This window comes from Collinsella sp. TM04-29 (assembly GCF_003466565.1).
Lineage (GTDB): Bacteria > Actinomycetota > Coriobacteriia > Coriobacteriales > Coriobacteriaceae > Collinsella.
Window position 1 is genome coordinate 87397 of sequence record NZ_QSPW01000001.1, and the last position, 57671, is coordinate 145067.

Here is a 57671-nt window from a genome sequence, read left to right on the forward strand (position 1 = left end):
TCCAATTTGGCGCTAGCTGACGGTGATTAGGAAGTTTCAAGTCGAGTTTTACCGATTTCGACCAAGAATCGCTGCTACTAAAAAGGTAACAGTACTCATATTTGCCCTTTTTTGGCCACAAGCCCTAAAACAAGCCTCGCCAAGGTCGGGAAGCGGGCCAAATCGCCGGCCTCGAGGCTTATTCCACCGTTCCGTAGACGGCGCCCCAGCCGTGGGCAGCCAAGGCGGAGTTGAGCTGGTCGCACAGCGACCGGCGATCGTAGCAGCCGGGCGGCAAAAGGTTCACGATTTCCATGAGGTCGGGTGCCAAGTCGACGATTTCGGCCTGCACGATTAGGTCAAGCCGGTCGATGGCGTGGCGGTCGTAAAACAGTCCGTCGACCAGGCGCTGCAGGTCACCGAATTCCTCGGCCTGGAACAATCCGTACTCCATAGTGCCTCCTTGGGCGCCCCACGCCGGCATGCGCGGCGATTCGTAATTTATTGCGATGGACTTAATCTATCACGGCTTCATAACGTTGCGGCGGTGGCGGTCTATACTTAGACGAACTGCAACGTCCCGCTTCGCGAAAGGTCGCACCCATGCAGACGATCTACCAGAAGATGGAAACCACCGAACTCGATGCCGCCATCGAGGCGCTCAAGGCCGAGGTCGCCGAGGTCAAGGCCAAGGGTCTGGCGCTCGATATGGCCCGCGGCAAGCCGTCGCCCTCCCAGGTGGACATCTCGCGCCCCATGCTCGATATCCTCAACGCCGATGCCGATCTGCACGACGGCAGCGTCGACTGCTCCAACTACGGCTGCTTCGAGGGTATTCCTTCGGCACGCAAGTTGGCAGGGGAGTTCCTGGGCTGCCCCGCCGAGCAGACGCTCGTGCTGGGTTCGTCGAGCCTTTTGATCGAGCATGACATCGCCGGCATGTTCTGGCGCTGTGGCTCGTGCGGCAGCGAGCCCTGGGACGCCTACGAGGCCGCGCACGACGGCAAGAAGGTCAAGTTCCTGTGCCCCGTTCCCGGCTACGATCGCCACTTTGGCATCACCGCCGACTTGGGCATCGAGAACGTCCCCGTCGCGATGACCGACAACGGCCCCGACATGGCCGAGGTTGAGCGCCTGGTTGCCACCGACGACTCCATCAAGGGCATCTGGTGCGTGCCCAAGTATTCCAACCCCACGGGCATCACCTTTAGCGAGGACACCGTGCGTCGCCTGGTCGAGATGCCCACGGCCGCGCCCGATTTCCGCATCTTCTGGGACAACGCCTACTGCGTGCACGACCTGTACGACGAGACCGACGAGCTCGCCAACATCTTCGATCTTGCCCGCGCGGCGGGCACCGAGGACCGCGTGGTGGCCTTTGCCTCGACGTCCAAGATCACCTTCCCGGGTGCCGGCATCGGCTTTATCGGTGCGAGCCCCGCGGTCATCGCCGAGTTCTCCAAGCGCCTGAAGGCTGGTCTTATTAGCGCCGACAAGCTCAACCAGCTGCGTCACGTGCGCTTCCTTCCCACCATCGAGGCGGTCAAGAAGCACATGAAAAAGCATGCCGAGTTCCTGCGCCCGCGCTTTGAGGCCGTTGAGCGCAAGCTCACCGAGGGCCTGGGCGACACGGGTTGCGCCACCTGGACGCATCCACGCGGCGGCTACTTTGTGAGCTTCGATGGTCCCGAGGGCTCGGCCCAAAAGGTCGCCGCGCTCTGCGCCGACTTGGGCGTCAAGCTCACGCCGGCTGGTGCCACCTGGCCTTATGGCAAGGATCCGCGCGACACCAACATCCGCATCGCGCCGAGCTATCCCACGGTCGAGGACCTGGAGGCTGCGCTCGATGTGCTGGTGCTGGCTGTCAAGCTCGTCGCTGCCGAGCTTGCGCGTGCCGAGCGCGCCTAACGCGTAGGGCCCCGCAAGTCCGCGCCTAGTACTATCCGCACTTTCGATACGTAAAGGAGCGTATACATGGATTTGGGTATTTCAACCAACCCCACGCCAGAGCTCTACACCATTAAGGTAACCGGCGAGATCGATATCTCTAACGCCGATAGCCTGCGCAATGCCATCGACCTGGCGCTCGAGCAGCCCACCGAGGCCGTTGAGCTCGATTTTGCCCAGGTGAGCTACATCGATTCGACGGGCATTGGCGTGCTCGTGGGCGCCGCGCACCACGCGGTTGACCACGGCAAGCGCTTTAGCTGCACGAATGTGCAGCCCCCGGTGATGCGCGTGGTTCAGCTGTTGGGTGTCGACCAGGAGATTTCGATCACCGCTGCATAATCTTTGCCCCCAAAAGGGCGTGCCGTTTGGCATATTTTTGTGATGCGCTCGGACGTTTTGGCGTCCGGGCGCTATACTTGACCGAATGAATAGACGAGTTCCGGCCGAATGGCGCGGTGCGGGCTCGACTCACATCGAGCCTTGGAGGTATGTGTGTTTGGTATTGGAGAGGGTGAGCTCGCGATCATCGTGGTCTTCGGCTTTTTGCTGTTTGGCCCGGATAAGCTCCCGCAGATGGGCCGCACGATCGGCCGTGCCATCCGTCAGTTCCGCGAGACGCAGGAAAAGATGACGGCCGTTGTTCAGTCCGAGATTATCGATCCGGTGAGCGAGGCCGCGTCGGCCCCGGTCAAGCCCAAGAAGACTGCTGCGACCGACGACGATTCCGATGCGGACGAGGATGCCGCCGAGACGGCAGCGCCCGCCAAGAAGGAGACCTTTGCCGAGCGTCGCGCCCGTCTTGCTGCCGAGAAGGCCGCAAGCGAGGGCGCTGCTGAGGGCGAAGGCGCTGTTGATGAGGCCGAGGGTACAGAGCCTGCTACTGCCGTCGAGCCCGAGCCTGCTGCAGAGCCCGAGCCCGAGCCGGCAGAGCCCACGACGGCTGACCTCTACGCCCGCCGTCCCCGCAAGCGCAAGGCTGTCGTCGACCAGCTCGCTCGCGAGCTCGAGGCCGAGGACGCTGCCGAGACTGCTGCCGCCGATGCCCCGAAGGGAGGCGATGAGTAATGCCTATCGGACCTGCGCGTATGCCGCTCTTCGATCACCTGGGAGAGCTCCGTCGCCGCCTGACCATCGTGGTCGTGTCGGTGTTTGCCGCCGCCATCGTGCTGTACTTTGCCACGCCCGTGGTGCTCGATATCCTCGAGGATCCCATCCGCTCGTTTGTGCCGGACGGTAAGTTCTACATCACCACCACGCTCGGCGGTTTTGGCCTGCGCTTCTCGCTGGCCATCAAGATGGCCGTGGTCATGTGCACGCCCATGATCATCTGGCAGATTCTGGCATTTTTCCTGCCGGCACTGCGCCCCAACGAGCGCAAATGGGTCGTACCCACGGTGCTCGCCTCGACGGTGCTGTTCTTCCTGGGCGCCATCTTCTGCTACTTCATCATTATCCCGGCGGGCTTTGAGTGGCTCATCGGCGAGACTTCGGCCGTCGCCACGGCGCTGCCCGACCTGGAGAACTACGTCAACATGGAGCTGCTCTTTATGATCGGCTTTGGTGTGGCGTTTGAGCTGCCGCTCATCATCTTCTACCTGTCTGTTTTCCACATCGTGTCTTACGCGGCCTTCCGCAGCGCCTGGCGCTACGTGTACGTAGGCCTGCTCGTGGGTTCGGCTGTGATCACGCCCGACGGCTCGCCCGTCACCCTGGGCCTTATGTACGGCGCCCTGCTCTCGCTCTACGAGATCTCGCTCGCTATCGCCCGCGTGGTCATTACCGCGCGCGAGGGCAAGGAGGGCCTGTTCGTGAGCCGTCTGGACCTGTTCTCGGACGACGAGGACGACGAGGAGTAAATCGGTATGCACGAGGTTGGCATTGTCAACGGCATACTCGATACAGTGATTCGCGCGGCGCGTGGGGCGGGGGCCTCGCGCGCCGTTTTGGTAACGCTGCGTATCGGGGATATGACCGAAGTTGTGCGCGAGGCGCTTGACTTTGCGTGGGAGACGTTTCGCGACGAGGACCCGCTCACGCGCGGCTGCGAGCTTGCCGTGGAGGAGGTCCATCCGCAAAGCGAGTGCCTGGACTGCGGCGAGGTCTTCGACCACGACCGCTTTCATTGCCGCTGCCCCCAATGTGGCGGCGCCAACGTGCGCCTACTGCACGGCCGCGAGCTCGACATCGCAAGTATCGAAATCGAAACCCCCGACGATTAGCTCGCCAGCCACCTGGGTACGGGGTATAAATGGTAGAAGTTAAGGAGTGCCGAGTATGGCCGAGAAAACGATTGATATCGCATCGCCGATTCTGTCGCGCAATGAGCGCCTGGCAGATCAGCTGCGTCAGCGATTTAAAGAGACAAACACCTATGTGATCAACGTCTTGTCGAGCCCCGGTTCGGGCAAGACCACCACGATTTTGGGCACCAACGAACGCCTGCGCGACAAGGCCGGCCTGCGCTGTGCCGTCATCGAGGGCGATATCGCCTCGGATGTCGACGCCATCACCATGAAGGAAGCCGGCATGCCCGCCATCCAGATCAACACGGGCGGCCTGTGCCACCTCGAGGGCAACATGATCATGGAGGCCGTCGACGCCTTCGATCAGGCTGTGGGTCTGGAAAGCATTGACGTCATCTTTATCGAAAACGTGGGTAACCTGGTCTGCCCAGTCGACTTTGACCTGGGCGAGAACCTGTCCATCATGATCCTCTCGGTGCCCGAGGGCGACGACAAGCCCATCAAGTACCCGGGCATCTTCCAACACGCCGGCGCGCAGTTGCTCAACAAGGTCGACGTGGCCCCGGCTTTCGATTTTGACATGGATAGGTATACTAAGACCCTCGATGACCTCAATCCGCAGGCGCCGCGGTTTGCCGTGAGCGCGCGCAAGGGCGAGGGCATGGATGCCTGGTGCGATTGGCTCATCGGGCAGATTGAGCAAGCAAGGGCGTAAATCGGCCGCCATACAGGTGGGCGTAGCCGCAGAGACATGAGATAGGAGCCTCTTTTGAAGCTCATCATCGCCGAGAAAAACGACGCCGCGCGTCAGATCGCCGAGCGGCTGTCCACGGGTAAGCCCAAAAAGGACAAGGTGTACAACACCGCCATCTACCGTTTTGAGTGGAAGGGCGAGGAGTGCGTGACCATCGGCCTTGCCGGTCACATCCTGGCGCCCGATTTTTGCGACAGCGTGCTGTTCGATAAAAAGCTGGGTTGGTATTCGGTGACCGAGGACGGTGAGATGTTGCCGGCCGATATGCCCGATGGCCTGGCCCGTCCGCCGTACGACACCAAGCGCAAGCCGTTCCTTGCCGATGGCATTTCCATCAAGGGCTGGAAGCTCGAGAGCCTGCCTTACCTCACCTGGGCGCCCGTCATTAAGCTACCGGCCGAAAGGGAACTCATTCGTTCGCTCAAGAACCTTGCTAAAAAGTCCGACAGCGTCATCATCGCCACGGACTTCGACCGCGAGGGCGAACTGATCGGTTCGGACGCTCTCAACAAGGTGCGTGAGGTTGCGCCCGACTTGCCGGTCGCCCGTGCCCAGTATTCTTCGTTTACCAAGGCCGAGATCACGCACGCCTTCGATAATCTCGTCTCGCTCGACCAGAACCTGGCCGACGCCGGCGAGAGCCGTCAGCACATCGACCTTATCTGGGGCGCGGTGCTCACGCGCTATCTGACGCTCGCCAAGTTCGGCGGCTTCGGCAACGTGCGCTCCGCCGGCCGCGTGCAGACGCCGACGCTTGCCCTGGTGGTCGAGCGCGAGCGCGAGCGCATGGCGTTTGTGCCCGAGGACTATTGGCAGATTCGCGGCATGGGTGCTGCGCAGGGCGCTGCCGAGGATGATCGCTTTAAGATCGCGCACAAGACAGCGCGTTTTACCGACAAGGATGCTGCCGAGACGGCGTATGGTCACGTCGACGGCGCCAGGACGGCGACCGTCGCCGCGGTGACCAAGCGCTCCCGCAAGCAGCAGCCGCCCACGCCGTTTGCGACGACCTCGCTGCAGGCCGCCGCCGCGGCCGAGGGCATCTCGCCTGCGCGTACCATGCGCATCGCCGAGTCCCTCTACATGGCGGGTCTCATCAGCTACCCGCGTGTCGACAACACCGTGTACCCCGCGACGCTCGATCTGGGCGCCGTGGTGAGCGACCTGGCAAAGATCAACCCGGCGCTGGCGCCCGTGTGCAAAAAGGTGCTCGCCGGTCCCATGAAGCCCACGCGCGGCAAGGTCGAGACTACCGACCATCCGCCGATCTATCCCACGGGCGAGGGCGATCCGTCCACGCTCGACGGCGGCCAGCGCAAGCTCTACGACCTCATTGCCCGCCGCTTCCTGGCAACGCTCATGGGGCCCGCGACCATCGAGAACACCAAGCTCGAGCTCGACGTCAACGGCGAGCCGTTCGTGGCCTCGGGCGACGTGCTCGTGACTCCGGGCTTCCGCGAGGCGTATCCGTACGGACTCAAGCGCGATGAGCAGATGCCGCCGCTGGAGCAGGGTGATACGGTCGACGTGTTCGACATTAAGCTCGAGGCCAAGCAGACCGAGCCGCCCGCGCGCTACAGCCAGGGCAAGCTCGTGCAGGAGATGGAAAAGCGCGGCCTGGGCACCAAGTCCACGCGCGCGAGCATCATCGAGCGCCTGTATGCCGTGCGCTATCTCAAAAATGATCCCGTTGAGCCGAGCCGGCTGGGCATCGCCATCATCGACGCGCTGTCGCAGTTTGCCCCGCGCATCACGAGCCCCGATATGACCAGCGAGCTCGACGGCGACATGACCCGCGTGGAGCGCGGCGAGGACACCGAAGAGCATGTCGTGACGCACTCGCGCGCGCTGCTGGCCGGCGTGCTCGACGAGCTGCTCAAGCATACGCAGGAGCTGGGCGACGCCATCAGCGACGCCGTCACGGCCGATGCGCGCGTGGGCGCCTGCCCCAAGTGCGGCAAGGACCTGGTTATGAAGACGAGCGCCAAGACCCGCGGCAGCTTTATCGGCTGCATGGGTTGGCCCGACTGCGACGTGACCTATCCGGTGCCGAGTGGCGTCAAGGTGAGCCCGCTCGAGGGCGAGGCCGCCGTGTGCCCCGAGTGCGGCGCGCCGCGCATCAAGTGCCAGCCATTCCGCCAGAAGGCCTTCGAGATCTGCGTGAACCCCACGTGCCCCACCAACTACGAGCCCGATCTTAAGGTGGGCGAGTGCAAGGTGTGTGCCGAGGCCGGACGTCACGGCGACCTGATCGCGCACAAGAGCGAGAAGAGCGGCAAGCGCTTTATCCGCTGCACCAACTACGATGACTGCGGCGTGAGCTATCCGCTGCCGGCGCGCGGCAAGCTCGAGGCGACGGGCGAGACCTGTCCCGAGTGCGGCGCCCCCATCGTAGTGGTCAACACGGCGCGCGGTCCGTGGCGTATCTGCGTCAACATGGACTGCCCGACCAAGGAGAAGAGGCCCGCCCGCGGTCGCAAGACCACAACCAAGGCGAGCACGGCAAAGAAGACGACGGCTAAGAAAGCCACTGCCGCCAAGAAGACGACCGCGAAGAAGTCGACTGCCAAGAAAGCAGCCGCCGACAAGTAACGGCGCAGTCGAAACATTGCCCAAAAAAACGAGCGAGGACCCCGCGATCCTCGCTCGTTTTTTTGACCGGCAGTTAGGGACGTTCCTTTTCTGCCGGCAGTTTAGGAACGTCCCTAACTGCCGGCTCGGGAACGACAAAGCGCTAGTTCACCTCGACAGGCTTGGCGCCGGGATAGCGCTCCTCAAAGTCTAGGCGGTACTTATTGTCATTGGTGCCCGCCACGTTGTCGCGCGACAGCGGCGCCACGATCTCATTCTTGTGGTCCGCAGGCTTGGCGTATTTCAGGCTGATCTCCCAGGCATCACAGATTGCGTCAATGCGGTGATCCAGGTCGTCGTACAGGGCGATGATGTCCTTCCAGGAGCTGTAGTTCTTGGAGCTCGTCGGGACGTCCAGGTCCTCGACGATGTCGTAATACTGCTCGATGGTGTCCTCCGTGCGCTCGGCGACGTCGGCGAGATTTTGACGGGTGGTTCGATCCTCTTCCAGATAGTTGCCGTTGAAGTTCTGCGCGCAGCCACGGACCTGGCTGTCGAGATCTTCGAGCAGGTCGTAGTATTCGTTCAGTCGGCGGTAGAGGTTCTGCTCAGAGAGCGTTGCTTCGCCGCCATCCTCGTCGTCATCATCGTCATCGTCGTAAAGGCTATTGGGATCGCCGAGAGGCTCAAGGTCATCATCGTCAACATCGTGGTGCAGCTTGGTAACCTCGGCGGTCGTCTGCGTACCGGCGTTGTCGAAAGGCTTGATCACAAAGAAAATGACCAGGGCGATGATGATCGCCACCAGCACAACGATAACGGCGATAAGCGGCCCGGTGCCGCTCTTTTTGGAAGCGGGGGTCTGTGGCGAAGCGGGCGCGTATGCGGGAGCCGGCTGCTGTTGGGGCGAGCCGCTCGCGACGGGTATGCGCTGCGTGGTCTCGACGGCCTCGGTCCTTGCGGCGGGGTCGGGGCTATAGGCGAGGGGGTCGTCCGCCTTGGCTTGCGGCGCATCAAGGGAGCCGGTCTGCTCAAAAGCGGGCTGGCTATCGCTCGCGGCTGTTTGCTCAACGGGTGCACCGCACGAGGTGCAGAACTTGGCATCATCTGCAAGACGCTTGCCGCACGAGGCGCAATACCGAGACATTGCCACTCCTTTCGCCACATTTCAATGCAATACGACGATTATACCCAGCGTACAAAAAAGCCGGCAGTTGGGGACGTTCCTTTTCTGCCGGCAGTTTAGGAACGTCCCTAACTGTCACCTAGTCATTTAAGAACGTCCCCAATGGCTAGGTGGGATTTGGGACGCACCGAGCACTGGGGTATCATGGCTTGGTTGCTATAACTTGCATTTTCGCGCCTTGTAGGAAGGGGCTGCGCCCATGGCTTTTGAGCCCGCTCAACATAGCTTCATTACGCTCGAGGGCGTCGACGGCGCCGGCAAGTCCACGCAGGCGCGCCTGCTGGCCCGCGCGCTCGACCTTGCCGGCTATCAGGTTGTGAGCCTGCGCGAACCGGGCGGCACCGCCATCAGCGAAAAGATCCGCGCCCTGCTGCTCGACCCCGCCAATATGGCGATGGGCGACACCTGCGAGTTGCTGCTCTACGAGGCTGCGCGTGCCCAGCTGGTGCACGAGGTCATAGCCCCCGCCCTTGCGGCCGGCAAGGTGGTCCTGTGCGATCGCTTCTACGATTCCACGACCTGCTACCAGGCGTTTGCCGATGGCCTCGACCGCCAGATGGTGCGCGACGCCAACAACCTGGCCGTCGCGGGAACGCACCCGGCGCTCACACTCGTCTACCACATCACGCCCGAGCAGGCGGCGCTACGCATGGCAGCCCGTGGCGCGGCAGATCGCATGGAGGCTAAGGGCATGGCATTCCAGGAGCGTGTGTACCAGGGATTTTGTGCCATTGCTGCCGAGGAGCCAAACCGCGTAAAGCTCATCGACGCCACTACGACCGTCGAGGAAGTTTTCGAGAAGACGGTCGAGCAGGTTCGCGCGTACGGTCTCGATATCCCCCAGGATGCTGTCGCCGCCGCGCTTGCCAAGGAGGCCGAGTAACATGGCCCCCGCTCAGGCAAGCCTGCTGGCCAAGCTCGACACCCAAGAGCGCGTGCGCGACTTTTTGACCAATGCCGTCGCCAGCGGCCGTGCATCGCACGCCTACCTGTTTTTGGGCGCCCCCGGCGCGGGCAAGCTCGATGCCGCGTGGGCGCTCGCCCAAGCCTTCCTGTGCGAGCAGGACGGCTGCGGCGCATGCGACAGTTGCGTGCGCGTCTCTCGGCATACGCATCCCGACGTGCACTATTACACGCCCGAGAGCGCCACGGGCTACCTTATTGCCCAGACCCGCGAGCTGCTCGATGACGTGCCGCTGGCACCCATTCGCGCCAAGGCCAAGGTCTACATCATCGACCGTGCCGAGCAACTGCGCGCCAACACCGCCAACGCACTGCTCAAAACACTCGAGGAGCCGCCCGAGGGCGTTATGTTTATCTTGCTGGGCACCTCGGCAGACGTGATGTTGCCCACCATCGTGAGCCGCTGCCAGTGCGTGCCGTTTCGGCTGGTGTCGCCCGCCGTCGCCGCGCAGGCCGTGAGCCGCGCCACCGGTCAGGATATCGCGCGTTGTCGCATGGCCGTCGCCGTGGCGGGAAGCCCCACGCGTGGCATCGAGTTCCTCAAGAGCGCCGAGCGTCAGGATGCTCGCCGCCAGATGGTTCGCGCCATCGATTCGCTCATCGCCGCCGACGAGGCCGACGTGCTCAGCCGCGCCAAGTCACTCATCGTTGCCGTTAAGGCGCCGCTCGCCGAGGTCAAGTCCACGCAGGAAAAGGTGCTCGAGCAAAACGCCGACTACCTGTCGCGTGGAGCATTGAAGCAGCTTGAGGACCGCAACAAGCGCGAACTCAACGCGCGCGAGCGTTCGGGTATCATGGAAGCGCTGGCGAGCGCGCGGACGCTCATGCGCGACGTGCTGCTGACACTTCAGGACGAGGCAGCCGACGTGGTGAACGAGGATGTGCGCGACACGATCGGTCGGCTTGCCGCCGCGACCAATGTTGCGGGTGCCACCCAGGCGCTCGAGGCGGTCGCGACCGCCGAGCGCAACATCGCCAGAAACGTTACTCCCCAGCTGGCCATCGAGGTCATGCTGTTCGATATCAGGAAGGCACTGAAATGCCGTTAGTCGTACCCGTTAAGTTTACCTACGCCTCGCGCGACCTGTGGTTTGACCCGCAGGACCTGGATATCCTCGAGGCCGATTATGCCATTTGCTCCACCGAGCGCGGAACCGAGATCGGCTTGGTTACGGCCGATCCCTTCGAGGTGCCGCAAGACGAGATCGGTCAGCCGCTCAAGCCCGTGCTGCGCGTGGCGAGCGACATCGACCTGCAGCTTGCCGACGACCTGGCCATCCAGGGCGACGAGGCGATGGTCGATTTCCGCCGTCTGGTCAAAGAGCTCGATCTCGAGATGAAGCCGGTGGGCGTCGAGTACCTGTTTGGCGGCGAGAAGGCCGTGTTCTACTTTGCGGCCGAGGAGCGCGTCGATTTTCGCCAGCTCGTCAAGGATCTGTCCTCGACGCTGCACATCCGCGTCGACATGCGCCAGATCGGCGTGCGCGACGAGACCCGCCTGGTGGGCGGCTATGCCCAGTGCGGACAGGAGCTCTGCTGTACGCGCTTTGGCGGACAGTTTGAGCCCGTCTCGATCCGCATGGCAAAAGAGCAGGACCTACCGCTCAACTCGTCCAAGATCAGCGGCGTGTGCGGCCGCCTGATGTGCTGCCTGCGCTACGAGTTCGAGGCCTACAAGGACTTTAAGAGCCGCGCGCCCAAAAAGAAGACGCTTATCGATACGCCGCTCGGCAAGGCGCGTATTCAGGAATATGACACGCCGCGCGAGCAGCTGGTGCTGCGCCTGGAGAACGGCAAGGTCTTTAAGGTCAACCTGGCCGATATGACGTGCTCGGAGGGCTGCAAAAAGAAGGCTGCCGAGCAGGGCTGCAATTGCCGCCCCGACTGCGTGACGCGCGATGTGCTCGAGCACATCGAGTCGCCCGAGATGCGCCTGGCGCTCATGGAGCTCGATCGCGAGAACGGCGTCGACGTGGGCGATGGCCTGTCGAGCGCCGACCGTCTTGCTGGCACGTCGATGCCCAAGCGCCGTCGTCGCGATGCCGATTCCGATGCTCGCGCCGGTCAGGGGCAGGGCGAGGGTCGTGGCCGCGGAAAGGGCCGTGGCAATGCCGCAACGCCTGAGGCCGAGGAGGCCGCTGGCGGCCGTCGCCGCCGCAAGCGTGCGGGCTCTGCCGATGCCGGCGAGGCCGCAGCCGCCGGCAAGAACGGCGCTCGCGAGCGCGAGGTTCAACAGCCCCAGCAGCAGAATCGCGGCGGTGGCATGAATCCCACGCGCCGTCGTCGCCGTCATCTGTCGAGCGAGGAGCGCGAGGACGCCTTCCGCGCCGCAGCTGCTCGCGAGGCTGGTGCCGCTTCCAAGGGTCCCTCGGCCTCCGATGCGCCTGTCGACAAGGGCGGCAAGTCACGTGGCGAGGAGGAGCGCGCGCCGCGTCCGCGCCGTCGCCATTCCTCGGGCGCACAGCAGAAGCCTTCAGTGCCCTCCGTGGCCGATCAGGTCTCGGATGGCGAGGTCAAGGTCACGCGCCGTCGTCCCGGAGATGGCGGGGGAGCTGCTGCCAAGGCTTCGCGTGGCGCCGCTCGCGACGAGCGCGAGCCGCGCGAGGATCGCGGTGGCGAGGGCTCGGCCGACCAGGGTCAAAAGCGCCGTCGTCGTCGCCGTTCCCGCAAGCCGCGCCAGGATGGTGGCGAGGGCTCGACCCCGTCTTCGGCCGCACCACAACCGCCCGCCGGCGAATAACGCCCGCGAGCGGATTTAACCCGCCTTACCCCAATCGCGTCGGGGTACCATAGCGCTGAATCAACAACCCTCCCTGCGACCGAACGTAGGGAGGGTTGTGTCTTGAAGAGCCATCTAAACAAATTGAGCCGTCTGCAGGGTGCCGGCGCCCTACCGTTTGCGGACGAATTGCTGTCGTTTGCCGAGCGGGCGGCACGCGAGGCACTCGAGGCATTGTCGCCAACACGATGTGCCGGCTGCGAGCGCGCCGGTGCGCTTATTTGCCAAGACTGCCTGGCCGCGCTCACGCTCATCGACCCACGTCATAGCTGTACCCGATGCGGCGCCCCGTTTGGGGATTTGCTGTGCACTGAGTGTTCGGTCGAGGGCACGTCCTCGGCAATGGCGGAGGCGCTCGACCGCTGCCTGGCGTGCTCCGTCTATGCGCATCCGCTGCCGCGCATCATTAAAGCGTACAAGGACGCGGGCGAGCGACGCCTGGCGCCGTATCTGGCGGAGCTGCTCTACGACACTGCCCTGCATGCCCAGGTCGTAGCGCCCGAACGCTTAGGAGGTGTGCTGTCCGGTGCGGATGCGGTGGTGTTTGTGCCCGCGACGGCGGCAGCGTTTCGGCGGCGTGGCTTTGATCATATGGAGGCTATTGCGCGTCCATTTTGCGAGCTGTCGGGTGTTCCCCTGCTCGATGCTCTCGTCAAGTACGGGCATGGCGACCAGCGCGAACTCGGTCGTGAGGAGCGTCGCGAGCGTGCCCAAGGCATGTACGAGACGGTTGAGGACGTGCGCGGCCGCCGTCTACTGCTTATCGATGACGTTATCACCACGGGCGCGACCATGGCAGCAGCCTCGGCGGAGCTCAAGCGTGCCGGCGCTGCGGCAGTCGATGGCCTTGCTATCGCACGTGTTTGGTAGGGGTGGTTTTGTGGCAGTGAAGATTGAGCGGCGCAACGAGCCGACAGGCGAACAGCTAGCGGCTTCCGTAATCCTAACAGGCGCTTCAGCGCTGCGCATGATGCGCGCCGAGCGCCGGCAGATGGGCTATATCAGCTGGAAGGACCTTAATCCCGATGAAGAGCGCCGTGTGCTGCGCACGTCGTCGCCCTCGACCGAGGACATTTATCTTCCCGACTTGGTGCGGATTGGGGCCGCAAGCGGCGAGGTACAAGAGGATTTGTGCTTGCTGGTAGGGTCTGCAGCACAGCGCCGCCGCATTTTTGGCGTGAGCTGGTCCGTATGCTCCGGGTTGCCTGCTGGCTCGATTCTAGAGGTGGAACCGGGGGTATACAGCCTATCTCCCGAGGCCCTTTGTGTTGCCATCGCCCGCGAGGTCGGCTGTATCCAGGCATTTGCCCTGGCCCAGGAGCTGTGCTCTAAGATTTCACTGAGCGACCGCGGGAAGTATCTGCCTCCCTACACCTCGCCTGTTACGAATAAACTTGCAAAGGACAAGGACCAGCCAGCAGACGTGGGCTACTTTGAAGTCGAGCCGGCGCTGACGCCCGATCGCCTGGCAGATTACCTTGCGGCATGCAAGGGGAATGTGGCCAAACAGCTGCAGCGTCTGTGTCCCTATCTTTCGGAAAACCTGCTCTCGCCCATGGAGTGCATCATGCTCGCCCTGTTTTCGCTTCCGTTTTCCTATGGCGGGTTTGCCTGCGGACCTTTTAAGACCGACTACAAGGTCGAGTTCGATGACCGTGCGCAGGCAATCTCGGGGATGCCTCATGCAGTTTGCGATGCGTATCAAGAGGCAGCCCGGTTTGACCTGGAATACAACGGTGAGCTGGGCCATTCCTCTCGGAGGGGACGTATCCATGATGAAAAGCGCAACACGGGCTTGATTACTATGGGAATCGAGGTCGCGACGGTCAACAACGAAATGCTCTGTGACATGGAAGCGATGGAAGCGCTCGCATGGCGCATCCACCAGCGTATGCGAAAGCGGTACCGGAATCGTGTCGATGCCCGCAGGAAGAAGCAAGAGGCGTTGCTTAACACGCTGCGGGCGTGTTTTGGGCTTAAGCCGGTCTAATTCACGTCGAAAATAGGGGGTTAATCATATGCCCTGGCCAAAATATGGCAAATATGAGTACTGTCACTAAATCAGTAACAGCAAAATCAAGGAATTTAGGACTCGGAGGCGTCATAAAGTAAGAAGATAATAAACAAATGTAGAATAACTAAGCATCAGGTTGGCGACACTGAGCGCAAAATCTGTCCGAGAGGCCAAAAATGCCTGTTACTAAATTGGTGACAGTACTCATATTTGCCATTTTTTGGCCACGGCACCCTAAGAAGGGTGTCCCGGAACTCACCGTAGGGGAGCTCCGGGCTTCACAGGGGCACGAATAGCCCACTCCGACCTGCGAAATCTGTACTCGCGATGCGAATGACGCCCCTAACCTTAAACTTTAGCTTGAACTTAGCTATAATGCGCTACGTTCCTACCAGGCTGTGGTTGCGGACGGACGAAATGCCCGCCCTAGTCCAAGACAGACGCGGTCAAAGGGATCCACGTAAGCGACCGCGTGCGCGCGGCGCGATCATGGCGCGTCCTAGATGTAAGCCGCACCGTCCGTTCTACTTTCTTTGGGGCAATACCGCCTCGCGGGCGAGCGGGCCAGTCGTGAAGGTGGCTGCGGCCTCCCGAGCAAACGCCCCGGTGCGCAAGTGTGGGGTCAAATACCAGGTCAGCTGGTGGGAACAACCTGATATTCCGCGCAACGCACGGATCGTATACGACACAGAAGGCAGGGTAGTGGACATGGTGAGGGGCAGCTTGATGCACGCGGCTCGGTTAGGTGCTGGGACCGCAGCGGTCATCGCCGTTTTGGGCCTGAGCGGATGCGCGTTCAACCCGCTGTCTACGTTCACGACTCCCACGATCGACCAGATCGAGTACGAGACCGTCACGCCGGCGGTGTCGGACGATGCCCTGGTCACTCCCGGAACCCTGACGGTCGCCCTCGATACTTCCGATGCGCCGCAGGCCATGCAGGACGCCGACGGCGAGCTCACGGGGTATGCGGTTGACGCCGCCCGCGCCCTCGCAAGCCGCATGGGCCTTAAGGTCGCCTTTGTCGATGCGTCCTCGGCAGGTTCCGCGCTCGGCGACAAAAAGGCTGATATCTTTATCGGCGAGATCAACTCCACGGACGGGGACGTTAGCTCGCTCGGCACCTGCCTGTACGATGCCGCTTCCGTGTTCGGTAAAACCAGCGATGGTGGGTCGCTAAGCGTTTCCACCGATACCCTTAACACGTCTACTCTGGGTGTCCAGATGTCCTCGGCCTCGCAGGAGGCGCTTGCTAAGCAGAGCATCGCCGCCAACCAAAAGACCTACTCCAACATCAACGAGTGCTTTGAGGCGCTCGAGTCCGGCGAGGTCGACTATGTAATCTGCGACTCCACGGCCGGCGGCTATCTTGCACGCCTGATGAGCGAGATCTCCTATGTCGGTGCGCTCGAGGCGCCCTCGACGCTTGGTGTTGCAGGCCTTTCGTCCAATGACGAACTGTGTCGTGCCGTGAGCGATGCCCTCGACGGTATTACGGCCGACGGCACGCTCGAGGCGGTCCACTGCGTCTGGTACGGCACGATGCCCTACGACCTCACCACTAAGACGGTTTCGGGCGCTAACGTGCAGCCGGGCGACTCTGAGTCCAGCGAGACCACATCCTCCGGCAGCGAGTCCTCCGATTCCAACAATGAGACCGCATCCTCCGAAGACAAATCGTCCAGCCAGGAAGACACCATCACCGACGACGACATTAACAAGCTTAATAGCTAGTTATTGCTAGGGGTGGTGTCTCCTATGCGCTAGGAGAGATGCCCCTTCACGGTTTCAACACGCACTGCCGGGCTTCCCCAATAGAGGAGCCCGGCTTTTTCATCTCTATAAAACCAGCAGGTCAAAGCCAATTTTCGGGACCAAATACAAAGTCGCCGGCTCCCTCCTATAGCGCACTTTGCCACGGAAAAGTGCGAGACTTCGGTATGCGGTATTAAGCAATCGTTATTCGGGTCTTTGGGAATCCGCGTGATTAAATGCACGGCAATGGGTACATAGCCAGTACAGTAAGTCCCCGAGGCAGATTGGAGCCACGTATGGATATCAAGGTTTCTGGACGCAAGACGACGGTAACCGATGCTCTGCGTGCGCATGTGGATGAGAAGATCGGCGAGGCGCTCAAGGTTTTCGATATCGAGCCCATGACAGTCGACGTCGTGCTTCGTTATGAGAAGAACCCCTCGAACCCCAACCCGGCAATCGTCGAGGTCACGGTTCGTGCCCGCGGCTCTGTGATTCGCGTTGCCGAGCACGGCGCAGATATGTATGCCGCCATCGACCTCTCCGCCGATAAGGTCACCCGCCAGCTGCGCAAGTTCAAGACCAAGGTCGTGGACAACCGCCAGGGCGGTGCCAGCGCAGCGGATGTCGCGCCGGTCGAGCGCGTCGAGGATCTGGCCGACCTGCTGCTGCCCGAGGACGACGACGACCTGCTCGTCCGCGAGAAGGTCATCGATGTCACCCCGATGACTGAGGAGCAGGCGCTGGTGCAGACCGATCTGCTGGGCCACGACTTCTACGTGTTCGAGAACGCGACGACTGGCCTCATCAATGTGGTGTATCACCGTAAGAATGGTGGATATGGCATCATCAAGCCCCGTATCGAAACACTTGACGAGTAAAATACGTTAACTTGCATGAGTTAACGGTTGGCGGCCATCCCATGCGGGTGGCCGCCTTTTTACGTAAGGAGTCGCTTTGATGGACAAGGCCGCATCCGCCGGTCATTCGGACCGTTGCCGTATCGTCGTCGATACCTGCTGCGACTTTAGCCCCGAGGTCGCCGCGAACCTCGATGTCGATATCTTGGGTTTCCCCTTCATTATCGATGGCGAGGAGCGCACGGATGACATCTGGTCGAGCATCACACCCAAGGAGTTCTACGACCGCATGCGCGCCGGTGCCCGCGTGTCCACCTCGGCTGTGTCGCTCGGTCGCTATATCGAGTTCTTTACCGAGTGCGCCAAAGAGGGTACGCCCACGGTCTACCTGTGCTTTACCTCGGCGCTGTCGTCGAGCTACAACTCCGCGTGCCAGGCGGCGGACGCCGTGCGCGCCGAGTATCCCAACTTTGAGCTGTACGTGGTCGACAACGCTCTGCCCTGTGCGACCGGCGAGCTCTTGGCGCTTGAGGCCGTGCGCCAGCGTTCGGCGGGACTGACCGCCAAGCAGCTGGTCGACTGGGCAAACGAGGCCAAGACCTATGTCCACGGTTACTTTACGCTCGAGAGCTTTGACGCGCTGGCTGCCGGCGGCCGCATTCCGCCCGCGGCGGCACAGCTCACGGCAAAGCTCGACGTCAAACCCGAGCTGTCCTACGACCTGGCCGGCTCGCTGTCGCTGATCGGCGTCAACCGCGGTCGCAAGAAGGCGCTCAAGTCCATTCTCAAGTCGTTCCGCGAGAACTATGTGCCCGATCGCACCATGCCCATCGCCATTATGACGGCCGATGCCGAAAAGGACGGCGACTGGCTCGAGGCCGCCATCCGCAAGGAGGAAGGCTGCGCCGACGTGACCATCATCCGCAGCTCTGTGGGCCCCACCATTGGCTCGCACGTGGGCCCCGGCATGGTGGCTTGCGCGTTTTGGGGCAAGAACCGCGCCGACAAGGCGTCGCTTTCCGACCGCATCGCCCGCCGCGTGCGCGGTCAGTAGGCAAGTAACGCGGCCGTAATCGCCCTCGACTCACAGCCCAACGCTGGCACCGAGTATTCAACCTGGTAATAACACCCAACCCAAAAGGAAAGGTTTCATGGCAAACAAGCTCTCCGTCGCATTTATCGGCACCGGAATCATGGGTGCCCCCATTGCCGGCCACATCCTGGATGCCGGCTATCCCGTCACGGTCAACAACCGCACTAAGTCCAAGGCCGCCGCGCTTATCGAGCGCGGTGCCGTTTGGGCCGATACGCCGGCAGATGCCGTGGCGAACGCCGACGTCGTCTTTACCATGGTGGGTTATCCCTCCGAGGTCGAGGAGCTCTACCTGGCGGGCGACGGCCTGCTCGCGTGCACAAAGCCTGGCGCGGTCCTGATCGACCTCACCACGAGCTCGCCCGAGCTCGCGCGCGATATTGCCGAGGCCGCCCAGGTTTCCGGCCGCATGGCGTTTGACTGCCCCGTCACCGGCGGCGAGTCCGGTGCTATCGCCGGCACGCTCACGGCCATCGTGGGCGCCACCGAGAACGACATCGCCCCGGTCCGCGACATCCTTTCCACCTTTGCGGCAACTATCTGCTGCTTCGATGGCGCCGGCAAGGGCCAGGCTGCCAAGCTCGCCAACCAGGTGTCGCTGGGCGCCTGCATGGTCGGCATGGCCGATGCGCTGGCGTTTGCCGAGCTGAGCGGCCTTGATCTGGAGAAGACCCGTCAGATGATCCTGGGCGGCACCGGCAAGTCCGGCGCCATGGAGAGCCTGGCACCCAAGGCGCTCGACGGCGATTACAAGCCCGGCTTTATGGTCGAGCACTTTATTAAGGACCTGCGCTTGGCGCTCGCCTATGCCGACGATCGCGAGCTTGCGCTGCCCGGCGCCGACGTGGCCCTTACGCTCTACGACATGCTCGATGCCATCGGTGGTGCCAAGCTGGGCACCCAGGCCATCACGGTCCTCTATAAGGAGGAGGCCGACGCCATCGCCGCTGGTCTGGACTGGTCGCAGTATCGTCCCGAGGAGCACGGTGCCCACGAGGAAGGCTGCGGTTGCGGCGAGCATGGCGACGACCACGAGTGCTGCGGTGGCCACCACCACGGCGAGGACCACGAGTGCTGCGGCGGTCACGGTCACGATGACGGCCACGAGTGCTGCTGCGGCCACCATCACGAGGAGTAGCGCCCATGAGCTGGACGTTCGTGGTGCTTGCGCTGGTGCTCTTTCTCTTTGCGATCTACATCGGCTTTTTGTGCGGCCAGTGGGCGTGCGAAAAGCGCGTCATCACCAAGCGCGACTACTGGATCGCCAACTTTGCAGGAGCGGCGGCAGTCGTCCTGCTGACCTGGGTGTTCTCGCTGTTCCCGCTGGTGCAGTTTGCGCCGATCGGCTGGCTCGGCGGCTTTATCGCCGGTCTTAAGATGAGCTTTGGCGAGTCCGTCGGCCCGTGGCGCAAGCACGACGAGGTTTTTAACGTCAACAAGGCCCATCGCGCCGCCGCCGATGCGGGCGACGCCGAGGAACGCCGCCGTGCGCGTCGCAATGGTGCGGCCGACCGACAGCTCATCTCGGTCACCGATGACAGCAAGGGTGCTGGCAAGCACGCTAAGAAATAGTAAGAAGAGGTAACTATGGCAGAAAACAAAGACGAACAGCTCACCGACGAGGAGCTGGCACAGCTCCAGCTGGCAGAGGAGAACGAGAACGCCGTCGACCGCCTGGTCCAGGAGCTCGGCTGCCCCACGCGCCGCATCCGCCAGTTTGCCGCCCGCGTGCTGCACCTGCTTGCCGAGCGCGATCCGCAGCGCGTCGTGCCCTGCGTGCCCGCGCTGATCGAGGCGCTCGATCGCCCCGAGGCGCAGACCCGCTGGGAGGCCCTCGATGCCTTGGCGGCACTCGCCACCACCTGCCCCGAGCAGATGGAGGACGCCTTTGAGGGTGCCGAGACCGCGCTGTTCGACGAGATCTCCTCCACGCTGCGCTATGCCGCCTTCCGCCTGCTGTGCGTGTGGGGTGCCACGAGTGTCGAGCGTTCGCGCGAGGCTTGGCCCATCCTGGACGAGGCCATCCAGTGCTACCACGGCGACCTTGAGTATCGCGACATGCTCGGTTGCCTGTACGAGTTTTGCCAGGGCGAGATCGACGCCGAGGTCGCAGAGAAGCTTGCGCTGCGCCTTAAGTTCGATGCCGAGAACGGTAAGGGCAGCTATCTCAAGGCCCGTTCGAGCGAGATTTGCGAAATGCTTGTTAAACGTTTTGGCCTGGATCTCTCCAAAAAGAAGAAGCGTGCTAGCGTTAAAAAATCTGACGACGCCGAAGACGAGGAGTAACAGATTATGGCGCACGATGTAGTCCTGATTCCCGGTGACGGTATCGGTCCCGAGATTACGCAGGCTATGCGCCGCGTGGTCGAGGCCACCGGTGTCCAGATCAACTGGAACGTCCAGGAGGCCGGCGCCGGCGTCATGGACGAGTTTGGCACGCCGCTGCCCCAACATGTGCTCGATGCGGTTGCCGAGACCAAGGTCGCCATCAAGGGGCCCATCACCACGCCGGTCGGCACGGGTTTCCGCAGCGTTAACGTCGCCCTGCGCAAGCACTTTGACCTGTATGCCTGCGTGCGTCCCTGTCTGTCGCAGCCGGGCGACGGCTCGCGCTTCCGCGACGTTGACCTGGTCATCGTGCGCGAGAACACCGAGGACCTCTACGCCGGTATCGAATTCGATGAGGGTGCTGCCGAGGTCGAGGAGCTTTCGCAGCTCGTCGAGCGCTCGGGCCAGAAGACCTTCGCCGCGGATTCCGCCATCTCGATCAAGCCCATCTCTATCGCCAAGAGCCGCCGTATTGTGGAGTACGCCTTTGAGTATGCCCGCCGCTGCGGCCGCAAAAAGGTGACGGCCGTGCACAAGGCCAATATCATGAAGGCGACCGACGGCCTGTTCCTGCGCGTTGCGCGCGAGGTGGCCGCCAACTATCCCGACATTGAGTTCAACGACAAGATCGTCGACGCCACCTGCATGGGCCTGGTCCAGAACCCCAACGACTTCGATGTCCTGGTGCTGCCAAACCTGTACGGCGACATCGTGAGCGACCTGTGCGCCGGCCTGGTGGGCGGCCTGGGTATGGCCCCCGGCTCCAACATCGGTGCCGACTGCGCCATCTTTGAGGCGACGCACGGCTCTGCGCCTGATATCGCGGGGCAGGATATTGCCAACCCCACGGCCGAGATCCTCTCTGCTGCGATGATGCTCGATCACCTGGGTGAGAACGATGCGGCCAATCGCATCCGCGCCGCCGTGTCCGCCACGCTCGACGAGGGCAAGCAGGTTACCGGCGACGTACGTCGTGCCCAGACCGGTTCTGTCGAGGGTGCGGTGGGTACGCAGGCCTTTGCCGATGCCGTTATCGCGCACCTAGCTTAAGGCATGCAGGCTGCAAACGCCTAAATAGTACTTAAGTGTTTGCGTATAACCTAAGAATCAATACGCCCGGCGCTCTGTCGGGCGTATTCTATTGCGGACTATGTTTCCTAACAAGGAGTAACTGATATGGGTCTGATTCAAAAGAAGGACGAGAAGGACGAGATCGACGGCATCCAGATCATCGAGCGCGGCGAAGGCCCCGACGGTGATGAGGACGAGAAGATCGACCTGGTCGCCGGCACGTCTGCCGAGCACATTGCCGCCGGCACGACCGCCGAGGAGGAGGACGCTCGCCTGGAGGCAAAGATCGCCGCGGACGCCGCCGACGAGAACCTCATGCCCGAGGAGCAAGACGAGGACGACTCCGACGCGGACGACCATGCATCCAAGCACAAGAAGACGATGATTGCCGCCTTTGTGGTCGCTATCGTGATCGCTGCGGTGGTCGGCTTCTTTATTGGCAATGGCGGCTTTGGCGGCAAGGGTGTCGGTTCGTCGACCCTGACCGAGGACCAGCTCGATTCGACCGTGGCAAGCTATAGCTACAACGGCAAGAAGAGCGATATCACCGCGCGCGAGGCCATCGAGAGCCAGTACAGCCTCGATACCGTCAAGGATAGCAACGGCAACTACACCGCCCCCTCTTCCGACGTCATCCTGTCTTACGTGCGCAACAAGATTCTGCTCGATGCTGCTGAGGACGAGGGCATTACCGTCTCCTCTAAGGAGATGAAGAAGTACGCCGAGGATTCTATCGGCACCTCGGACTACGACACCATGGCCAAGCAGTATGGCGTGTCCAAGGACCAGGCCAAGCAGATCGTCCGTCAGTCCGCGACGCTGCAGAAGCTCTACAAGAAGAAGGTGGGCGATGCTTCCGCGAGCATGCCGACCGCTCCGACCGAGCCTTCTGACGGCAACGAGGACACCGCGAGCAAGGATTACGCTGACTACATCATCAACCTTGCCGGCGACGAGTGGGATAGCTCGAAGGGCACCTGGAAGGACGCCGACAGCACCTATGCTAAGGCCTTCGCCGACGATGCCTTTACCGCCGATAGCGCCACCTATAAGCAGGCCATGACCGCCTACTACACTGCCTATCAGCAGTATTCCTCGCAGGCTTCGAGCGCCAGCTCCAAGTGGACCGAGTATGCCAACGGCCTGTACGCCAACGCCAACATCAGCATCTACGGTCTGTTTGCTTAAAGGTTGCCCGAGCTTTCGAGCACGAAGTCGAAATATCTGATTGAGCCCGCTAGAACGCATCGTTCTGGCGGGCTTTTTGCGTTGAGGGCGTGATTGGCGGCTTAATTATGGCTATTCATCTTTAAGTCCAAAGAGGTTATCGGCTTCATCGTCAGGCATATATTCCAGCACATCGCCCGGTTGGCAGTCGAGAGCCCGGCATATCGCGTCAAGAGTTGAAAAGCGCACGGCAGAAACCTTGCCCGTCTTGATACGCGACATATTGACCTGGGAGATACCCACGCGTTCCGCAAGCTCTTTGGATGAAATCTTGCGTTCGGCAAGCATGCGGTCGAGCCGCAGAATAATCATGGATTCCCCCTAGAGCAACTCGTCATCTTGTTTTTGCAGGATACACCCGTACTGGAAGATGCTAGCAATCAGGCTAATAATTAGGCCTGCAAAGAGCATAGAGAGGTCGAGATGCTGCCCGCCAAGTGCATCCGTAAAGCTGCCGCCAAATCCTGAGAGTATCAGCCCTGTGACTATGGCACCAAAAAGTTTCACGGCGGCGCCGCCGATAAGGAACAAATGTCCTATTTGACGTAGTATGCGGATGCATTCGAGGTCAAAGGGCCTGCCCGCCTTTTCAATGGCGGAGAAAAACCTGTATGCGCTTAGCGCGATGGCAAGCGCGAGGCATGCCATCATGCCGCTCCCTATGGCAGTATGACCGTCGTGCGCGACAAGCATAAGAGGAGTCTGTTCATTGGTGCCGACGAGAGCGAGAATTGGCCCTTCGCTAGCCTCAAGCTCTACGGATTGGAGACAGAACCCTTGGGAGAGGCTAGGCAATATGAGTAGATCGTAGATTGCAATGACTGCGAGGAGTCCCAGAGCGAGCGCCACGATGGTGCAGATTGTGCCCCATTTGCAGTAGCGAGTGAGCTTCCTCAGTTTGGCTATTGCCTGTTCACGGTCGATGGCTTCATTCGATTTGGATACGTTCCAGCGGATCATAGCTCCTCCAACCAATGTCTTGGATGATACTTGTATCTTATATTATACTTAATGATAAACGATAAACAATTACAGATTAGAGTAAGAGTAAGTAATGTTTGTGAGACGAATAGCGAGAGCTTGTGGCATATTTAGGGAGTGAGAGTTTGGCACGTGGGGGATGGACGAGTATCTAAATATCCTGCAACCGCGCAAGTGCTTCATCGGGTCTCCCTAATTCATCCGGGAAAACGGCCGTAAACGATTGCAAATAACCGGTGAACGGTCGAAAACTACCGTTCACCGATAATATCGAAACTGGTTCTTACTGGTATTAAGTCAAAAAGACCAATTCACAAATCTTCACAATGACCTGCAATTTTTCTACACGCCATTTTTAGCCACCCTGCGTTGTTTAGACACAAAAAAAGTTCCAATCTTTCGTCAAATCATTTCGAAACGGTTTCAAAACCGCAGGTAGAAGTGTTAATGAGCGGTAAACGGTCGATTTTTCACCGTGAACGGTGCAAAAACGTTTTACTGTATGAATCAACGAAAGCAACCTCTTCTGTGGTGATATAGTGACAACAACACGTCACGTGGTTACTACCAGTTAAGAAACCACTGGTCTTTAAAGAACGCTTTCCAAGAAGCTTTAAGGGCACTCGCCCGCTGGCTTCCGAACATCATCGGACTCAGATCGTACACACCTTCGGAAGGGAAATTTGAATGGTTGGCTTTATTCTTACCGGTCATGGACAGTTCGCACCCGGCCTTGCAAGCGCTATCGCTATGGTTGCCGGCGACCAACCCGCTTTTACCGTCGTTCCTTTCGAGGGCGACCAGGCTGCTTCCTACGGTGAGGATCTCCGCGCCGCTATTACCGCCATGCGCGAGGAGTGCGATGGCGTGCTCGTCTTTACCGACCTGCTTGGCGGCACCCCGTTCAACCAGGCAATGATGATTGCCCAGGATGTCGACAACGTTGAGATTCTGACCGGCACTAACCTTCCCATGGTTATTGAGCTTCTGTTCCTCCGCGGCAATGCCACGCTCGCCGAGCTTGGCGAGCAGGCCGTGACCGTTGGCCAGACGGGCGTCACCGCCCAGACGGTCGCATCCGTTGCCAGCTCCGAGGATGAGGATATCTTCGGCGACGAGGACGGCATCTAATGGCCGATTTCGGAGCCAGCGTCCTGAGCTCCTCGGTTGCTCTTTTAGGCCTGCTTGTCATCATGGGCTTGATTTACACCATCTGGTCGCAAATCAACATGAAGAAGAAACAGAAGTACTTCAAAGAGCTACACACCGAGCTCAAGCCGGGTCAGGAGGTTCTTTTCGCCGGCGGTATCTACGGAACCGTCAAGGGCATCGAAGGCGAGAAGGTCCAGATTAAAGTCCGATCCGGTGCCGTCGTAGATGTTTCGCGTTACGCGATTCAGGAGATTAAGTAACTGTCGTCAGCAATCAACGAAAGGAAGCTGATCAACATGGCAGAACCCAACATTCTTCTTACCCGCATCGATAACCGACTGGTTCATGGTCAGGTCGCAACCCAGTGGAACTCCACCCTGGGCTCCAACCTCATCCTCGTCGCCAACGACGATGTGTCGACCAACACCATGCGTCAGAACCTCATGAAGATGGCCGCTCCCGCCGGCGTCGCTACGCGTTTCTTCTCCCTGCAGAAGACCATCGACGTCATTGGCAAGGCGAGCCCGCGCCAGAAGATCTTCATCGTGGCCGAAACACCGGAAGACGTGCTTACGCTCGTCAAGGGCGGTGTGCCTATAAAGAAGGTAAACATCGGCAACATGCACATGTCGGAAGGAAAGCGCCAAGTCGCCACCTCCGTCGCAGTTAACGACGAGGATGTCGCTGCGTTTAAAGAGCTGCAGGAATTGGGGGTGGAGTTGGAGATCAGGCGCGTTCCGAGCACGCCTGTTGAGGATACGAGCAAGCTCTTCTCGTAATCCTCGTGATCCACGTTGTCAGGAGTGAAACCCTGACATTCTGTACGTGAACCAAAAGTGCGTACATACATTTTGAAAGGAGGAGCAAGATGGAATTCTCGATCATTCAGGTCGCACTGGTCTTCGTTGTTACGTTCATCGCGGCAATCGACCAGTTCAACTTCCTCGAGTCTCTCTATCAGCCCATCGTCACCGGCGCCGTCATCGGTCTTATCCTTGGCGACCTCAACACCGGTCTTCTCGTGGGTGGTACCTATCAGCTCATGACGATCGGCAACATGCCGATCGGAGGCGCTCAGCCGCCTAACGCCGTCATCGGCGGCATCATGGCAGCCATTCTCGCTATCGCTACGAAGCTCGAGCCCAACGCGGCAGTCGGCCTCGCCATTCCGTTCGCTCTGCTTGGCCAGCTTGGTGTTACCCTGGTCTTCACGCTTATGTCCCCGCTTATGTCCTCGGCCGATAACATGGCTCACAACGCGGACACCAAGGGCATCGAGCGCCTGAACTACTTCGCCATGACCCTGCTCGGCCTGATCTTCGCTATCGTCGTCACGCTGTTCTTCATCGCTGGCGCCACCATCGGTGCGACCATCGCCGCCGCCATTCCGGATTGGCTGCAGACCGGTCTCTCCGCTGCAGGCGGCATGATGCGCTTCGTCGGCTTCGCCGTCCTGCTCAAGGTTATGATGAACCGCGATATGTGGGGCTTCTTCCTCATGGGCTTTGGCCTCGCGCTCATCACCGTTGCCAACGATTCTCTGGCAACCCCTGCTCTGCTCATCCTCGCTCTCATCGGCTTCGGCATCGCCTTCTGGGACTTCCAGCAGCAGACCGAGCTGAAGGGTGCAGCTGTTTCTGACGGAGGTGACTTCGAAGATGGCATCTAATGAGTATGTGATCCCGGAGCACTACGAGGATCTCACTCCTGCTCCGCAGCTCGACCAGAAGACCCTCAACAAGATGGCTTGGCGCTCCTGCTTCCTGCAGGCCTCGTTCAACTACGAGCGTATGCAGGCCGCTGGCTGGCTCTACTCCATCATCCCCGGTCTGGAGAAGATCCACACCAACAAGAACGACCTCGCGGCTTCCATGAGCCACAACCTGGAGTTCTTCAACACTCACCCGTTCCTCGTCACCTTTGTTATGGGTATCGTGCTTTCGCTCGAGCAGAACAAGGTTGACATCCCCACGATCCGCGCCGTCCGCGTCGCCGCAATGGGCCCGCTCGGTGGTATCGGTGACGCCCTGTTCTGGCTGACGCTCGTGCCTATCACGGCCGGCATCACCTCCAACATGGCTATCAACGGTAACGCCGCTGCGCCGCTGATCTTCCTGGTGATCTTCAACGTCGTCCAGTTCGCTCTGCGCTTCTGGCTCATGAACTGGTCCTACAAGCTTGGCACCAGCGCTATTGACGCTCTGACCGCCAACATGCAGGCCTTTACGCGTGCCGCTTCCATCATGGGCGTCTTCGTCGTCGGTTGCCTGGTCGTCACCATGGGTGGCACCCAGATCAACCTCCAGATCCCCAACGGCACCACCCGCGGCATTGCTGCCCACACGGTTGTCGTCTCCGAGGAGGAGGCCGAGAACTTTACCGGCCTGGAGGGTATTGATACCGAGACCGCTGAGGCTGGCACCATGGCCATGACCGATGCCGACGGTAACGCTCTTACCGCTTCCGATGCCGACGGCAACGCTGTCGAGTGCGGCGTCACCGATCTGGGCAACGGCATGGCGTCCGTTACCTACGGTACCGTCACCGAGGATCCGGTCAACTTCTCCGTTGCCGACACCCTCAACACCATCGTCCCGAAGCTCGTCCCGCTTATGCTTACGCTGCTGCTTTACTACATGTTCGCTAAGCACAGCTGGACCCCGACCAAGGGCATTCTCCTGCTCTTCGTCCTGGGCATCCTGGGCGCTGGCCCGCTTGGTCTCTGGCCGAGCATCTGGTAAGGCTCTAGCTTGAGGGGTGTGTCCCTACGCGGCTCACACCCCGACCCCTTAAGCCATGTGTATGTTAAAAGCCGCGTGCTCGAAAGAGCGCGCGGCTTTTGTTTTCTTAATGATTCGGGTGTTGCGGACCGATAATGCTTAACACCCAAGGTAGTTAGCCGAGTTCGAGCAAAAAGGGAGGATAGAATGACGATCGGAGCGCGCAAACAGCCCCTATACGATCAGCTGGTCGATATTCTGACCGAAAAGATTGACCATGAATATCATGCCGGTGACATGATTCCTTCCGAGCGCGAATTATCGGAGCGCTATGGTCTCTCGCGCACCACAGTGCGCCTGGCCCTGCAGGAGTTGGAACGCTTGGGGCTGGTGGTTCGGCAGCACGGTCGCGGCACCTTTGTGACCGACCGTTCGGCAAAGGTAACCAATCTTACGCAGTCCTACAGCTTTACCGAGCAGATGCGTGCGATGGGTCGCGAACCAGAGACCACGATTCTCGATTTTTGCGAGATGGAGGCCGATAAGAATCTGGCCGAGCATATGGGGTGCCGCATCGGCGACCGTATCTTTAAGCTCAAGCGCCTTCGTTCCGCCGACAACATGCCCATGATGGTCGAGCGCAGCTATCTGCCGGTGCGTAAGTTCTTGTCGCTCAAGCGTCCGCTCTTGGAGCGTAAACCGCTCTACGATGTGATTGAGCAAGATTTCCAACAAAAGATACGCGTGGCCGAAGAGGAGTTCTATGCGAGCATAGCCCGTCCCACCGACGCTCACCTTTTGGGAATCGTCGAGGGCTCGCCAGTGCTCGATTTGGTCAGGACTACGTATAACGAGTCAAACGAGGTTGTGGAGTATACGCTCTCGGTTGCTCGTGCCGACCAGTTTAAGTACAAGGTTTATCACCAGCGCAACGATTAATGATGCACTTGTTTCGTTGTGTTGATTCTTTGCAGTCAACTGGTTACTACCAGATAACCAACTGAAGTGTATAATTGCACGTCAGAGGATTACTTCTAGAGAGAGGTATTAGAAATGTTCGAGAAGAGTGTCGAGGAGCTCACCGAGCTCGGCGCCCAGATCACCACGGCCGAGATTGCTCAGCAGCCCGAGCTTTGGCGTGATACGCTCAACATCTATCGCGAGAACAAGGAGGCCATCGAGGCCTTTCTGGCTGAGGCTCGCGCTATGGGCGAGGGCCGTCTGTCCGTTGTCTTCACCGGTGCCGGTACGTCCGACTATGTTGGCGATACCTGCGCCCCGTACCTGCGTCACGCTGGCAACACTGATCTCTACGACTTTAAGCCCATCGCCACGACCGATATCGTGAGCGCCCCGCGCGACTTCCTGCGCGCCGAGGATCCCACGCTCGTGGTTTCCTTTGCCCGCTCTGGCAACAGCCCCGAGAGCCTTGCCGCCGTCGCCGTTGCCAAGGAGCTCGTCCACAACGTCAAGTTCCTCAACATCACCTGCGCTCCCGAGGGCAAGCTCGCTGTCGAGTCCGCTGATGACCCCAATGCGCTGACGCTGCTCATCCCGCGCGCCAACGACAAGGGCTTCGCCATGACCGGTTCCTACACCTGCATGACCCTGCTCTCTACCCTCATCTTTGACGAGGCTTCCGACGAGCAGAAGGCCGAGTGGGTCGAGACCATCGCCAAGATGGGCGAGGAGGTCATCGCTCGCGAGTCCGAGGTTGCCGATTACCTGGCTGGCGACTTCAACCGCGTGACCTACTTGGGTTCCGGCTCCTTCGGTGGCCTTGCCCAGGAGAGCCAGCTCAAGATCCTCGAGCTCGCTCACGGTCTGGTCGCTACTTCCTACGACACCTCTATGGGTTATCGTCACGGACCCAAGTCCTTCGTCGACGACAAGACCCTCGTGTTCGTGTTCGTCAACAACGATGCCTACACCCGTCAGTACGATATCGACATCCTCAACGAGATCGGTGGCGACGAGATCGCTCAGCACACCGTTGCCGTTCAGCAGGATGGCGCTACCGTCTACGAGGGCGAGTCCTTCACCTTTAAGGGCTATGAGGCACTCCCCGAGGGCTACCTTGCCCTGCCGTTCGTGATGTTTGCCCAGGCCATCAGCCTGCTCAACTCCGTGCGCGTGGGCAACACGCCCGATACGCCGAGCCCCACCGGCACGGTCAACCGCGTGGTTAAGGGCGTGACGATTCACCCCTTCACCGCTTAATCGCGTCCCCCCCTGTAAGGGCGCCCGTCCGCTCATAACGGCGGGCGGGCGCTTTTTGTTTTCACTTGGACCGGGTATAAGCATCACCACAGTCAACTGCTTTAGAAGCAAGGAGTGCATATGAGCACGTACGCAATTAAGGCTGACAAGTTCTTCTTGCCGGCAGGTCCGCAGCTGGGCGGCTATCTTATGGTCGAGGATGGCGTCTTTGGCGCCTGGCAGGCCGACGAGCCCTCTTGCGAGATCAAGGACTACACGGGATCGTGGATCGCACCGGGTATGGTTGATACCCACATCCATGGCTTCTACAACCACTCAACTACCGATAACGACCCCGAGGGTATCGATATCAGCTCGACTGAGCTCGCCCGTCGCGGTACCACCAGCTGGCTACCCACGACGTTCACCGATGGCGTCGAGCAGATCAAGGACGCCTGCGCCGCCATCGCTCAGGCGGACGAGGGTCGCGGCCCCGACTTCTGCGGTGCTCGCATTCAGGGCATCTACCTGGAGGGCCCCTTCTTTACCATGAAGCACGTGGGCGCGCAGAACCCCGCTTATCTTATCGATCCCTCCGAGGAGGTCTTTGATCAGTGGCAGGAGGCTGCGGGCGGTCGCATCGTTAAGAGCGCCATGGCGGCCGAGCGCGACGGTGCCGCTGCTTATGCGGCTGCTCTGAACGCCAAGGGTGTGGTGACCAGCATCGGTCACTCCGACGCCACCTACGATGAGTGCATCGCCGCCATCAACGCCGGTGCCAGCTGCTTTACGCATACCTATAACGGCCAGCGCGGGCTGCATCACCGTGAGCCCGGTGTCGTGGGTGCTGCTATGTCCACGTCCGAGACCTACGCCGAGATCATCTGTGACGGCAAGCACGTAAACCCTGCCGCCATCAAGGCGCTGCTGCAGGCCAAGGGCTGGCAGCACACGGTACTCATCACCGACTGCCTGGGTTGCGGCGGCATGCCCGAGGGCAGCTACACCAGTGGTGGCATGGACGTCATCATGAAGGACAACCTGTGCTGGCTCGCCGACGGCAAGAGCATTGCCGGCTCGGTGCTCACGCTTGCCCAGGGTGTCAAGAACATCGTCGACTGGGGCATCGCCAGCGCCGATATCGCCATTCGCATGGCAACCGAGGTGCCGGCACGCTCCGCGCGCATCGAGGATAAGTGCGGCAGTATCATGCCGGGTCGTGACGCCGACTTTGTCGTGTTCGACCACGAGCTCACCCTCGTCGAGACGTATGTTGGCGGCCAGAGCGTCGGCAACGCCTTTACCGAGTAACGATAGAAAAAGACGGCGGGCCCGAATCTGCTCGGACCCGCCGTATGGGTTAAACGCTCAAAAGCACCTTCACAGTTACAGCTTGTTAGCGATCTTCTTTGCCGTGCGCTTAACGCCGGCCACCAGGCCTCCTGCAGGATGCTCCTTTTCGTAGGCTAGACGCTTCTCGCGCTTGGCGTACTCTTCGACGATGATGTCGCCATACTCGTCTTCGATTTTGTCGAAGAAATCGACGGCTCCCTTAATCTCTTCGGCAGTTGGGTGTCCCTTCTGGACGCCGCCGGCGAGCTTGAACGGCCCCCACGTATCAAAGCCGGGGCAGCCGTAGACACCCATAAAGATGGCCTGCCTCATGCGGCAGATGCCATCGATATCCTTGCCGTACCACTTGTTTTTGCCACCATAGGTCATAAGGCCAAATACCTTGTCCTGCGGCTGCAGCACGTTCGTGAGCACACGTGCCATGTCCTTGTCGATTTCGGAGTAATAGATGCCCGTGGCGACGCCGATCAGATGGTATTCGTGCAGGTCGGGGTAGTCGTTTTTACCGAGTGACTTCACGTCGAGGGTATCGATTTCGGGGTGCGCCTCGACGATGGCGTCCACGAGCTTTTTCGTATTGCCGTGGTGGCGTGAGGCATAAAGGATGATGGTTCGCATAAGAAGGCCTTTCAGCTGTAATTGCATCAATGTCTGTATGGTACCCCGTTGCATGGCTGGGATACCGGACGCATCGATGAACGTGCGGGTTTGTCCTTTGGTCAGGGCCGAGACGGGTTCTTGCGAGCAAAAAGCAGTTGTTCGAAAGGATGGACAATGGAATACGCTCTCTCCAACGATTCGATTTCTATCAAGGTCTCCACGGCCGGCGGCTCGTTTACCTCGATTGAGGCTGGAGGTCGCGAGTACCTGTGGCAGGGTGATCCCGCCGTGTGGTCCGGCCAGGCACCGATTTGCTTCCCGATTTGCGGAGGCCTGCGTGATGGTAGCGCCATGACGTTTGCCGGGCATCACGTGAAGCTCGCTCGCCACGGGTTTGCGCGCAAACAGGAGTGGAAGCTGCTGAGCCAGAGCGAGAACGAGCTGGCGATGTGCCTGGCTTCGGAGGATAACGCCGCGCTGCTGAGCGATTATCCGTACCCGTTTAAGCTTGTCGCTCGTTATGCGCTTGAGGGGGATACCGTGCGCGTCTCCTATGAGGTGACCAACGAGGGCACCGAGGACATGCCGTTCTTTATCGGTGGACACCCCGGCTTTAGGTGCCCGCTCGACGAGGGCGAGGCCTATACGGACTACGAGCTGCGCTTTGAGAAAGACGAGGCTGCGGAGCTCTGCACCGCCGTTCCCTCGACTGGATTGATTGACGTGGCAAACCGCTCCAAGAACCCCATGGTGGGAAAGACGCTGCCCCTGTCGCACGAGCTCTTCGATTTTGCGGAGACCATCTTTGACGTGCTCGAGAGCCGACAGGTCACGCTTTCCAAAAAGGGCGAGGACAAGGGCGTTCGCCTGAGCTTTGAGGGCTTCCCGTATCTCATTGTGTGGAGTAAGCCCGAGGGCGATTTTGTGGCAGTTGAGCCCTGGGGCGGCCTTTCGACCTGCTCCGATGAGGATGACGTGCTTGAGCATAAGCGCGGCTGCCTTGTCGCCAAGCCCAAGGAGACCGTCGTTCGCTCGTTCACGATTGAAATTCTGTAATTCCGTTTTGTCGACTCGTATCGCGAGGCACAAGGAGCCTGCGAGATAAGGAGCTAAAAATGATCCTCACCGTTACGATGAACCCGTCTGTCGATACGCGCTATCAGCTCGATGAGCTCGTTATCGACGACGTCAACCGTGTGACGCCCGAAAAGACCGCCGGCGGCAAGGGCCTCAACGTGGCCCGTGTGCTGGGTCAGCTGGGCGACGACGTCGTGGCAACCGGTCTGCTCGGCGGCCACATGGGCGCTTACATGGCCGAGCTCATGGACGCCAACGGTATTAACAACGACTTTGTGCCCATCAAGGGCGAGACCCGCATCTGCCTCAATATCCTTCATGCCGGCAACCAGACCGAGCTGCTCGAGAGCGGCCCGACAATTGCCCCCGAGGAGCTCGATGCCTTTACCGCCAAGTTTACCGAGCTTGCGAGCAAGGCCGACGTCGTCACCATCTCGGGTTCGCTGCCCCGTGGTGTCGAGGCAGACTACTATGCCAAGATCACGGGCATTGCCGAGAACGCCGGTGCCAAGGTGCTGCTCGATACCTCGGGTGCTTCGCTCGAGGCCGCCCTTAAGTCCGAAATAAAGCCCGAGCTGGTCAAGCCTAACCTGACCGAGATCAACGGCCTTTTGGGTACGAGCTTTACCACCGACGATGTGGACGAGCTCCGCGCCGCGCTCGCCTCTGATGCCCGCTTCTCCGATATCCCCTGGGTCGTCGTGTCCATGGGCGCTGCCGGCTCCGTTGGCTTCCACAATGGCCGTGCGTTCCGCGCAAAGACGCCCGATATCCCTGCCGTTAACGCCACGGGCTCTGGTGACTCCACTATCGCTGGCTTCGCGCATGCCATTGCTGCTGGCGCGGACGACGAGACGGTGCTGCGTACCGCCAACACCTGCGGCAAGCTCAATGCCATGGATCCCATGACCGGCCATCTGGTCATGGACCGTTGGGACGAGGTCTACAACGGCGTTGTCGTGACCGAGCTGTAAAAGCCTGGGCGTTGGCCCCGGCATTGCTTGCTAGCTCATGTCGACGACAAGTGCGGTAGCATTATGCTGGGGCGCGACGCCGAGTTTGTCGTGTTCAATCCCGACCTTACCCTGGTCGAGGCGTATGTGGGTGGCAACAGCGTCGGTAACGCGTTTGCCGAGTAGCCGCCAAAGAAGCGATCCGAGAGGGGATTTAGATGATTTACGGTGCATTGGGCGATATCGAGGAGTACCGCGGAATGCTCAAGGGCCTCGACGTGCTGATCGACTGGCTCGAGGAGAACGACCCGGCGCAGCTCGAGGTCGGCAGCCATCCGATTCTGGGCGACAAGGTCTATGCGAACGTCATGGCTCCCACGACGCGTCCCGAGGCCGAGGCTCACTATGAGACGCATCAGCGCTATCACGACCTGCAGATCGATGTCGAGGGTCGCGAGGCCTTTAAGGTTGCCACGGGCAGCCTAACGCTGGTCCAGGAATTTGACGAGAAGGACGACTACGATCTGGTCGATTCCGACGCCTCGATCGCCGGCGATCTTGCTGACGACAAGTTTGCGCTGTTCGTTGCCGGCGAGCCCCACATGCCCACGCTTGAGTTCCCGGGCGATGGCGCACAGCCGGTCAAGAAGATTTGCTTTAAGCTGCTTGCAGATGCTTACTGGGAGGAGTAGCGAACTGCTCGGTTGAGCTGTTCGTCTGATGGCGTGATTCCCCTAGGGAAATCACGCTAGGACCCCGCCAAACGTGCTTTCCCTAGGGGAATCACGTTTGGCGGGGTTTTCGGTTTTTGAATAGGGAAGCATCATTTATTTGCGAAGAACATCGGCTAGCCGCAGGATTGAAATCATCGACCGATAAGTGAGTTCCACTTTTTCGCCCGCAAGCAGTCGTTTCGAGCCAATCTCATCTAGCCCCACAAGCCGAGAAAACAGCGGGCCGCTCATCGTGCCCTCGTCAATTGATTCCCTTATGGTCTTCAAAACGTCCGTATCATGAAGGGATGCCGAGCTGTAGGGGGCAACACGAGCGGAACTCTCAATTAACGACGAGACAAAAGGATGGAGATGCTTTGGACATAGTCCATCAAACACCACATCCCCATTGTCGTTCGAGCCGACCAGGCGCCAAGTATAGTGATCGACCCAGTCATCTCCGTCATATATGGCGTTCATGAGCAACTTCCCGTCTAGAGAGAGAAACCTATTTGGACATCGGGGCGCAAGACCGCAATCCATATCGGGCCTCCAGCAGCTCCAACCCAACGCGCCACATAGGTTCCCTTTCGTACATGTGTATCAATCTGCCCCGAAATGCCGGTGAATGCAATTCCAGACCCGTTTGTCGGATAGCAATCGACGTATTTTTGTTTTCCGCTCACAACCTTGTATAGATATATCGTTCCAGCAAAAGAGAAGGGATCGTTCGCAATTTTGTCCGGAAGAACTTGCCACCTCAAAATCCCGCTACCAATATGGTCAAGCTTGACCGTTCCGCCGTCCCCCTCAAAAGTGGCAAGGGGATTTACCCCAGACTGAGAGTCGGCATCGCCCTCCTTAGCAGTTATCAGCAGGCTGCCCGTATAAGACTGCTGAGGCTCACCTTCAGGACAGGCAGCCTCGGCCCAAGAAGGGCCACTCAGGCAGAACAGTCCGAGCAGCATCATTACCAACAAAAGAAAACCCTTAGTTCTTTTCATCTCTATCCCCAACGTCTCTCGACATTTGTATATCGTGACTATTTTAGATCTATATGGCCAATTCGAGCCCTCGCCATGGCATTTGTTGCACTGGGTTTCTTTTCATTAATTTTTCACTTTGGTAAATCCCCGCCCCTAAGCATTAAACCCGAAGTCCACCGAGTGGGCGAAAGTAAAAGAGGGTCGAACCAGAAGCAGTTCCCGGACAATTGGCGTCCGGCCAGACACTTCGGTTCGACCCTTTCTTTCAGGATTCTGTAACAGCTGATTGAACTGCAGCGCGCTAGGGCAGGACAGTTCAAAGCTAGCGAGGCGTGTCGTCGCGAGCGTAATCGCCACGGTCGACGACGCGGTCGTCCAGCTGCCGCGGCACAGCGCCACCGCCGTGCGCCTGGCCCGCGGCGCGACAGAAGGAGACGCTGTTGGGGCCGATGGGCCAAGACCGTTGCCGACCAAGTGCCATTAGCGTTCATTAGCACATGTCAAGCCCGTCTGATTCTGTGGGTATAGGGCGGCATTTCACTGAGGTTGGAAACTCCCGCAACCATTGATTGATTTCGACATGTTCGAAATTCATATTACGCATATGGGTAATAATCATATATAGGATCTCTCAAGTAACCTAAGTAACCGAACCGGGGCAGAAAGGCGTACAAACAAGCCGCGACGAACAGCTTCTTCCGCATTTCTTTAGGCAAGCGAAAAGAGGGATGACATGATAGGCAAGAGCTATGCAAAGATAGCGGCCGTTGGCCTTGTGATCGGTCTTGCAATGGCACTATGCGCATCATTCGCGAAGTATAGGTCCGAGCAATCGTTTATTGATGGCGCTGAAAACGGTTTTGGCATAGACGGGATGTATGTCAACGATGGCGCGACCAGGACGTCTATGGCGATTCTTGCAGGCGAAGACATGGAATGGCAAATCTGTAATGACGATGGCTCTTGTCTGAATGGTCGTTTGGCCGCAACGAGCGATCCGAATTCGTTCGATCTTCTCGACAATGATGGAGCGGATTGCGGTTCTGTTCACCTTTCATATGCATCGCGAGATGGGATGGACGGCATCCTCTACGTCTCCCACGAAACTGACGATTTCAAGATGCGCAAAACTAACCGAGCGCCGGCTTTTATCGAGGAGTGAGAGTTCCCGGCGGCCTGCCGATCAGGCCGCCGGGGTATCGAACCCCGCATCCATCCGTATGAAGTTGATAATCGAGGAAACAAAGCCGTCCCAGGCAGGACGGCTTTGGTCTTTAAAGGCCGGGTTTTACCCTAGCCCAAAATGGCCAGAATGGTCACCAGAAGAAGAGCGACGATCATAAGACGGAACTCGGACATAGCGACCACCTCCCCGGAAACTCGGGCGGGCGCGATTCAAATCAAACGTGGCGGGGTTTCTGTTTTTGAGTAGAGGGGCTGTCGACGTGGTGATGCTTGGGTTGGCGCATGCGCACTCAAAATCGGCAACAAAAAAGCCGCCCGAAGGCGGCTATCTTGTGCAATGGAGCCAGCGACCGGGCTCGAACCGGTGACCCCCGCTTTACGAGTACGTGAATTGAACCTTTACCCAGATAGTGCGAATTTCACTGAATTTAAAATAACTGCACGTAAATATATGTATATAGCAAATATCGAGCTAGCTATTAGAATTAGATTTCCCACCAATTTCACACTTATCGACGCTTGAAAGTGTGAAATCTTTCCATTAGGCTTGATGGCAAAGCCTTTAAAGCTTTGCCATCAAGCCTAATGGAAAACCTAGTGAGGGATATGATTCAGGGATCGATAAAAAAGACCGCACGCGGAACTTCGGAGTGCATCGATAAGGCCAAGGGGGTCTATCGAATCTACTTTTCTCTGGGAAAGGACCCTGATACGGGCCGGTACCGTCGCAGCCCATCGCGTAGAGTCCATTGCAGGAGCAAGAACCCGAAAAATTGGCCGAGTGAGGTTGCCAAGGCGCTAGAGGCCTATAGGGCTGAGCTTGAGGGCGCTTCCAGCCGGGAGAATGACGTTCTGGGTTTATCGGATTATGCAGACAGGTTTCATGCAAATAGGGAGTCGACTATGGGGTCGCCTCTTGCCTATGAACGTGAAGGATTGGATATCCGCCATATACGCGAGCTGTTCGGCAATCCCAATTTCGATCGGCTTAAATCGGATGACATTCGTGCCGTGTATGCCAAGGCTAGAAAAGACGGGCGGTTCAGCGAGAGTGAAATTCGCCGCATCCACATCAAGCTTAAACAGATTATGGAGGACGCCGTCGATAACGACCTTGTGGGAAAGAACCCGTGCAGGGCAGTGAAGCTGCCCAAGCAGAATGTCGAGGCTCGTAAGGCGCTGAGTGCCGAGGAGGCGGCAAGGCTGCTTACGGTCCTTTTGGAAGAGAAGCCATCTTCCTTCATCACGTGCACAATGCTTCTGCTTCTATGCGGTTTGAGGAAAGGGGAGGCCCTGGGCCTCTCGTGGGAGGATTATGACCCCGATGCCAAGACCTTAAGGATAGTGAAGCAATATACGAACGATAGGACGCTGAGGCCGCCTAAATCAAAGATGAGTAGGCGCAAGATTTCGGTGGGAGATGAGCTTGCCGACTATTTGGACAGATGGAAAGCCATTCAGCGGAGTGAGTTCGATTCATTTGCAGTGGGGCAGACCGGAGAAACGCCGATTGTCCATTCCATTGGGATTGCCGATGTCCCCGGCGGCAAACGGGCCTTTGTGACCCGGATGGACGGACATAACTATTCGAGGGCGTTTAGGCTGTTTGCAGTGAAAAACGGCTTCGGTTCTTTTAAAGAGAGCAGGGAGGTCGTTGGCAGCGACGGCGCCGCTCGCACGCGCTATACGGGCTACAGCGGGCTGAAGCCTCATGAACTGAGGCATACGCAGGCGACCCTGCTCGTTGGGGCCAATACGGATATCAAGACGATCCAAGCGCGTCTGGGCCACGCCAGCCCATCGACGACGCTGTCCATCTATAGCCACTTTATCGAGGCCAATGACCAGAAGGCTGCGTCTGCGTTGGACAATCTGCTGAAAGGTTAGAAAAAGAGGCCCCATCGGGCCTCTTTTTCTAAGCGGCATTGTTTCGGCAGATCATCGCGCCGTATGGCGGCTCCAGCTCCATTGACTGATAGTAGCTGGCATCTAGAAGATTGAAATAGCAGATGATGGGAGCAGCAAGGTGCTCGTCCTTATTTAGGTAATGCCCCTCGTCATCTGTGACCAGTTTGACCTCGTCGCGGATCACATCGGCCATGCGGGGCCAGAGTTTGGTTGCGCGTTGCAATTTATCCTTTGGGCTAAAGTCGCCATTGTGGAAGAAGACAAAATGGGGAGCGTCGTACTTTGCTCCGCCGCGAATTTCGATAATTCCGACCTGGCTGCACGATTCTGCGCAATCTTCCGGCTCCAGAAGCGTCCATGAGGAGGGAAAGACCGCGTAATCACCGCCCAAAAGATTGACACGCTTCATGCCCTGGGGCTCTTCTGCCTCTTTATAGTAGAGGGATAGATGGTCGTAGAGGCGCTGGAACTGTTCACGTTCCAACTCTTTAGTGCTAAACGTCAGCTCTTCTGTCCCGTCGATGGGAAGGGCTCTCATCTCGTTAGTGATGAGTTGGATCTCCTTGGCACAAGTGTCTTCCAGGACTTTTGCAAATCGGGGCGTAAGCCCTGTAAGCAAATTGCACAGATAGTCGATCGCCTCGCCGGTGCTCCTGATCGATTCAGGGTTTTTACGGCGCAGCTCGTCGATTTTCTTGGGTGTGGTTTCCAGAACAGTTGTTCCGTACTTTATTTTTTTCATCTTGCTTCCGGATAATGGTAAACGGCCCATGATAACTCCAATCTCCATATAAGATTGTAATTCAGTTAGACGTAAAAATCTATGACGTTAGAAAATGAATTAGAAAAGAAATTAGATTAAAATCCCGAATCACCATGCGAAATAGTATAATGGCATTAGGTAATAGCCTGACCAGCTGGTCTGAAAGGAGTTATTTAATTCTCGGTCGTTGATTGAAAAGCCGCCCGCCCTTCCCTAACTAAGTTTGGCGACGAAGGGGGAGGGGCGAGCAAGCCCGAAAGGATTCTACCATGATTGGAGAACCCCAACCGTACGTTGCTGTACAGGCATCATCTGCGGTTTCTTTTCGCCCCGACTTGGGGCGCGAACGCCTTCTCGGTATTTCCGACGTGAGCAAAATGACCGGACTCAGTCCGGTCACTGCATCGAAGCTCATGAAGGAGAGCGGGCACGCGATTGCGTTGCATCGCCGCGTTTTTATTCTCGAGTCGAGCCTGTTTGCCTATCTCCGTGAACTGGAGGTGAGCAGGCCGTGTCGTCTGTAAAACCGATGAGCGATGGCCTGGATAAGACCACGCTTGACATTCTTAACAATAAGCCGCTTGGCCATATTGAGCACCGTGTGCTCGATGCTCTTCTCGGCGGCGTGCGCCAATATCTGTGCATCGTGCCGGGTGGCCCTGGCACTGGCAAGACTACCTTTATGCATCAAGTTGGGGATTGCTGGGCGATTGCAGGCCATCCGGTTGTAATATTCGAGGGCGAGCTCACCCGCGCGAGCATGCTCGCGAAGAGTCTGACCCGTATTACCGACGGTGGGCTTACGTATGAGGACATGTACAGTGGCGATATGTCCGTGGGAAAACGTGAGCAATTTGACAGGTCGGTCGATATCTATGCGCGCAGTATTGCCGAGCGCATGTTCATTATCTCCGGTGAAATCAAAAATGCGGGAATGCGGAAGGCAATCGAGGAGGTTGCCGATAGATATGGCGAGCCGCCACTGGTTATCGTCGATTACGCGCAAATCGTCTCTCTGCCCCAGGAGCTGCGCATTGCCGACGAGCGTGTCGGTCTCAAGCTCGTTGCATCGGAACTACGCCGCATTGTGGATGAGGTACATTGCCCACTGTTTGCAATATCGTCGATTAATCGAACGAACTATGACAAACAGACCACCGGGCTTCAGGCCATAGGGGGCTGCAACATGTTTGAGTATTCGGCCGACATCGTCATGTCGCTCTCGATCAAGGGCGACAGGCCCGAAGAGCGTAACGCCAACATGTTGCTCAAAAAACGGCCTGTAATTGCTTCGGTCACGAAAAATCGCTACGGCTCATGCGGTGTCGTAGAGTTCGAGTTCGATGCCCCCGCCGCGACGTTCACCGAGATCGCCTAATTATGGTGCTCGGGCCCCGTCATTGTGGCTCATGGCTCGTCAACAGCACCTCTACCACGGAAGTGTGCTTTCCGTTGACGATATAGGCATGGTCGGCGTGGGAGACGTGGGAATCCGACCAAAGCGAGTCGATGAGCCTGTGCTTCGGTAGTCGTTGTGCGCCCACGAGGAAACCATGAACCTGCGGCCGCTTTCCATGAGCGAATCGCGCAGCTTGAGGATCGAATCTGGGCGCTGACGCACCCCAGGAAGTCGCAGGACGTTGAGGAAGGGTTGGACGACATGATTGCCGACGCCCAAGAAGTGGTGGCGGCGTGGAACGAAGATCACGCCCGTGACGCGCCGAGGCGAAATCAGGGAAAGAGCTGGTAGGGCGCACTTCCCACAAACGGAAACAAAAAAGGGAGCCAGACTAGGCTCCATGAAAGCAAAGGAGACAAAGATGGCATACGAGGACACGCCAATCGAGATTCCGTTCTTGATTTGTACGGCTGACTCAGACCAAAGCCGGGTGGGTTTGGATTATCGCAGGGTTGATAAATTCCTTGCTGCGTTCGCCGAAAGCGATGATGCCTTTGAGTTCCAAAGAATTGCATGGAATAAAGATTCATGGGCTGGAAGTTGGTTCAACCGTAAGGAATTTATCAAGAACCCGACGGCGAAGATTCCGGAGGATTGGCCATACATGGTTCGCCGCGGTAGTGAGGTGGTCGCGGCGTTCTACGAGCGCGGCGATGCTGTGATGTTCGAAACGATACTGCGGTTCAAGCAGGATTGGAAAGACGAGCCGCACATTTGGATCGACTGCGAGGAGCGCGACCGTCGGGCTGCGCCCCCAGATGACTGGGTCGAGCACAGCGATGAATACTATGAAGCGCTGGCAGATCTAAGCGATGATTCGATTGAACCCAGCGACGAATGGTACGAAATGATGGATAACCCAACCGGGGTGTTCTTCTAGTCATGCCCAAACAGAAAAAGGGAGCCGATCAAGGCTCCCTTTTTCTGTTTGGGCATCGGCTTCATGGAGCCGAGTTGCAGGGTGAGCATGAACCGCGGTTTCATCGAGTTCGACCCGAATAAGGTCGCTGGCGACAAGAGATTTTGGCGGCTGCTGAAAAAACCCTCGCCGTGTCTGTCGCACGTCACGCTCAAACGGTTTGACCTTGCGTTCGACATGCCGATCAACAGACTCGATTGCCGTTTGAGTAAAGACAGGTGCATCTACAAATCGGTCATTTGCACGGGAATCACTGAATACCTCGGGGTCAAGAACACACCAATTTGATTTCCCGAGCCGAGATTCTTATAAATCAGTCCTGATTTTAGTTCTAAGTTATGATCCAGACACCAACCGAAAGCTAATTGAAAAGCATGCGGAGTGCATTGAATGGCACTCCGCTGTATTGCTATTCGTTATTATTCTTGTCATTAACGGACGAAATCAACTTTCCAACCGACTCAAATAACTCATAATGCCGTGCAATAAAACTTCAACAGGTTTTGATTTCCTTTAATTCGAACAACGTTTTCAGTTTTAAAACCACGCTTAGATTTTATTTTTGTGCGTGTATCAAACGGTATGCGAAGTCCATTTCTTTTCAATTTCTCCTATTCGTCCTCTAATAATTCGCAGTCAGTTCATGTTTCTAAATTGAAAGAACTTGCTTTCAGATTGCCGGTAATCACTAAATACGTAGCGGTCGCGCCGTCATTTTTCGTTGCGCGAAACCTTTTTACAAGCCTTTCAAGTTAATGCCGGAGCAACTACAAACAATGATTTCAAACCAGAACGGTAATCAAATCAGCGTCCAAATCCAATTGCTGAAACCCTTTCGACCTTACAAACAGTTTGCTGTCGCGACTTGCTGCACACCCATCAGAAACCAACCTCATACTTCCAAGCCACTCGCCGGATAGGGGAGAGCACCATCTGAAGCGGATCGCAGATCGCCGTATTCCTCTGCCAGATGCACTCTCAAAACGCACCCATCCTCGTTGCCCGCAACCCCTCGTTAGCCCTATTCCCCATCTGTTTCTTTGTCGGACATTCATCGAGATCCCTATGCCCTGGCAGACATTTATGTTCCCCAGCTGTGGAGTTGGCGGACATTGACCAAGCACCCATTGGCTACCTGTCAGACATTCTCCAACGTCCCAATCACATGCCAGGGGATAGCAGAATTCGCCCCGAGCAGGAGCCGATCACCCCGCAGCGCGGCCGCCTTCCCTGCGGTCAGGCGGCAGGTGCTAAATGGCCTTGCCAATTGTGGATGCCGCTGCGGCAACACCCGAACCGCCCCAAAAAAGTGCTCCAAACTACCCATAAGGCCAATTAGCACGCCAGTTTCGTTCAACGTCAGACATTAAGAATGTCAGACATTGAACCTGCGGCAAAACCGCAGCTGGGGCCACAAGTGGCCTGAAATCGCTTCGCTTCGCTCGCTCACCCCACGCGAAATGTCTGCCAGGGCTGTCAGACATTGTCAGACATTGAAAATGCCTGATCGCGCGTGGGGGAACGGACGCTCGCGAAGCTCGGTACCGGCCGTGATGATTGGAGATCAGAAATGTCAGCCATTTCGCCAGATGAACTCAACGCAACCCAAGCGCCATCCGCCGCCCAGCCCTACGCCCCGCCTGCCTGGATGCAGCCCGACCAACAGCTCGCCGAAATGTCAGCCATTTCGCCCGACCAATCAGCCACCCGCCGCATCACGGTCCGCCTCCCGAACGCCGACCTGACAGCCCTCGACGCACGCGCTGACGCCATCAACGCCAGCCGCAGCGAATACCTCCGCACCCTCATCGCCCTGCCCGTCACGCTCGACCTGTCGTCCATCCGCCGGGCCACCCCAGGTGTCGAGTCCATCACCCGCCCGTTCGGCCCAGAACTCGCCCTCAAGCACACCGACAGCCAAACGAATAGTTTGACCGTGCAAGCAATCACGGACAGTGCTTTGGAATCTATCTCAAACGAGATCCGATCCATCGGGGTGAACTACAACCAATCCGTCCGAGCACTCAACCGCATCCTGAAAAAATACGGCAATCACCGCTCCCTCTCGCAAGACGAGCGCATAGAAATCATCGAACTCTACGAGCGCCTTTCGAAACAGAACAAGGCGATATACGAACGCTTGAAGACACTCGCCGACCAAGTCGAGTCCTTGTCCGAGACACCGTTCGTGAATCTGACCATCGCCGCTCAACCACAGGCCCCCATCAATAAACCTGATGCCGAGCATCGCCGGCGTGTTCGCGGCAAGAAACACACCACGCCACGCGATGACCAGAACGAGGACGGAGGTGACTCGGACTCATGACATACATGAAACCGCTTTCCGGACATAGCTCCGTCAAATGGATCCGCTACTACCTCTTCAAAAACGACCGCGCCTTAGACAAGGACTTTCTCAACCTCACTGACCGCGACTGGAAGGGGAGGGACTGGGCGAAGGTAATGGACCGAACTCGAGAAATCTTCGGCAACAACGTGCCGGTCAAAAAAGATACAAAGGTCCGAACCTACGAGCATATGATCATCTCGCTGGACGAGAAGGACAATAATGTCGAGCTCGACGACTTCCGAGATTTCATAAACGAGTGGGCATCCAAATGGTTTGATTCCCGAGGCCCGGAGGGCGAGGGCATCGGCCGCTTCGAGGTGGCTATCGCTTATCACGATGACAATGCTGCCCGCGAAGCCGCCGGCAAACAGGGCATCCTCCATGCCCACATCGTCATCAACAACACCGAGCTCGAAACCAAACGTCGCATTTCCGGCTTGCTTACGACCAAGGTCGTCCAGGCGATGCGAGCCGATGTGCAGACGATGTCGCTCGAGCGCGGGTGGCATGCCTTTGCCACCGACGGCAAGTCCTACACCCAGGCCGAGATGGATGCGAGGGGCCTGAAAGTATCCCGCGGCAAGAGGCTCGACCGCGCGATGGCGGCGCTCGACAACGTACTCGCCAACGAGGCCCGTGGCGCCCAAGTCGAGGACTATGGCGAGGCCATGCAACGCAAACTGGACGAGCGCTACCCGGTTGAGAAGCTGATTCCCGAGACATACGTGGACGATCCGACCGCTGCCCGCCAGCCAGGATCCGCCAACCCCGACCAGGGCAAGTCCGACAAAGCCACCGGCTTTTCGTACACCACCATGAGGATCGATGATGGCCGCACCATGCGCCTTATCGTCCCCCGCGGATTCGGGGGCTCAGATACCATGGCCGAAAGGCAGATCGAGGCCCGCGAGGGCTGGTCGTGGAAGGACGACATCCGCGACCGCGTGGACGTCGCGATGCGGATCTCGAAGAGCCCCGCCGATTTCGCATCCAAGCTCAACGAGCTCGGCATCAAGATCAACTACAACCGCGACGGCGATATCGTCTACCACCACCCGAGCGACCCCGCCGCAAGAAAGGTCAAGGGCTCGACGCTCGGCAGACGATATGCCGCGGAATCGATAGAGCAGACGATGGCCGAGAAATACGGAAGCCGCCGCCAGCGAGCCCACAACCTACCGGGCCGCGAGCGCTGGATGACCGACGTCGAGCGTTCCGCCGCCCTTGCCATCGCCAAGGCCGCGAAGCCCTGCACCCGCGAGGGCGCACAGCTCATGGACCGCCTGAAGACGACCATTCAGCAAAACGACTCCGCGCCGCGCGACCAGGCGGGCGGCGGCTCCGGCGTCGAGTACCCGTTCTCTCTGGCCGACTCGCTCGGCATCGAATACCCCAAGGCTTCCTCGATCGGCGACCGCTGCCGCAAGAAGATGACCGAGGATGAGGTTCTCGAGGCCATGGCGGACATTCGAGACGAGTTGGGCTACGGCGATCTTGCCGCGAACAACCCGACTGGTACTTCTTCAAACACCGGCAACTCGCACCGGCAGGAGGATGCCGCCGAAATCCAGAAATCCAGGCAACGCTAAGGAGCAGATGATCATTGCCATCGAATGCAAGAACGGTCGCATGAAGGAGCTCGACACGAGTGCCTTCACCGTCAACAACACCATGAGTGCAGGCGACAAGACGGCCCGAAACGTCTTGACCGAACTCGACTTGCGCCTCAATCTCGTGGATGAGGTCGGCTTGAGGCTGGACTTCTATTGGTACGACGCGACTCCCTAGGGAGAGCGTATCGAAATCCCCGGCCTCATGGATTCGAAGGGGACCCCGCCTGCCTTACCGCCGCATCCAGGCGTCTGGGAACCTCCGTGCTTCTCTGCTCCCGTATGGGCATCAAGCAGATTTCCCGAATCATCGTGCAGCGTGCGAACGGGACGGCAAATGTCCTCTTGCGGCAGGGCACGGGCGATTGGCTTATCAACGGGGCGAGGTTCGAGGCGCAGCACGTGTTCACCTATACGGACGGCAACGTCTCATCGACGAATTCCCAGGCGGTTTTTGTCTTCAAGTATATGAAAAATCCAACCCCTCATATGAAAAAAGCCAACCCCTCGTTGTCCGATAAGAAAACCTGCGATCTTATCGGATATCCGCTTGAAGCCTACAAGGAGATTCAGTGGGTGGAGGCGAAAAACGATGAGAGGGAGGTAGGCACACAACTCATCGACACGGGCGATGAGCAAGATTCAGATGGGATACAGGTCAAGCCTGGGGCTGGCGGCATAGGATCGCACGGAAAAACATCCGCAGCCCCAAGTGTTCACTCTTACGCTACCACTGACACCGATCCGGCCCTCAGGGTATCGGATTCCCACATTTATCCATACATGTACGAATAAATGTGGGGGATATTCGGACGAAGTTGATATTCAAGCACCCCAATTGACACATCGCCGTTTGTTGGAAATGTGTTGACAAGGTGATATGGGGGGGGGGGTAGTGTTCTCCTAAATAAGGATTATCTGTGTCGCATCTGCGGGAGGCGATCGGCGTTGCAGCGTGCATGGAACATCTTTCTTGCTATATGCGTCGTGATTGCCGCCGCGCTCGCGGTAGCCTTTGCCGGCGTACGCCTTATCGGGTTAACCCCCTACGCCGTCCTTACGGGCTCCATGGAGCCCGAGCTCCCCGTCGGTTCCCTTATCTTCGTGCGCTCCGTCGACCCTGCTGACATCCAGGTGGGCGACGACATCACCTTCAAGCTGCAATCCGGCTCCCTTGCCACCCACCAGGTGTGGAAGGTCGATACCGCAGCCCAGACGTTCTACACCCAGGGCATCGCGAACAAAGACCAGGACGGGAACATCATGCACGACGGCGCCCCCGTGGCCTGGTCGAACGTGGTGGGTTCCCCCGTTTTCTGCATCCCCTACCTGGGATACATCAACCGCTTCTGCACCACCCCGCCGGGGATGTACATCCTCGTCGCGGCGGTGGCGCTCGTGATCGCCGTGAGCATCGTGGTCGAGCTTGCGAACATGCGCCCCGAATCGGCGAAGACGGCGCCCACGGCCGCTGCGACCGCTGCCACCGAGGCCCCGGCTCCGGCGGGCGGCCATTTTCGGCGTTCCTCTGCTTCGGCAGATGATCGATAGACAGGTGTGTTCGGAAAGGGCCGCGTAAAGGCGCGACACCGATCGGGAGAAAGGAATCCAGATGAACACGACAAGCAACACCAACCAGCGCAAAAAGCGCACGGGGCTCTTCGCGGCCCTGGCCCTCGTGCTCTGCGTCGCCATCGCCGGCGGCGTGTTCGCGTGGTACAGTGCGACCGCGCAGCGCACGAACACCTTTGCGAGCGGCAGCATTACGGAGCCGGATAAGAAGCCCGATCCCACGGACCCAACCATTCCCGGTAACGATAATGTCGAGGTCAAAGGTAACATCCAGGAGACCAAGTGGGTCGATAGCTCCAAGATCTCTGCGAACTCCGTCGTTGCCAAGAACCCGAACATCGGCGTGGGCAAGGGGTCCGATGACTCCTACGTGTTCGTGAAGGTCACGAACAATCTCGGTAATAACACCTACTTCACGCTGAACTCCAACTGGGCTCCCGTTTCTGACCAGGTTGTCAAATACACGGGTGCGGGATCTAACGCAAGCACCTATGTCAGCGGCATCTTCGTCTACACCGGTAAAGGGACCGCGGCCAAGATTCTCAAGGGCGACGCTACCAAGGACGTCTACACCGGTGAGCTCTTCAGCGAGATTCACGCCAACGACTCCTTCACGGGCGTGGCCGACAATGCCAAGACCATCGACATCAAGGCTTACTTCGGTGCCAAGTCCAGCGCCGGCGAGGAGCTGCCGCTGTCTGACATCCAGAATGCGGCCATCGCGAAGCTGAACGCGACCAACTAAATTCAGCTCTTTGCGGTCGCCCGTTCCGGCTTCACGCCGGGGCGGGCGGCTCGCCTGCTCTGAGGAAGGGGGTCTGGGATGACCGAGGAGAACGCGCGCGAAATCGATGCAGCGGCCGAGGTTGCGGACGAGGCGACCGAGACGGCCGCCTCCGCACCCGCCGCCAGCGACGCGCCGGCCGCTGCCGCCGCTCGCCGCAAGCGCACGACGCTGCTCGCCGGCCTTGCCGCCGTGGCCATCGTCGCCGTGATCTTCGCCGCCCAGACCATCTCCTTCATAGCACGCGACCTGCCGCTTTCCACTAAGGGCACCTTCGGCACCGTGGGGCTCACGACCCAGATCAACACCGTCGACGCTTCCGGCAACGAGGTGTCCGCCCACGACGGCGACCGCCTGGGCAACGAGACCGCCTCCGTCCAGCGCATCGTCCGCGCCGCCAACACGGGCAACCACCCGCTGTGGGTGCGCGTGCGCCTCACCCTCACGCTGACGGATGCCAACGGCAAACGCCACGACGTGAGCGACCTCCTCACCTGCTCCGGCGGCGACGACGCCTGGCAGCGCGGTGACGACGGTTACTGGTATCTGGTGAAACCGCTGACCGCCGGCGAGGCCTCCGCGGCACTCTGCCGCACCATCGGCGTGTCCGGCCCCTCGCGTTTCGGCGAGGGAACCTTCGAGCTCTCCGCGCAGGCGTACGGCGTGCAGAGCGAGCACAACGCGATGAGCGTCTGGGACGCGGAAGGGTGGCCCGAGGCATGAGAGTCCACACGCCAAAGCATATGAACCGCGTGGTCGCCTTGGTCGCGGCCGCGTTACTCGTTGTCGCCGCGCTCGCCGGCGCAGCTCCGCAGCGGGCGCTCGCCAAGGGTCTGGAGGCCGGCAAGGAGGTCGGTACCGAGACCGAGCGCACCGACGTGGTCGAGATCAACAGTATCGCCGACCTCTTTCGCGAGATCGTCCTTTCACGCGAGAGCGACGACGCCGGCGGTGACTTCTCCAACAAGAAGCTCGTCCTCACCACGGACATCGATCTTACCGACACCTCGACGAAGGATTTCAACGACGCCATCATCAAAGAGCTCGGCTCGCTCACCTTCGGTACCATCGACCATCCGTTTACCGGTGAGTTCGACGGCCAGGGCCACACTATCATCGGCCTTGACTACAGGCGAGATCTCTTTGTGCCCAAGGCCAATACCGGCCTGTTCGCGGCTACTGACGGCGCCTACATCCACGACATCAACTTCCGCGACGGCTACATCGGCGCCGACTACCGCGGCGGCTACATCGTGGGCTATTCCAAGAACACCACTATCGAGGGCGTGCACATCATCAACTGCACCTCGTCGGTGACCCCGGCGAACAACGCCGTCTCGCTCGTCACCAACGCGGGCCTGGCGGGCGGCATGGTCGTGGGCCAGTGCGAGGGCGGCGTCATCTACAACTGCGAGGTTCAGGGCGGCCGCGTGGTCTGCAGCGCCACGGCGGCCATATCGGGCCTGGGCGGCGAGGGCCTCTACCTGGGCGCCATTGCCGGCACCACCGATTACGGCACCGTGATCGAGTACTGCCGCGTGACGCCGTACGCGTCTACGGACAAGGACGGCAACGCCACCTATTCCTACACCCAGGTGCATAACAAGTACGACATCGCCGTGGGCGCCGTGGCCGGCCAGGCCGTGTATGCCGGCGGTATCGCGGGTGGCATCAACAACGGCACGCAGATCATGGACTGCTTCTCCACCGCCGACTGCTACTGCTACACGGGCACCTACGTGTCGGTGGGCGCGGGTAACGTGAGCTATGTGGGCGGCATCGCGGCGCGCGCCAACTTGGGCGCCGAGCCCAAGTACAAGAAGAACGTCATCGAGCGCGTGCACTATGCGGGCAACCTCCACTCCATGCAGTACAACGCGGTGCTCGTGATTCCTATCATCCAGTACGACGTGAACCTGTCGGGCATCGTCGAGCGTACGAGCGGCGACGACGAGATCGAGGTCCACGACGCGTACTTCAACTACTCGGCCACCAAGGACCTCCGCAGCGGGCGCACCATCATGGCGTACGGCGATCACGCGTCGGGTGAGGACTACGGTCCGGCCGACGACCACTACACCGACCGCACGTGGTGGGAGGGGCGCAACTTCGACTTCGAGGGCGACGCCGAGCGCTCGTCTACGTATATGAGCGGCAAGAAGCACGTGAACAAGTGGACGATGGACTTTGTGAACGACATGCCGGTACACGGCGTGAGCGTGAAGGCCACGCTTGACTTTCCCGGCGCGGGTTCGGTGACCTTTGGCACGTCGAAGTTAGTGCCGGAGGTGTCTGACGAGCAGACGACCAGCGATCCCTATAACTTCGCGGTTCAGGGCGTGCTGCCGAGCGATACCGACCTGTCGCTCACCGAGGCGCTGTCCGAGCGCGAGAGCTGGAAGAACGTGCATGACGAGGCCAATGCCGGCTTCCGCTTCATGGGCTGGTACAAACAGGAGAACGTGAAGGTTAACCACATCGGCGAGGACCACAGCTACTTTGCGGGCATCACGGGCAGCACCGACAAGAAGCTCGGCACGGACGCCGAGCTCAAGCTGCACAACAGCGGTACCGGCGTGTGGGATGACGCCGCGTACAAGGACAACGATCTCTTCGTGGCCTACTACCAGGCGCAGGTGCTCTTCCACGACGTGAGGGGTTTGCAGGTCAATACCAAGGGCGAGGCCAGCACGGACACCTCCGATGACTGGTATGACTACCAGGCGAAGCTGCCCAGCGTTTCCGAGCCGGCGGCGGACAGGGCCGCGAACGGCGTGGATAAGGATGCCACGTTCCTCGGCTGGACCACGATGCCGAGCGCGGTCGGCGGCGGCTACGCGGCCGTGACCTCCACCGAACTGCAGGCCATGAAGAGCGCCGGCGCCTTCTACCAGGGCGGCGAGGTCATCGAGAGCCCCATGGACCTCTACCCGGTCTACGCGACCTACGGGTCGAACATCATCACGCAATTCGAGGGTTGGGATCTGAACGGCGCCACCGACCAGACCCTGCGCGATGGCGTGGGCACCACGAGCATCACCAAGACCGATAGCGGCTACGTGATCGCGGCGAAGGGCGCGGGCGAGAACGGTGCCTTCCCCGACGGCTACCACTTCCGCGGCTGGTATCACGTGGTGAATGGCAAGGAGTACAAGGTCTCCAACGACCCGGAGTACACCATTCCCGCGAGCTTGGATCTCACGCAGAGGCAGACGTACATCGCCCGCCTCGAGTACCGGGTGGAGTACTACGCCTATTCGAAGGCCAGCGGTAAGTTCCAGTACGACAAGGTCCAGACGGAGTGGGTCAACTACCAGTGGGGCTTCACGCAGAGCCATGCGAAATCGATTGCTCCGGATAACAATAAGCAGTTCATCCTGCATTGGTCTGCCGGCCCGAAGGACGACGGCGAATGCGATGACGACTCCGATGCCATCGTCGATGGGTTCCAGGTGACCGAGCCGCTGAAGGCATACGGGCATTGGAAGGATAATAGCAGCTACAACATTGTTATCAGAAGCGACTTCCCTCTGGCTGCCGCGCTCGAACATAATGGGACGGGCTCTGTTAGCGGTTATACGGTCAAAGCGAGCGTTCATAGCGGCTACACGTTCATCGCATGGGCGGGCCAGGGCGGTAATGTGGGTTGGAAAGAAGTCAACGCCGGCGCTTCCTGGAAAACCTCGGGTGCGCATGACGCCGGTCTCTACATCTATGAAGCCCACCTTGCCGCGCGGGTCGCGTTCCACGATGCGAACGGCAACAAGCTGAGCTTTGGGAATCGCGCGTATTCCAAGAACGGCACCACGGAACTCGATGCCGGCGAGAAGGACTACGTCGAGCGCCTGCTGGACGAGAAGGTTCTGCTCGATGCCGATCAGGCCAAGGCCTATACCTATCCGCTTGACGGCAAAACGGACACCGGCATCGTCCATGTGAGCGCAGCCTCGCCGACCGCTGACAAAGTGGCCGTCAAGACGGACGACGCGAACACCGCCTACACGTTCCTCGGTTGGATCGACCACAACGCTATCGACGCGGGTCAGATGGCGCAGGACGAGTGGGACTACGTGTTCGACGCGGGCGACAACACGACGAAATACATCACCTCCGACGCCGCAAAGGCCAAGCCCTACCTTGTGAAGGCGACCGACACGGTTTCGCGGTCGATGGACCTGTATCCGGTCTACATGAAGACGGCCTTTTCCGCCACCACCAACATCAAGCGGGCGGGCGTGACGGCGAGCTCCGGTCTGAACGTGCCAGCCGACCCCGCGGGGAAGATGAGCGATGCCGACAAGGACGGCAAGCGCACCGTGACCCTCACAGCCGATGCGTCCACCAGACTCTCCGCCGACAGCGACGGGCTCTACGAGCTGATGTCGTGGACGGTCGAACGCTCCGACGGCGCGACCGAGACCATCACGACGGCGGGTGACGCCGCGGTGTCCAACGACAACACGGTGCTGACCTACACGCTGCTGCCGGGTTACACCTATGTCTTCGTGGCCAACTACCAGCCGTTCGCGGTGGTGTACCACACCAATACCGGTAAGACCAAGGTGACCGCGCGCAACGACGGCGACGCGCTGGGCGATGCCCCGACGTCCGAGTTCGACATCGACGCGATCGACCGGGCCGAGAGCTCGGCAGGCTCCGCCAAGATGCACCTCTTCGTGGGCTGGACCGCCACGGCTCCCGCGGACACCTCGCGCGAGTACGCGCTGTGGCGCGACGGCGGCGATACCGGTCCCGCGCTTGCGCAAGCTACCACGGTGGTACACAGTTCTATGGAGCTCTGGCCGGTCTACCGTCCGACCACGGTGAGCGTGAACTCCAACATCGACAGCCAGCTGGCCAATCCGTCCGCGATCCGCAGCCTGAAGCGCGTGGGCGATGACGGCTCTCGCGCGGCGCTTTCGGCATCCGCTTCCGACGTGGACGGGTACCAGTTCGTCGGCTGGTACAAGGGCTATTCCAGCGATGCGGACCGCGGCACCAAGGTGACGTCGTCCGATACCTATACGCTGTCTGCCGACGAGCCGTTCTCGACCACGGTCTACACCGCTGTGTACGAGAGGGTATACGACGTGCGCTACCACGGCACAGACGGCAAGGTGCTCTACACCGTGAAGGTGAAGGCATCCGACAACCGTTCCTTCGTGCAGACGGTGAAGGACGACAAGGGTAACGACGTCGAGACGATGATCGATTACGAGCCCTACCAGGAGATCGCGAACCAGCTCGACAAGGCCAATGCCGCCGACGGGGCCGCCACGCAGGAGATCTTCGCGGCGTGGCAGTGGATCTCGATGGATCGGGCGCTGCCGTACGGCTGGGATGAGTTCAAGAACAAGACGATTACCGGCGACATGGACATCTATCCCGTGACGTATCGGTTCACGGCCATGGACGACGCCGGCGGCGCCGCGACCGGTGACTACACTTCCAAGCTCTCGTGGCAGATCTCGGGCGATCCCACCGCCGCGACGGACGATGCCGAGGGCGTGCACGTGGGCTTTAAGGGACTCTACCGGGGCATGAAGCTGACCGTGCACATGGACAAGGTGAGCTACGAGCCACCTGAGGTGGGCACGGGTATCGTCGGTAGTGCGGTCGAAGCGAATGCGAGCGCCGTGAACGGTGTGAAGGTCGGCCTGTACGACTCCCCGAGCATCGGCTCCGGTGGCACGGCGAACAAGATCGACGTGGAGACCACGGGCGATACGACCAAGGGCTTCAGCGCCGGCGACGCGGTCTTCACCTTCGATACAGCCGGTGAACTCACCATCTCCAAGGAGGCGCCGGCCGAGGCCGCGGGCTCCGTGGTGAGCTTCGTCGTCACCGAGTGCAAGGACGCTTCCGGCGCGACGGCCGATGGCGCCCGGTCCATCACGGTGAGCGCCGAGCTTGCGGCGAACGCTGACGGGACCGCGGCCGTGGCTACCGTCAAGGTCCGCGCGCCCTTCGGTTACTACAAGGTTGAGGAGAACACCTGGGCCTGGCGGTTCACTCCGAGTTATACCGTGCAGGATCGCACTACCGGCACGTGGGCTGCAGGCAACGTGGCCACGGTCTTCACCAAGGGCGAGGTCAAGGTGACCAACACCGTCTCGAACAGCAAGTGGGGTTCCGGCGAGGCGCGTGCCCAGAACATCTTCGAGGGCACGTCGGCGACCGCGAAGGGCGGTGACAAGTGATGACTGGTTTCAAGCAGTCTGAGCATCAGGGGGCGCCGCGCCATATGGCAGTGCCGAAGGCGCGCGGTGTCGCACGGGCTTCCTCGGCTCATACGGCGCGCGGACCACGCGTCCCGCGCGGCCGGAGGGTCGACTTGCCCGTGCTGACGGCCTGCGCGGTCGTGCTCGTGCTGGCGGCGGCCGGTGGCATGTTCGCCTGGTACATGCACCAGGCGTCGCGTACCAACACCTTCCAGTCCGCCGAGCTCGTACCTTCGGTGGAGGAGAACTTCGACAAGACGACCAAGTCCAACGTGACCGTGAAGGCCAACGACACAAGCGTGCCGGTGTACATACGGGCTCAGGTAGCGATCGGCTGGGTGACGAGCGACGGTGCGGACGCTATCTTCGCCGAGCCGGTTGCGGGCACGGACTATGTGATGGCGTGGGGCGCGGCCGTGTACGAGCGCGGTTCGGTGAGCGCCGAACAGCTCTCCGCCGGTTGCTGGGTCAAGGGCTCGGACGGCTTCTATTACTGGTCCAAGCCGGTGCAGGCGGGGAAGTCCACGGGCCAGCTTGTTGACACCTGCACGTGGAAGAGCGTGAGCGGCGCGGCCGACGGACGCAAGTTGTCGGTGGACATCTCGGCTCAGGCGCTGCAGGCCGATACCGATCCCGCGGCGTTCGATGACGCGTGGAGTGCGGCGAGCGGTTTGAAGGTTGGGAACGACGGCGTCTTGGCGGTGAGCAACTCATGAGAAAGTCTCGTCTCCTGTCGATCGTCCTTGCGGGGGCGCTGGCGCTGGCGGCGGTCGCGGTCATGGCTGCCGGGTTCGCGGCTTCGCCGCAGACTGCCTACGCCGATGGCGAATCGGAACCCGCGGTCATCTACGATGCTCAGGACAAGAAGCTGTACGGTGAGGGCATCAGCGAGTCCCAGCTGGCCGAGGCGTTCTCAGACATGGTGCCGGGCGATACGCATTCGTTCACGTTTATGCTGCGTGCCGAGCATTTATCCGGCGCGGCAACGTTCTACCTCGCTTCCGACTTCACGGACGAGGTAGAGGACCTGCTCGAGGGCGCGCAGGTGAGTGTGGATGTTGACGGCTCGCGTGCGGGTGAGGGTGTGGTCGGTGAGCAGGACGCGCTGACCCAGGGCGTAAAGCTCATCATGCTGAAGGGCGACGGCACCGCCAGTGTTACCATCAACGTGACCCTGCCGACGTCTGCCGGGAATGAGACCATGGGTCGCACGCTTCCCCTCGACTGGTTGATCACCGTGGCGGATGAGAGCGACTTGGGCGGCGGGTCGACGGACGGCTCCGGCGGTGCCGAGTCGAGCAAGCCTTCAGCCCAGGGATCTCTGGGCAAGCTTCTGCCGAAGACCGGCGATGAGTCCCTGATGCCCATCGCGGTGGCTGTCTGCTGCGGTGCCATCGTGCTCGCCGCCGGCCTCGCCCTCTCCAAGCGCTAACAGGTTGCGCAGTTGCGCATGGTTCTGGGTCGCTGATCGAGAACGGTATCCTCGAATTCAAGCTGGGAGATGGGGGGGAGGTTGCAGGGTATACGGCTGGTTCGCCCCCAACTCATTCAGATAGGTGAAGAAGCTCGATACAATTACGTAGAGGCGACCATGGAGTTTGAAGCAACGGCCAGTCTCCTTCATCAGCTTTGATGCCGTCGCCTCGCCAAGGCCTGTGAGTTTGCAGATTTCCGGGACATCGAGAAGGCCCTCGCGCCCGAGAGTGATGCGGATTGATCGGATACCGCCGCAGTGGCATTTCGTCTACGGCGGTTCACCTGTCCCCTGCGCTATAATAGAACATGCGTTCGTTAGCTATTCGGAAGGAGTGCTGTCGTGGTGGAGAGCGGGAAATCGATCCGCTTGGTGACCGCCCTCGTGGAGTGCCGTCCGGATGGCGAATACGTCCCTTGGGGGATCAAATGGTATGACGGCGCGATATACCCCTTCGCCCGCATCGAGTGATACAGCCCTCGCTCATGGGCTCTCGGTCCAAAACGCCAGTCCGAATCATGGCGCGTGGTCCTAGAGAACGGCACCTGCCGAGACATCTGCCATTACGAGAACAGTTGGTATGTTGTCCATGACCCGGACAATGACACTCCCGCAGCAAGCGCCCCGCAGGGACCGTGCAAGTAGCGATACTGCCGACTCGCATGTTTACCGAGCTGCACGCCTACAGAGCTACACGCCTACACCCGAAACTTCCCGCCAAGCTCCCCGCAAGACAAAAGGGGTGCCTTTAATTGCACCCCGCAGTAAAGCAGCTCGTTATTATTCTTATTCTTATTCTTCTTTTTATCCCTACACCGCTACCGAGCTACACGCCTACCGAGCTTCTAGCCTACACGCCCAGTAAACCAGCAGGGAGCCCATGAAAGGCTCCCTGCCGAGCCAAACGTCTTGTTATTATTCAAGATTGCCTTTGCGGCGGCGCCGAAATAGCTTCAACCATCTCATCGCGGCGACTTCTCTCACGTCATCGGCCGAATCGTATCCCGCGATTCCTTCCATAGACCGACAGGATAACTATCCTTGATCCCAGGGAGACACTTCCGAGGAAGAGGTTAAGCCAAATGGACCCGAACGAGAAGACCGACCAGTCCGCAATTGTTATCTGAGTTACCACCTGCCAGGGCGCGTCCTTCGAGACCTACCGCGCCGACCCGGACGCGGGTGCCGAAATCCCCCTGCCGCTGACACCCGCCGAACTCGAAGACAAGCTCGCACGCGAAGCCGCCCGCGAAGGGGTTAAACCGAAGTCCCTGCGCCTCTGTGCATGGAAATACCTCGGCCGCTTCGCGCCCCTCGAGTGGCTCCCCCTCGATGAGTTCGGCACCGCTGGGGGACGCGAACCTGCTCGCAGCTGCGGTCAAGCGCGACCCCGAAATCGACTGCGGCGTCCTCTTCCAGTACTGCGACCTCCGCGAGATCTACGGTCCGCTCGAATACCTCAACGTCGCTCTCCAGTACGATGACCTACCGTATCGCAAGTGGTCGTCCCCGCTCGACTTCAACGAGATCGGCATTGACGGCCTGACCCCGCATGAGGCGTGCGCCCTCCAGCTCGGCTGGGAACTGGCGGGCGGGAACACCACGCGCGACCGCGGCGATATGTCCGTCGCGGAACTCATAGAGCTTGGAGAGAGCGAGACGGAAGATCGGGAATTGGTTGTCTGGCGATGGGGCTTCATGGCCTCCTACGAGGGCGAAATAGACACCGCAAAGTATTCCAAAGACCAAATCCTCACGATATTGTTCCCATAACATCTAGATTGCCAGCCAATTAAGGACGGCGCCGCGAAGGCCGCGCGCCTGAAGGCCAACGCCGACCTGATGGCTTCGCTCTTTAAGCACTGAAAAAAAGTACGGTTATCTATATACGAGGGCCATGCACCGTTGATGGTAATAAT

General features: G+C 59.6%; 57 protein-coding genes. 48 read left to right on the top strand and 9 right to left on the bottom strand.

What is annotated here, in order from left to right; all coding sequences use genetic code 11:
• Positions 1 to 178: 178 nt before the first annotated feature.
• Complete coding sequence (locus tag DXD39_RS00360; protein WP_117785965.1) at positions 179 to 433, bottom strand: hypothetical protein; 255 nt, start codon at positions 431 to 433, stop codon at positions 179 to 181.
• A 149-nt stretch (positions 434 to 582) separates the two neighbouring features.
• On the opposite strand from DXD39_RS00360, the gene DXD39_RS00365 reads away from it, so the two are divergent.
• The 7 genes from DXD39_RS00365 (at position 583) to DXD39_RS00395 (ending at position 7518) form a co-directional block, all read left to right on the top strand.
• Positions 583 to 1887 carry an aminotransferase class I/II-fold pyridoxal phosphate-dependent enzyme gene (locus DXD39_RS00365; protein WP_117785964.1) on the top strand — a complete coding sequence of 435 codons (1305 nt, stop codon included), beginning with the start codon at positions 583 to 585 and terminating at the stop codon, positions 1885 to 1887.
• Between the two features lie 66 nt (positions 1888 to 1953).
• A complete protein-coding gene (locus DXD39_RS00370; protein WP_035137695.1) occupies positions 1954 to 2268 on the top strand; it encodes an STAS domain-containing protein in 315 nt (104 codons plus the stop codon).
• Positions 2269 to 2421: 153 nt separating this feature from the next.
• Complete coding sequence (locus tag DXD39_RS00375) at positions 2422 to 2994, top strand: twin-arginine translocase TatA/TatE family subunit (RefSeq protein WP_158555265.1); 573 nt, start codon at positions 2422 to 2424, stop codon at positions 2992 to 2994.
• Complete coding sequence (gene tatC / locus DXD39_RS00380) at positions 2994 to 3785, top strand: twin-arginine translocase subunit TatC (RefSeq protein WP_055285525.1); 792 nt, start codon at positions 2994 to 2996, stop codon at positions 3783 to 3785. Before DXD39_RS00375 ends, tatC begins: the two co-directional genes overlap by 1 nt.
• A 6-nt stretch (positions 3786 to 3791) precedes the next feature.
• Positions 3792 to 4148 carry a hydrogenase maturation nickel metallochaperone HypA gene (gene hypA, locus DXD39_RS00385; protein WP_022093859.1) on the top strand — a complete coding sequence of 119 codons (357 nt, stop codon included), beginning with the start codon at positions 3792 to 3794 and terminating at the stop codon, positions 4146 to 4148.
• A gap of 55 nt (positions 4149 to 4203) precedes the next feature.
• A complete protein-coding gene (gene hypB, locus DXD39_RS00390) occupies positions 4204 to 4887 on the top strand; it encodes a hydrogenase nickel incorporation protein HypB (protein ID WP_117802800.1) in 684 nt (227 codons plus the stop codon).
• 54 nt (positions 4888 to 4941) lie between these two features.
• The gene (locus tag DXD39_RS00395) at positions 4942 to 7518 is read left to right on the top strand and encodes a DNA topoisomerase I (protein WP_117802801.1); all 2577 of its coding nucleotides are present in this window, start codon (positions 4942 to 4944) and stop codon (positions 7516 to 7518) included.
• A 142-nt stretch (positions 7519 to 7660) separates the two neighbouring features.
• Here the strand turns inward: DXD39_RS00395 and DXD39_RS00400 are convergent, their stop codons facing one another.
• Complete coding sequence (locus DXD39_RS00400; RefSeq protein WP_117802802.1) at positions 7661 to 8644, bottom strand: zinc-ribbon domain-containing protein; 984 nt, start codon at positions 8642 to 8644, stop codon at positions 7661 to 7663.
• A 238-nt stretch (positions 8645 to 8882) separates the two neighbouring features.
• Between DXD39_RS00400 and tmk the strand changes: the two genes are divergently transcribed.
• The 13 genes from tmk (at position 8883) to DXD39_RS00465 (ending at position 22734) form a co-directional block, all read left to right on the top strand.
• A complete protein-coding gene (gene tmk / locus DXD39_RS00405; RefSeq protein WP_117802803.1) occupies positions 8883 to 9566 on the top strand; it encodes a dTMP kinase in 684 nt (227 codons plus the stop codon).
• A gap of 1 nt (position 9567) precedes the next feature.
• Positions 9568 to 10695, top strand: a complete 1128-nt coding sequence (locus tag DXD39_RS00410) for an ATP-binding protein (RefSeq protein WP_117802804.1) — start codon at positions 9568 to 9570, stop codon at positions 10693 to 10695.
• Entirely contained in the window at positions 10686 to 12386 is a 1701-nt protein-coding gene (locus tag DXD39_RS00415; RefSeq protein ID WP_117802805.1) for a regulatory iron-sulfur-containing complex subunit RicT, read from the top strand. Before DXD39_RS00410 ends, DXD39_RS00415 begins: the two co-directional genes overlap by 10 nt.
• A gap of 102 nt (positions 12387 to 12488) precedes the next feature.
• Entirely contained in the window at positions 12489 to 13295 is an 807-nt protein-coding gene (locus DXD39_RS00420) for a double zinc ribbon domain-containing protein (protein WP_233541064.1), read from the top strand.
• A 10-nt stretch (positions 13296 to 13305) separates the two neighbouring features.
• On the top strand, positions 13306 to 14415 hold the full coding sequence (locus DXD39_RS00425) for a hypothetical protein (RefSeq protein WP_117802806.1): 1110 nt from the start codon (positions 13306 to 13308) through the stop codon (positions 14413 to 14415).
• Positions 14416 to 15165: 750 nt separating this feature from the next.
• Positions 15166 to 16173 (top strand): ABC transporter substrate-binding protein, encoded by a 1008-nt coding sequence (locus DXD39_RS00430; RefSeq protein WP_158565367.1) that lies wholly within the window; start codon positions 15166 to 15168, stop codon positions 16171 to 16173.
• A gap of 317 nt (positions 16174 to 16490) precedes the next feature.
• Complete coding sequence (gene hpf, locus DXD39_RS00435; protein WP_117802808.1) at positions 16491 to 17075, top strand: ribosome hibernation-promoting factor, HPF/YfiA family; 585 nt, start codon at positions 16491 to 16493, stop codon at positions 17073 to 17075.
• Between the two features lie 79 nt (positions 17076 to 17154).
• On the top strand, positions 17155 to 18108 hold the full coding sequence (locus DXD39_RS00440) for a DegV family protein (protein WP_089572413.1): 954 nt from the start codon (positions 17155 to 17157) through the stop codon (positions 18106 to 18108).
• A 97-nt stretch (positions 18109 to 18205) separates the two neighbouring features.
• Entirely contained in the window at positions 18206 to 19285 is a 1080-nt protein-coding gene (locus DXD39_RS00445) for an NAD(P)-dependent oxidoreductase (protein ID WP_117785955.1), read from the top strand.
• 5 nt (positions 19286 to 19290) lie between these two features.
• Positions 19291 to 19719 (top strand): hypothetical protein, encoded by a 429-nt coding sequence (locus tag DXD39_RS00450; RefSeq protein ID WP_055310425.1) that lies wholly within the window; start codon positions 19291 to 19293, stop codon positions 19717 to 19719.
• A 15-nt stretch (positions 19720 to 19734) separates the two neighbouring features.
• Positions 19735 to 20433: a hypothetical protein gene (locus DXD39_RS00455; protein WP_117637060.1), complete on the top strand. Its 699-nt coding sequence runs from the start codon at positions 19735 to 19737 to the stop codon at positions 20431 to 20433.
• A gap of 6 nt (positions 20434 to 20439) precedes the next feature.
• Positions 20440 to 21525, top strand: coding sequence for an isocitrate/isopropylmalate dehydrogenase family protein (locus tag DXD39_RS00460; protein WP_117802809.1), 1086 nt, complete (start codon positions 20440 to 20442; stop codon positions 21523 to 21525).
• Between the two features lie 126 nt (positions 21526 to 21651).
• Positions 21652 to 22734: a hypothetical protein gene (locus tag DXD39_RS00465; RefSeq protein ID WP_117802810.1), complete on the top strand. Its 1083-nt coding sequence runs from the start codon at positions 21652 to 21654 to the stop codon at positions 22732 to 22734.
• A 111-nt stretch (positions 22735 to 22845) separates the two neighbouring features.
• Here DXD39_RS00465 and DXD39_RS00470 read toward each other — a convergent pair whose 3' ends face one another.
• Together DXD39_RS00470 and DXD39_RS00475 are read right to left on the bottom strand one after the other, a co-directional pair.
• A complete protein-coding gene (locus DXD39_RS00470; RefSeq protein WP_117637057.1) occupies positions 22846 to 23085 on the bottom strand; it encodes a helix-turn-helix transcriptional regulator in 240 nt (79 codons plus the stop codon).
• A gap of 9 nt (positions 23086 to 23094) precedes the next feature.
• Complete coding sequence (locus DXD39_RS00475; protein ID WP_117637056.1) at positions 23095 to 23733, bottom strand: DUF2975 domain-containing protein; 639 nt, start codon at positions 23731 to 23733, stop codon at positions 23095 to 23097.
• 708 nt (positions 23734 to 24441) lie between these two features.
• Between DXD39_RS00475 and DXD39_RS00480 the strand changes: the two genes are divergently transcribed.
• From DXD39_RS00480 to nagA, 8 genes are all read left to right on the top strand, one after another.
• Positions 24442 to 24885: a PTS sugar transporter subunit IIA gene (locus tag DXD39_RS00480; RefSeq protein WP_117802811.1), complete on the top strand. Its 444-nt coding sequence runs from the start codon at positions 24442 to 24444 to the stop codon at positions 24883 to 24885.
• Positions 24885 to 25166, top strand: coding sequence for a preprotein translocase subunit YajC (gene yajC / locus DXD39_RS00485; RefSeq protein ID WP_117583566.1), 282 nt, complete (start codon positions 24885 to 24887; stop codon positions 25164 to 25166). The genes DXD39_RS00480 and yajC overlap by 1 nt, the downstream gene beginning before the upstream one ends.
• A 36-nt stretch (positions 25167 to 25202) precedes the next feature.
• The gene (gene agaV / locus DXD39_RS00490) at positions 25203 to 25685 is read left to right on the top strand and encodes a PTS N-acetylgalactosamine transporter subunit IIB (RefSeq protein ID WP_089572404.1); all 483 of its coding nucleotides are present in this window, start codon (positions 25203 to 25205) and stop codon (positions 25683 to 25685) included.
• 89 nt (positions 25686 to 25774) lie between these two features.
• Complete coding sequence (locus tag DXD39_RS00495) at positions 25775 to 26575, top strand: PTS sugar transporter subunit IIC (RefSeq protein ID WP_117648359.1); 801 nt, start codon at positions 25775 to 25777, stop codon at positions 26573 to 26575.
• Positions 26565 to 27647, top strand: coding sequence for a PTS system mannose/fructose/sorbose family transporter subunit IID (locus DXD39_RS00500; protein WP_117716287.1), 1083 nt, complete (start codon positions 26565 to 26567; stop codon positions 27645 to 27647). Before DXD39_RS00495 ends, DXD39_RS00500 begins: the two co-directional genes overlap by 11 nt.
• A 186-nt stretch (positions 27648 to 27833) precedes the next feature.
• Positions 27834 to 28565: a GntR family transcriptional regulator gene (locus DXD39_RS00505; protein WP_117802812.1), complete on the top strand. Its 732-nt coding sequence runs from the start codon at positions 27834 to 27836 to the stop codon at positions 28563 to 28565.
• Between the two features lie 114 nt (positions 28566 to 28679).
• Positions 28680 to 29846, top strand: a complete 1167-nt coding sequence (locus tag DXD39_RS00510) for an SIS domain-containing protein (protein WP_117797507.1) — start codon at positions 28680 to 28682, stop codon at positions 29844 to 29846.
• A 120-nt stretch (positions 29847 to 29966) separates the two neighbouring features.
• Entirely contained in the window at positions 29967 to 31136 is a 1170-nt protein-coding gene (nagA, locus tag DXD39_RS00515) for an N-acetylglucosamine-6-phosphate deacetylase (protein WP_117802813.1), read from the top strand.
• 75 nt (positions 31137 to 31211) lie between these two features.
• Here nagA and DXD39_RS00520 read toward each other — a convergent pair whose 3' ends face one another.
• Entirely contained in the window at positions 31212 to 31796 is a 585-nt protein-coding gene (locus DXD39_RS00520; RefSeq protein WP_233541065.1) for a flavodoxin domain-containing protein, read from the bottom strand.
• Positions 31797 to 31952: 156 nt separating this feature from the next.
• On the opposite strand from DXD39_RS00520, the gene DXD39_RS00525 reads away from it, so the two are divergent.
• The 4 genes from DXD39_RS00525 to DXD39_RS00540 are packed head-to-tail and all read left to right on the top strand — an operon-like array spanning position 31953 to position 34500.
• Positions 31953 to 32834 (top strand): aldose 1-epimerase family protein, encoded by an 882-nt coding sequence (locus DXD39_RS00525; protein WP_117736082.1) that lies wholly within the window; start codon positions 31953 to 31955, stop codon positions 32832 to 32834.
• 59 nt (positions 32835 to 32893) lie between these two features.
• Positions 32894 to 33829 carry a hexose kinase gene (locus DXD39_RS00530; protein ID WP_117802815.1) on the top strand — a complete coding sequence of 312 codons (936 nt, stop codon included), beginning with the start codon at positions 32894 to 32896 and terminating at the stop codon, positions 33827 to 33829.
• 27 nt (positions 33830 to 33856) lie between these two features.
• Complete coding sequence (locus DXD39_RS00535; RefSeq protein WP_199412179.1) at positions 33857 to 33994, top strand: hypothetical protein; 138 nt, start codon at positions 33857 to 33859, stop codon at positions 33992 to 33994.
• Between the two features lie 32 nt (positions 33995 to 34026).
• Positions 34027 to 34500, top strand: coding sequence for a YhcH/YjgK/YiaL family protein (locus DXD39_RS00540; protein WP_117743267.1), 474 nt, complete (start codon positions 34027 to 34029; stop codon positions 34498 to 34500).
• 135 nt (positions 34501 to 34635) lie between these two features.
• Here the strand turns inward: DXD39_RS00540 and DXD39_RS00545 are convergent, their stop codons facing one another.
• The 3 genes from DXD39_RS00545 to DXD39_RS10115 form a co-directional block, all read right to left on the bottom strand.
• Positions 34636 to 35001 carry a hypothetical protein gene (locus tag DXD39_RS00545; protein ID WP_117766459.1) on the bottom strand — a complete coding sequence of 122 codons (366 nt, stop codon included), beginning with the start codon at positions 34999 to 35001 and terminating at the stop codon, positions 34636 to 34638.
• A 14-nt stretch (positions 35002 to 35015) separates the two neighbouring features.
• Positions 35016 to 35525: a hypothetical protein gene (locus DXD39_RS00550; RefSeq protein WP_117802816.1), complete on the bottom strand. Its 510-nt coding sequence runs from the start codon at positions 35523 to 35525 to the stop codon at positions 35016 to 35018.
• Positions 35526 to 35829: 304 nt separating this feature from the next.
• Positions 35830 to 35988 (bottom strand): hypothetical protein, encoded by a 159-nt coding sequence (locus tag DXD39_RS10115; RefSeq protein ID WP_158565369.1) that lies wholly within the window; start codon positions 35986 to 35988, stop codon positions 35830 to 35832.
• Between the two features lie 252 nt (positions 35989 to 36240).
• Between DXD39_RS10115 and DXD39_RS00555 the strand changes: the two genes are divergently transcribed.
• Both DXD39_RS00555 and xerC read left to right on the top strand, forming a co-directional pair.
• Complete coding sequence (locus tag DXD39_RS00555) at positions 36241 to 36669, top strand: hypothetical protein (RefSeq protein ID WP_117802817.1); 429 nt, start codon at positions 36241 to 36243, stop codon at positions 36667 to 36669.
• A gap of 608 nt (positions 36670 to 37277) precedes the next feature.
• A complete protein-coding gene (xerC, locus tag DXD39_RS00560; protein WP_117802818.1) occupies positions 37278 to 38579 on the top strand; it encodes a tyrosine recombinase XerC in 1302 nt (433 codons plus the stop codon).
• A 28-nt stretch (positions 38580 to 38607) separates the two neighbouring features.
• Here xerC and DXD39_RS00565 read toward each other — a convergent pair whose 3' ends face one another.
• Positions 38608 to 39390 carry a hypothetical protein gene (locus DXD39_RS00565; RefSeq protein ID WP_147348098.1) on the bottom strand — a complete coding sequence of 261 codons (783 nt, stop codon included), beginning with the start codon at positions 39388 to 39390 and terminating at the stop codon, positions 38608 to 38610.
• Between the two features lie 242 nt (positions 39391 to 39632).
• Between DXD39_RS00565 and DXD39_RS00570 the strand changes: the two genes are divergently transcribed.
• The 14 genes from DXD39_RS00570 (at position 39633) to DXD39_RS00650 (ending at position 57525) form a co-directional block, all read left to right on the top strand.
• Positions 39633 to 39887 (top strand): hypothetical protein, encoded by a 255-nt coding sequence (locus DXD39_RS00570; RefSeq protein ID WP_117802820.1) that lies wholly within the window; start codon positions 39633 to 39635, stop codon positions 39885 to 39887.
• A complete protein-coding gene (locus tag DXD39_RS00575; RefSeq protein ID WP_147347851.1) occupies positions 39875 to 40741 on the top strand; it encodes a DnaB-like helicase C-terminal domain-containing protein in 867 nt (288 codons plus the stop codon). The genes DXD39_RS00570 and DXD39_RS00575 overlap by 13 nt, the downstream gene beginning before the upstream one ends.
• 442 nt (positions 40742 to 41183) lie before the next feature.
• A complete protein-coding gene (locus DXD39_RS00585; protein ID WP_117802823.1) occupies positions 41184 to 41702 on the top strand; it encodes a hypothetical protein in 519 nt (172 codons plus the stop codon).
• Between the two features lie 1609 nt (positions 41703 to 43311).
• Positions 43312 to 44067, top strand: coding sequence for a hypothetical protein (locus tag DXD39_RS00600; RefSeq protein WP_117802826.1), 756 nt, complete (start codon positions 43312 to 43314; stop codon positions 44065 to 44067).
• Complete coding sequence (locus DXD39_RS00605; RefSeq protein WP_117802827.1) at positions 44064 to 45680, top strand: relaxase/mobilization nuclease domain-containing protein; 1617 nt, start codon at positions 44064 to 44066, stop codon at positions 45678 to 45680. The genes DXD39_RS00600 and DXD39_RS00605 overlap by 4 nt, the downstream gene beginning before the upstream one ends.
• A 7-nt stretch (positions 45681 to 45687) precedes the next feature.
• A complete protein-coding gene (locus DXD39_RS00610) occupies positions 45688 to 45879 on the top strand; it encodes a hypothetical protein (RefSeq protein ID WP_117802828.1) in 192 nt (63 codons plus the stop codon).
• A 104-nt stretch (positions 45880 to 45983) separates the two neighbouring features.
• Positions 45984 to 46496, top strand: a complete 513-nt coding sequence (locus DXD39_RS00615; RefSeq protein ID WP_117802829.1) for a hypothetical protein — start codon at positions 45984 to 45986, stop codon at positions 46494 to 46496.
• 153 nt (positions 46497 to 46649) lie between these two features.
• A complete protein-coding gene (locus tag DXD39_RS00620) occupies positions 46650 to 47252 on the top strand; it encodes a signal peptidase I (protein ID WP_233541066.1) in 603 nt (200 codons plus the stop codon).
• Between the two features lie 61 nt (positions 47253 to 47313).
• Positions 47314 to 48018, top strand: coding sequence for a SipW-dependent-type signal peptide-containing protein (locus tag DXD39_RS00625; protein ID WP_117802830.1), 705 nt, complete (start codon positions 47314 to 47316; stop codon positions 48016 to 48018).
• A 78-nt stretch (positions 48019 to 48096) separates the two neighbouring features.
• Positions 48097 to 48780, top strand: coding sequence for a hypothetical protein (locus DXD39_RS00630; RefSeq protein WP_117802831.1), 684 nt, complete (start codon positions 48097 to 48099; stop codon positions 48778 to 48780).
• 29 nt (positions 48781 to 48809) lie between these two features.
• Positions 48810 to 54257, top strand: coding sequence for a hypothetical protein (locus DXD39_RS00635; RefSeq protein WP_158565371.1), 5448 nt, complete (start codon positions 48810 to 48812; stop codon positions 54255 to 54257).
• A gap of 44 nt (positions 54258 to 54301) precedes the next feature.
• Positions 54302 to 54994 carry a hypothetical protein gene (locus DXD39_RS00640; protein WP_147347854.1) on the top strand — a complete coding sequence of 231 codons (693 nt, stop codon included), beginning with the start codon at positions 54302 to 54304 and terminating at the stop codon, positions 54992 to 54994.
• Entirely contained in the window at positions 54991 to 55710 is a 720-nt protein-coding gene (locus tag DXD39_RS00645; protein ID WP_117802834.1) for a hypothetical protein, read from the top strand. The genes DXD39_RS00640 and DXD39_RS00645 overlap by 4 nt, the downstream gene beginning before the upstream one ends.
• A 1323-nt stretch (positions 55711 to 57033) precedes the next feature.
• Positions 57034 to 57525 carry a hypothetical protein gene (locus DXD39_RS00650; RefSeq protein WP_158565373.1) on the top strand — a complete coding sequence of 164 codons (492 nt, stop codon included), beginning with the start codon at positions 57034 to 57036 and terminating at the stop codon, positions 57523 to 57525.
• Positions 57526 to 57671 lie beyond the last annotated feature (146 nt).

Coding starts and splice junctions, on each gene's coding strand:
- DXD39_RS00360 (WP_117785965.1), bottom strand. CDS start 433: ATGGAGTACGGATTGTTCCAGGCCGAGGAATTCGGTGACCTGCAGCGC.
- DXD39_RS00365 (WP_117785964.1), top strand. CDS start 583: ATGCAGACGATCTACCAGAAGATGGAAACCACCGAACTCGATGCCGCC.
- DXD39_RS00370 (WP_035137695.1), top strand. CDS start 1,954: ATGGATTTGGGTATTTCAACCAACCCCACGCCAGAGCTCTACACCATT.
- tatC (WP_055285525.1), top strand. CDS start 2,994: ATGCCTATCGGACCTGCGCGTATGCCGCTCTTCGATCACCTGGGAGAG.
- hypA (WP_022093859.1), top strand. CDS start 3,792: ATGCACGAGGTTGGCATTGTCAACGGCATACTCGATACAGTGATTCGC.
- hypB (WP_117802800.1), top strand. CDS start 4,204: ATGGCCGAGAAAACGATTGATATCGCATCGCCGATTCTGTCGCGCAAT.
- DXD39_RS00400 (WP_117802802.1), bottom strand. CDS start 8,644: ATGTCTCGGTATTGCGCCTCGTGCGGCAAGCGTCTTGCAGATGATGCC.
- tmk (WP_117802803.1), top strand. CDS start 8,883: ATGGCTTTTGAGCCCGCTCAACATAGCTTCATTACGCTCGAGGGCGTC.
- DXD39_RS00410 (WP_117802804.1), top strand. CDS start 9,568: ATGGCCCCCGCTCAGGCAAGCCTGCTGGCCAAGCTCGACACCCAAGAG.
- DXD39_RS00415 (WP_117802805.1), top strand. CDS start 10,686: ATGCCGTTAGTCGTACCCGTTAAGTTTACCTACGCCTCGCGCGACCTG.
- DXD39_RS00430 (WP_158565367.1), top strand. CDS start 15,166: ATGCACGCGGCTCGGTTAGGTGCTGGGACCGCAGCGGTCATCGCCGTT.
- hpf (WP_117802808.1), top strand. CDS start 16,491: ATGGATATCAAGGTTTCTGGACGCAAGACGACGGTAACCGATGCTCTG.
- DXD39_RS00440 (WP_089572413.1), top strand. CDS start 17,155: ATGGACAAGGCCGCATCCGCCGGTCATTCGGACCGTTGCCGTATCGTC.
- DXD39_RS00445 (WP_117785955.1), top strand. CDS start 18,206: ATGGCAAACAAGCTCTCCGTCGCATTTATCGGCACCGGAATCATGGGT.
- DXD39_RS00450 (WP_055310425.1), top strand. CDS start 19,291: ATGAGCTGGACGTTCGTGGTGCTTGCGCTGGTGCTCTTTCTCTTTGCG.
- DXD39_RS00455 (WP_117637060.1), top strand. CDS start 19,735: ATGGCAGAAAACAAAGACGAACAGCTCACCGACGAGGAGCTGGCACAG.
- DXD39_RS00460 (WP_117802809.1), top strand. CDS start 20,440: ATGGCGCACGATGTAGTCCTGATTCCCGGTGACGGTATCGGTCCCGAG.
- DXD39_RS00465 (WP_117802810.1), top strand. CDS start 21,652: ATGGGTCTGATTCAAAAGAAGGACGAGAAGGACGAGATCGACGGCATC.
- DXD39_RS00470 (WP_117637057.1), bottom strand. CDS start 23,085: ATGATTATTCTGCGGCTCGACCGCATGCTTGCCGAACGCAAGATTTCA.
- DXD39_RS00475 (WP_117637056.1), bottom strand. CDS start 23,733: ATGATCCGCTGGAACGTATCCAAATCGAATGAAGCCATCGACCGTGAA.
- DXD39_RS00480 (WP_117802811.1), top strand. CDS start 24,442: ATGGTTGGCTTTATTCTTACCGGTCATGGACAGTTCGCACCCGGCCTT.
- yajC (WP_117583566.1), top strand. CDS start 24,885: ATGGCCGATTTCGGAGCCAGCGTCCTGAGCTCCTCGGTTGCTCTTTTA.
- agaV (WP_089572404.1), top strand. CDS start 25,203: ATGGCAGAACCCAACATTCTTCTTACCCGCATCGATAACCGACTGGTT.
- DXD39_RS00495 (WP_117648359.1), top strand. CDS start 25,775: ATGGAATTCTCGATCATTCAGGTCGCACTGGTCTTCGTTGTTACGTTC.
- DXD39_RS00500 (WP_117716287.1), top strand. CDS start 26,565: ATGGCATCTAATGAGTATGTGATCCCGGAGCACTACGAGGATCTCACT.
- DXD39_RS00505 (WP_117802812.1), top strand. CDS start 27,834: ATGACGATCGGAGCGCGCAAACAGCCCCTATACGATCAGCTGGTCGAT.
- DXD39_RS00510 (WP_117797507.1), top strand. CDS start 28,680: ATGTTCGAGAAGAGTGTCGAGGAGCTCACCGAGCTCGGCGCCCAGATC.
- nagA (WP_117802813.1), top strand. CDS start 29,967: ATGAGCACGTACGCAATTAAGGCTGACAAGTTCTTCTTGCCGGCAGGT.
- DXD39_RS00520 (WP_233541065.1), bottom strand. CDS start 31,796: ATGCGAACCATCATCCTTTATGCCTCACGCCACCACGGCAATACGAAA.
- DXD39_RS00525 (WP_117736082.1), top strand. CDS start 31,953: ATGGAATACGCTCTCTCCAACGATTCGATTTCTATCAAGGTCTCCACG.
- DXD39_RS00530 (WP_117802815.1), top strand. CDS start 32,894: ATGATCCTCACCGTTACGATGAACCCGTCTGTCGATACGCGCTATCAG.
- DXD39_RS00540 (WP_117743267.1), top strand. CDS start 34,027: ATGATTTACGGTGCATTGGGCGATATCGAGGAGTACCGCGGAATGCTC.
- DXD39_RS00545 (WP_117766459.1), bottom strand. CDS start 35,001: ATGAACGCCATATATGACGGAGATGACTGGGTCGATCACTATACTTGG.
- DXD39_RS00550 (WP_117802816.1), bottom strand. CDS start 35,525: ATGAAAAGAACTAAGGGTTTTCTTTTGTTGGTAATGATGCTGCTCGGA.
- DXD39_RS10115 (WP_158565369.1), bottom strand. CDS start 35,988: ATGGCACTTGGTCGGCAACGGTCTTGGCCCATCGGCCCCAACAGCGTC.
- DXD39_RS00555 (WP_117802817.1), top strand. CDS start 36,241: ATGATAGGCAAGAGCTATGCAAAGATAGCGGCCGTTGGCCTTGTGATC.
- xerC (WP_117802818.1), top strand. CDS start 37,278: ATGGAAAACCTAGTGAGGGATATGATTCAGGGATCGATAAAAAAGACC.
- DXD39_RS00565 (WP_147348098.1), bottom strand. CDS start 39,390: ATGGAGATTGGAGTTATCATGGGCCGTTTACCATTATCCGGAAGCAAG.
- DXD39_RS00570 (WP_117802820.1), top strand. CDS start 39,633: ATGATTGGAGAACCCCAACCGTACGTTGCTGTACAGGCATCATCTGCG.
- DXD39_RS00585 (WP_117802823.1), top strand. CDS start 41,184: ATGGCATACGAGGACACGCCAATCGAGATTCCGTTCTTGATTTGTACG.
- DXD39_RS00600 (WP_117802826.1), top strand. CDS start 43,312: ATGTCAGCCATTTCGCCAGATGAACTCAACGCAACCCAAGCGCCATCC.
- DXD39_RS00605 (WP_117802827.1), top strand. CDS start 44,064: ATGACATACATGAAACCGCTTTCCGGACATAGCTCCGTCAAATGGATC.
- DXD39_RS00610 (WP_117802828.1), top strand. CDS start 45,688: ATGATCATTGCCATCGAATGCAAGAACGGTCGCATGAAGGAGCTCGAC.
- DXD39_RS00615 (WP_117802829.1), top strand. CDS start 45,984: ATGGGCATCAAGCAGATTTCCCGAATCATCGTGCAGCGTGCGAACGGG.
- DXD39_RS00625 (WP_117802830.1), top strand. CDS start 47,314: ATGAACACGACAAGCAACACCAACCAGCGCAAAAAGCGCACGGGGCTC.
- DXD39_RS00630 (WP_117802831.1), top strand. CDS start 48,097: ATGACCGAGGAGAACGCGCGCGAAATCGATGCAGCGGCCGAGGTTGCG.
- DXD39_RS00640 (WP_147347854.1), top strand. CDS start 54,302: ATGGCAGTGCCGAAGGCGCGCGGTGTCGCACGGGCTTCCTCGGCTCAT.
- DXD39_RS00645 (WP_117802834.1), top strand. CDS start 54,991: ATGAGAAAGTCTCGTCTCCTGTCGATCGTCCTTGCGGGGGCGCTGGCG.